General features: G+C 64.4%; 42 protein-coding genes, 1 tRNA gene and 1 pseudogene. 22 read left to right on the forward strand and 22 right to left on the reverse strand.

Going from position 1 to position 43,241, the window contains the following annotated elements; translation table 11 throughout:
• Window positions 1–169: 169 nt before the first annotated feature.
• From ABEJ63_RS10985 to dnaJ, 4 genes are all read right to left on the reverse strand, one after another.
• Complete coding sequence (locus ABEJ63_RS10985) at window positions 170–949, reverse strand: N-acyl homoserine lactonase family protein (RefSeq protein ID WP_375796420.1); 780 nt, start codon at window positions 947–949, stop codon at window positions 170–172.
• Window positions 950–980: 31 nt separating this feature from the next.
• Window positions 981–2,219, reverse strand: coding sequence for an MFS transporter (locus tag ABEJ63_RS10990; RefSeq protein ID WP_375796421.1), 1,239 nt, complete (start codon window positions 2,217–2,219; stop codon window positions 981–983).
• A 37-nt stretch (window positions 2,220–2,256) separates the two neighbouring features.
• Window positions 2,257–2,970, reverse strand: a complete 714-nt coding sequence (locus tag ABEJ63_RS10995; protein ID WP_375796422.1) for an acetyl-CoA synthetase — start codon at window positions 2,968–2,970, stop codon at window positions 2,257–2,259.
• Window positions 2,971–3,035: 65 nt separating this feature from the next.
• Entirely contained in the window at window positions 3,036–4,184 is a 1,149-nt protein-coding gene (gene dnaJ / locus ABEJ63_RS11000) for a molecular chaperone DnaJ (RefSeq protein ID WP_375796423.1), read from the reverse strand.
• 93 nt (window positions 4,185–4,277) lie between these two features.
• Here dnaJ and ABEJ63_RS11005 point away from each other — a divergent pair, with 93 nt between their 5' ends.
• From ABEJ63_RS11005 to ABEJ63_RS11020, 4 genes are all read left to right on the forward strand, one after another.
• Window positions 4,278–5,933, forward strand: a complete 1,656-nt coding sequence (locus ABEJ63_RS11005) for a histidine kinase N-terminal 7TM domain-containing protein (protein WP_375796424.1) — start codon at window positions 4,278–4,280, stop codon at window positions 5,931–5,933.
• Between the two features lie 80 nt (window positions 5,934–6,013).
• On the forward strand, window positions 6,014–7,825 hold the full coding sequence (locus tag ABEJ63_RS11010) for a Rieske (2Fe-2S) protein (protein WP_375796425.1): 1,812 nt from the start codon (window positions 6,014–6,016) through the stop codon (window positions 7,823–7,825).
• Between the two features lie 41 nt (window positions 7,826–7,866).
• Entirely contained in the window at window positions 7,867–8,016 is a 150-nt protein-coding gene (locus ABEJ63_RS11015) for a hypothetical protein (RefSeq protein WP_375796426.1), read from the forward strand.
• A 37-nt stretch (window positions 8,017–8,053) separates the two neighbouring features.
• On the forward strand, window positions 8,054–9,133 hold the full coding sequence (locus ABEJ63_RS11020; RefSeq protein ID WP_375796427.1) for a CNNM domain-containing protein: 1,080 nt from the start codon (window positions 8,054–8,056) through the stop codon (window positions 9,131–9,133).
• On the opposite strand, the gene dnaK is transcribed toward ABEJ63_RS11020, so the two are convergent.
• Window positions 9,134–11,053 (reverse strand): molecular chaperone DnaK, encoded by a 1,920-nt coding sequence (dnaK, locus tag ABEJ63_RS11025; protein ID WP_375796428.1) that lies wholly within the window; start codon window positions 11,051–11,053, stop codon window positions 9,134–9,136.
• Between the two features lie 140 nt (window positions 11,054–11,193).
• On the reverse strand, window positions 11,194–11,805 hold the full coding sequence (locus ABEJ63_RS11030; protein WP_375796429.1) for a nucleotide exchange factor GrpE: 612 nt from the start codon (window positions 11,803–11,805) through the stop codon (window positions 11,194–11,196).
• A gap of 88 nt (window positions 11,806–11,893) precedes the next feature.
• On the opposite strand from ABEJ63_RS11030, the gene ABEJ63_RS11035 reads away from it, so the two are divergent.
• Entirely contained in the window at window positions 11,894–13,234 is a 1,341-nt protein-coding gene (locus ABEJ63_RS11035; RefSeq protein WP_375796430.1) for a DEAD/DEAH box helicase family protein, read from the forward strand.
• On the forward strand, window positions 13,234–14,757 hold the full coding sequence (locus tag ABEJ63_RS11040; protein WP_375796431.1) for a DUF790 family protein: 1,524 nt from the start codon (window positions 13,234–13,236) through the stop codon (window positions 14,755–14,757). Before ABEJ63_RS11035 ends, ABEJ63_RS11040 begins: the two co-directional genes overlap by 1 nt.
• Here the strand turns inward: ABEJ63_RS11040 and ABEJ63_RS11045 are convergent.
• From ABEJ63_RS11045 to ABEJ63_RS11055, 3 genes are read right to left on the reverse strand one after another with little or no spacing between them, the layout of a single operon-like run.
• The gene (locus ABEJ63_RS11045; protein WP_375796432.1) at window positions 14,738–15,238 is read right to left on the reverse strand and encodes a hypothetical protein; all 501 of its coding nucleotides are present in this window, start codon (window positions 15,236–15,238) and stop codon (window positions 14,738–14,740) included. The genes ABEJ63_RS11040 and ABEJ63_RS11045 overlap by 20 nt on opposite strands.
• A gap of 36 nt (window positions 15,239–15,274) precedes the next feature.
• Window positions 15,275–15,778, reverse strand: a complete 504-nt coding sequence (locus ABEJ63_RS11050; protein WP_375796433.1) for a hypothetical protein — start codon at window positions 15,776–15,778, stop codon at window positions 15,275–15,277.
• A complete protein-coding gene (locus tag ABEJ63_RS11055) occupies window positions 15,775–16,683 on the reverse strand; it encodes an RsmB/NOP family class I SAM-dependent RNA methyltransferase (protein WP_375796434.1) in 909 nt (302 codons plus the stop codon). The genes ABEJ63_RS11050 and ABEJ63_RS11055 overlap by 4 nt, the downstream gene beginning before the upstream one ends.
• A gap of 95 nt (window positions 16,684–16,778) precedes the next feature.
• Between ABEJ63_RS11055 and ABEJ63_RS11060 the strand changes: the two genes are divergently transcribed.
• The 8 genes from ABEJ63_RS11060 to ABEJ63_RS11095 all read left to right on the forward strand — a co-directional run bounded on the left by ABEJ63_RS11060 (window position 16,779) and on the right by ABEJ63_RS11095 (window position 21,278).
• A complete protein-coding gene (locus tag ABEJ63_RS11060; RefSeq protein WP_375796435.1) occupies window positions 16,779–17,579 on the forward strand; it encodes a translation initiation factor IF-2 subunit alpha in 801 nt (266 codons plus the stop codon).
• Complete coding sequence (locus ABEJ63_RS11065; RefSeq protein WP_375796436.1) at window positions 17,576–17,773, forward strand: RNA-protein complex protein Nop10; 198 nt, start codon at window positions 17,576–17,578, stop codon at window positions 17,771–17,773. Before ABEJ63_RS11060 ends, ABEJ63_RS11065 begins: the two co-directional genes overlap by 4 nt.
• 61 nt (window positions 17,774–17,834) lie before the next feature.
• On the forward strand, window positions 17,835–18,092 hold the full coding sequence (locus ABEJ63_RS11070) for a hypothetical protein (protein WP_375796437.1): 258 nt from the start codon (window positions 17,835–17,837) through the stop codon (window positions 18,090–18,092).
• Complete coding sequence (locus ABEJ63_RS11075; protein WP_375796438.1) at window positions 18,092–18,907, forward strand: arylamine N-acetyltransferase; 816 nt, start codon at window positions 18,092–18,094, stop codon at window positions 18,905–18,907. Before ABEJ63_RS11070 ends, ABEJ63_RS11075 begins: the two co-directional genes overlap by 1 nt.
• A gap of 24 nt (window positions 18,908–18,931) precedes the next feature.
• Window positions 18,932–19,681 carry a proteasome assembly chaperone family protein gene (locus ABEJ63_RS11080; RefSeq protein ID WP_375796439.1) on the forward strand — a complete coding sequence of 250 codons (750 nt, stop codon included), beginning with the start codon at window positions 18,932–18,934 and terminating at the stop codon, window positions 19,679–19,681.
• Window positions 19,682–19,725: 44 nt separating this feature from the next.
• Window positions 19,726–20,367 carry a J domain-containing protein gene (locus ABEJ63_RS11085; protein WP_375796440.1) on the forward strand — a complete coding sequence of 214 codons (642 nt, stop codon included), beginning with the start codon at window positions 19,726–19,728 and terminating at the stop codon, window positions 20,365–20,367.
• Between the two features lie 3 nt (window positions 20,368–20,370).
• A complete protein-coding gene (locus ABEJ63_RS11090) occupies window positions 20,371–20,592 on the forward strand; it encodes a hypothetical protein (protein ID WP_375796441.1) in 222 nt (73 codons plus the stop codon).
• On the forward strand, window positions 20,592–21,278 hold the full coding sequence (locus ABEJ63_RS11095) for a metallophosphoesterase (RefSeq protein WP_375796442.1): 687 nt from the start codon (window positions 20,592–20,594) through the stop codon (window positions 21,276–21,278). Before ABEJ63_RS11090 ends, ABEJ63_RS11095 begins: the two co-directional genes overlap by 1 nt.
• Here ABEJ63_RS11095 and ABEJ63_RS11100 read toward each other — a convergent pair.
• Complete coding sequence (locus tag ABEJ63_RS11100) at window positions 21,262–22,515, reverse strand: NAD(P)/FAD-dependent oxidoreductase (RefSeq protein ID WP_375796443.1); 1,254 nt, start codon at window positions 22,513–22,515, stop codon at window positions 21,262–21,264. The genes ABEJ63_RS11095 and ABEJ63_RS11100 overlap by 17 nt on opposite strands.
• Before the next feature lie 85 nt (window positions 22,516–22,600).
• Here ABEJ63_RS11100 and ABEJ63_RS11105 point away from each other — a divergent pair, with 85 nt between their 5' ends.
• Together ABEJ63_RS11105 and ABEJ63_RS11110 are read left to right on the forward strand one after the other, a co-directional pair.
• A complete protein-coding gene (locus ABEJ63_RS11105) occupies window positions 22,601–23,788 on the forward strand; it encodes a threonine synthase (RefSeq protein WP_375796444.1) in 1,188 nt (395 codons plus the stop codon).
• Window positions 23,789–23,913: 125 nt separating this feature from the next.
• Window positions 23,914–24,549 carry a LysE family translocator gene (locus tag ABEJ63_RS11110; protein WP_375796460.1) on the forward strand — a complete coding sequence of 212 codons (636 nt, stop codon included), beginning with the start codon at window positions 23,914–23,916 and terminating at the stop codon, window positions 24,547–24,549.
• On the opposite strand, the gene ABEJ63_RS11115 is transcribed toward ABEJ63_RS11110, so the two are convergent.
• A complete protein-coding gene (locus ABEJ63_RS11115; protein WP_375796461.1) occupies window positions 24,550–25,245 on the reverse strand; it encodes an HD domain-containing protein in 696 nt (231 codons plus the stop codon).
• A 136-nt stretch (window positions 25,246–25,381) separates the two neighbouring features.
• On the opposite strand from ABEJ63_RS11115, the gene ABEJ63_RS11120 reads away from it, so the two are divergent.
• Window positions 25,382–26,101 carry an alanyl-tRNA editing protein gene (locus ABEJ63_RS11120; RefSeq protein WP_375796445.1) on the forward strand — a complete coding sequence of 240 codons (720 nt, stop codon included), beginning with the start codon at window positions 25,382–25,384 and terminating at the stop codon, window positions 26,099–26,101.
• A gap of 82 nt (window positions 26,102–26,183) precedes the next feature.
• The gene (locus ABEJ63_RS11125; RefSeq protein WP_375796446.1) at window positions 26,184–26,909 is read left to right on the forward strand and encodes a GNAT family N-acetyltransferase; all 726 of its coding nucleotides are present in this window, start codon (window positions 26,184–26,186) and stop codon (window positions 26,907–26,909) included.
• A gap of 66 nt (window positions 26,910–26,975) precedes the next feature.
• On the opposite strand, the gene ABEJ63_RS11130 is transcribed toward ABEJ63_RS11125, so the two are convergent.
• From ABEJ63_RS11130 to ABEJ63_RS11160, 7 genes are all read right to left on the reverse strand, one after another.
• Window positions 26,976–27,083, reverse strand: a tRNA-Gln gene (locus tag ABEJ63_RS11130).
• Between the two features lie 858 nt (window positions 27,084–27,941).
• On the reverse strand, window positions 27,942–28,385 hold the full coding sequence (locus ABEJ63_RS11135) for a metal-dependent transcriptional regulator (RefSeq protein ID WP_375796447.1): 444 nt from the start codon (window positions 28,383–28,385) through the stop codon (window positions 27,942–27,944).
• The gene (locus tag ABEJ63_RS11140) at window positions 28,382–28,864 is read right to left on the reverse strand and encodes a ferritin-like domain-containing protein (RefSeq protein ID WP_375796448.1); all 483 of its coding nucleotides are present in this window, start codon (window positions 28,862–28,864) and stop codon (window positions 28,382–28,384) included. The genes ABEJ63_RS11135 and ABEJ63_RS11140 overlap by 4 nt, the downstream gene beginning before the upstream one ends.
• Window positions 28,865–28,994: 130 nt before the next feature.
• A complete protein-coding gene (gene sufD, locus ABEJ63_RS11145) occupies window positions 28,995–30,212 on the reverse strand; it encodes a Fe-S cluster assembly protein SufD (RefSeq protein WP_375796449.1) in 1,218 nt (405 codons plus the stop codon).
• A gap of 1 nt (window position 30,213) precedes the next feature.
• Complete coding sequence (sufB, locus tag ABEJ63_RS11150; protein WP_375796450.1) at window positions 30,214–31,644, reverse strand: Fe-S cluster assembly protein SufB; 1,431 nt, start codon at window positions 31,642–31,644, stop codon at window positions 30,214–30,216.
• Window positions 31,645–31,698: 54 nt separating this feature from the next.
• On the reverse strand, window positions 31,699–32,622 hold the full coding sequence (locus ABEJ63_RS11155) for an ABC transporter ATP-binding protein (protein WP_375796451.1): 924 nt from the start codon (window positions 32,620–32,622) through the stop codon (window positions 31,699–31,701).
• 115 nt (window positions 32,623–32,737) lie between these two features.
• Entirely contained in the window at window positions 32,738–35,515 is a 2,778-nt protein-coding gene (locus ABEJ63_RS11160) for a DNA-directed DNA polymerase (RefSeq protein ID WP_375796452.1), read from the reverse strand.
• Window positions 35,516–35,632: 117 nt separating this feature from the next.
• On the opposite strand from ABEJ63_RS11160, the gene ABEJ63_RS11165 reads away from it, so the two are divergent.
• From ABEJ63_RS11165 to ABEJ63_RS11175, 3 genes are read left to right on the forward strand one after another with little or no spacing between them, the layout of a single operon-like run.
• The gene (locus ABEJ63_RS11165) at window positions 35,633–35,803 is read left to right on the forward strand and encodes a hypothetical protein (protein WP_375796453.1); all 171 of its coding nucleotides are present in this window, start codon (window positions 35,633–35,635) and stop codon (window positions 35,801–35,803) included.
• Between the two features lie 43 nt (window positions 35,804–35,846).
• A complete protein-coding gene (locus ABEJ63_RS11170) occupies window positions 35,847–36,185 on the forward strand; it encodes a hypothetical protein (protein WP_375796454.1) in 339 nt (112 codons plus the stop codon).
• Window positions 36,182–36,598, forward strand: coding sequence for a hypothetical protein (locus ABEJ63_RS11175; RefSeq protein WP_375796455.1), 417 nt, complete (start codon window positions 36,182–36,184; stop codon window positions 36,596–36,598). The genes ABEJ63_RS11170 and ABEJ63_RS11175 overlap by 4 nt, the downstream gene beginning before the upstream one ends.
• Here ABEJ63_RS11175 and rad50 read toward each other — a convergent pair.
• The 3 genes from rad50 to ABEJ63_RS11190 all read right to left on the reverse strand — a co-directional run bounded on the left by rad50 (window position 36,591) and on the right by ABEJ63_RS11190 (window position 41,012).
• The gene (rad50, locus tag ABEJ63_RS11180) at window positions 36,591–39,284 is read right to left on the reverse strand and encodes a DNA double-strand break repair ATPase Rad50 (protein ID WP_375796456.1); all 2,694 of its coding nucleotides are present in this window, start codon (window positions 39,282–39,284) and stop codon (window positions 36,591–36,593) included. The two genes, ABEJ63_RS11175 and rad50, sit on opposite strands and share 8 nt — an antisense overlap.
• The gene (mre11, locus tag ABEJ63_RS11185; protein WP_375796457.1) at window positions 39,281–40,552 is read right to left on the reverse strand and encodes a DNA double-strand break repair protein Mre11; all 1,272 of its coding nucleotides are present in this window, start codon (window positions 40,550–40,552) and stop codon (window positions 39,281–39,283) included. The genes rad50 and mre11 overlap by 4 nt, the downstream gene beginning before the upstream one ends.
• Before the next feature lie 199 nt (window positions 40,553–40,751).
• A complete protein-coding gene (locus ABEJ63_RS11190; protein WP_375796458.1) occupies window positions 40,752–41,012 on the reverse strand; it encodes a MarR family transcriptional regulator in 261 nt (86 codons plus the stop codon).
• Between the two features lie 170 nt (window positions 41,013–41,182).
• On the opposite strand from ABEJ63_RS11190, the gene ABEJ63_RS11195 reads away from it, so the two are divergent.
• Window positions 41,183–42,397, forward strand: coding sequence for a proteasome-activating nucleotidase Pan1 (locus tag ABEJ63_RS11195; protein WP_375796459.1), 1,215 nt, complete (start codon window positions 41,183–41,185; stop codon window positions 42,395–42,397).
• A 70-nt stretch (window positions 42,398–42,467) separates the two neighbouring features.
• Here the strand turns inward: ABEJ63_RS11195 and ABEJ63_RS11200 are convergent.
• Window positions 42,468–43,193, reverse strand: a pseudogene (locus tag ABEJ63_RS11200) (RNA-guided endonuclease InsQ/TnpB family protein); the annotation flags it as partial.
• Window positions 43,194–43,241 lie beyond the last annotated feature (48 nt).

Here is a 43,241-nt window from a genome sequence, read left to right on the forward strand (position 1 = left end):
CAAGCCGTTCCGGCCGCGCGAGGTGCTGTTCGTCGACGAGTTCCCCAAGACCCAGTCGGGGAAAATCATCCGGCGGGCCGTCGAGGCCACCTACACCGGCGAGGAGCTCGGCGACATGTCCTCCATCGAGAACCCCGACGCCCTGTCGGACCTCGAGGACGCGCGGTAGCTACCGGAGCGCGTTCGTGTCCCCGCGGTCGTGGAGCAGGCGCACGTCAGCGCCCGTCCGGCGGGCCCGCGATTTCACCTCTCGTAGCGACTCCACCGACTGCGAGAGGTCCCAGTTGAACGACGCCTGGAACCCGTTCTCGTAGCCGACCTTCCGGTGGGCGACATCGGCCGCGAGGATGACCTCCTCGTCGCCGAGATCGACGTGGACCGACTGGTGGCCCGGTGTGTGGCCCGGCGTCGGGAACGCGATTACGCTGCCGTCGCCGAACACGTCGTACTCGCCGGCCACCTCCGTCACATCGAACTCCGGTGAGCGCAGTGGCATAAAGTCGCCATCGAGATAGAACAGGTCCTGTATCGGAACAGGCCAGAAGGCGTGGCGCAGCTCCTCGGTCCGTACCAGTACCTCTGCGTCGGGGAACAGGTCGACGTGGCCTGCATGGTCAGAGTGGAGGTGCGTCAACAGCAAGTAGTCGATGTCCTCGGGGGCGTAGCCCGCCTCCGCGAGCTGTGCCCGCGGATGCATCGACTCGTCGTACTCGATATATGGCAGAAACTCCTCCATAAACGCCGCGCCGGTCGGACCGTAACCGGCGGGATCGTCGAGCATCTCGTGACTTAACCCTGTGTCGACGACGACCGTCCCTTCTGGGTGGTCGATGACGTAGAACGGACAGGCCGCCTCGTACGGTTCACCGGGGTCCTGTAGCTGGACGAGAAAGCTGTTGTCGAGACTCCAGTTCGCCGTGTTGAACGCCTGCACGTCGGGTGCTGGCATACTCCACGTGTGACGGGCCCACATCTAAAAACTACGCGTCAACACGGCCGCGCCAACCGCCTGGGGCTGTCCAGCCCGCAGCCGCGACGAACGCGACGCCGCCAAGCCCCACAAGTCCTGTGGCGAGGAAGACAGACGTGTAGTCACCGACAGCGCCGAGCCCAGCCGTCGCCAGCGGCGGTGCTGCGAGGCCTGCAATTGCGAAGGCGATCGAGGCGAATCCGTATAGCGTCCCGATATCGCCGACACCAAACAAGTCGGCGACGAACGGCGACAGCAGCGCGCCCGTCCCACCGTAGCCGACGCCGTAGACGACGGCGACGGCAATCAGCGCGGCCGCGCTGCTGGCCAGCGGAAGCACGAGTAGGCAGCTAGCCATTAGCGCCGCACAGGCGACGAAGACGGCCACGCGGTCCGTCCGGTCTGAGGTATAGCCGACGACCAGCCGTGCGAGGCTGGTCCCCACGCCGAGCGCGCTGATGGCGGTCACGCCGGCGCCACGGACGCCGAGCACGCCCGCGAACGGGACAAGATGGTTGACGAGCACGAACAGCGTCGCATACACCCCGCCCCAGCCGAGGACAACAAACAGGAACGGGACTGAGAGGACAGTCTTCCGCACCGATTCGTCGCGGCCAACCGTCTCCACCCCGTCGACGAACTCCCGGGCGCGATTGGCTCCGACAGCGGCTGGCTGCGCAGCCAGCAGGTACGTCGCGAACGCAAGCACGCAGAACAGGCCGACTGCGAGCGCGTCGAACGCGCCCCGCCAGCCGACCTGTGCGACGAGCCATGAGGCCGTCGGAGTCACCACCAGCAGCCCAGCACCCAATCCGGCGGCGGCGATGCCGGTGGCGAGTCCGCGGCGTCGCTGGAACCACCTCGGAACGGTAGCGTACGCGACGACGTAACAGCAACCCATTCCGAGACCTGTCGCGAGCCCGTAGCCGGCGACAAGTCCGAGGTATGTCTCTGCACGCGCGGCTACCACCATTCCTCCCGTCAGTAGGACCGCGCCTGCGGCGAGCAGCACTCGCGGCCCGAACCGGTCGAGACCGCGCCCAAGGCCGACTCCGCCAATATAAATGACCGCCGTCTGAACGCCGAAGACAAGCGAGATGCGGGCTGGTGGGACAGCGAACTCTGCCGCCAGCGCGTCGAAGAAAACGCTAAACGAGTATGTCAGCCCGAACAGAGCCCCCGCAGCTAAAAAGCAAGCGACGACGATGACCCAGCCGTAGTACACCTCCTCGGCGAGACGTGTGCGCACGCGGACCCGTCACCGACCTCCCTGGAAAAACCTTCGACTATAGCGGGTCCGTAGGCAGAATCGTCGTCTTATCGGGGCCTGCCCCGACGCCGAATACGCATCTCCGCTCGCTCCGGAGAACGACCACTCCGCCGGCTGCGAGCGGGGCGAGCAACCCCGCCGCGACGACGCCTGGGTCGGTAAGCGATGCCCGCACCGCTACGTGGTCGCCGACCCCGATGTCGTGTTCGTCAACGACGTTTCGAGCCGCCCCGAGCAGGTCGCCGTGGCTGTAGGTCCGGCCGTCGGTTGCGAGCAGTGGATCAGTGGCGGCAGGCCGGTCCGGCGGTGGCGTCGGGTTCTCGCTCCAGACGTCCCGCTCCCAGTAGGCGACCGCAGGGTCGGTCGGCTCCGCACCGTAGCCGACCTGTCGGGTCTCGGGGCCGGCGTCGAACTCGTTGAGTCGCCCGGTCGGAGCGACGAGCGCTTTGGTCTCCGCATCGACTGGCGCGTCGAAGCTGACCACTGCGCCCAGCAACCCCGCGCCGAGAAACGAGAGAATACTCTCGGGAATAGGTTCGTCGGCCACGCTCACGCGCATCCCACCCCGGACGCCCTCGTTGCGGAAGAACAGCCCCGCCTTCCAGGCTGTCGTCAGCGCGCGACGATAGTCATATTCGCGATCAGCCGCGTCGTCGACGAGTGCGACCGCGTCCGAGCGGCGGTCGCGCGCGAGCAGGGTCGCGAGCGTCGCAAACTCGAGATCAGACACAACTCTACTACGCGGGCGGGGGCGAAAAGCGCGTGGTTCGGTGGCGTCTGCGAAATTGCCGGTCGCTACAGGGAGTTGCGGATACGCTCGAAGAATCCCTCGTCGACGTTGACCTCCTCCCCGCCAGCCTCGGCGAACGCCTGTAGCGCCTCACGCTGCTCCTCGTTGAGATCGGTCGGCGTCACCACCTGGACGGTGACGTAGAGGTCGCCGTGGCCGCGCCCGCGGAGCCGGGGCATTCCCTTTCCCTGCAGGCGGAACCGTTCCCCCGACTGGGTGCCCGGCTCAAGATCCATCTCGACTGACCCATCGAGCGTTGGTACCTCGATGGTGTCGCCGAATACGGCCTGCGGGATGGAGACAGCGGCGTCGTAATAGAGATCATCGCCATCGCGTTCGAAGTCAGGATGCCCCTCGACGCTGACCTCAATAAGTAGATCGCCGTTGGGACCGCCGTTCTCACCAGGTGCTCCCTCACCGCTCATCCGGAGGCTCTGGCCATCTTGGATGCCAGCCGGGACGTCGACTTGGAGAGTGGCTTCCCGCTGGACGCGGCCGTCGCCGCCACACGTCCCGCAAGTCTCCGAGTGGAGTCGACCCTCGCCCTCGCAGCGCCGACAGGTCTGCGTCTGCTGGACCCGGCCAAGCGGCGTCTGTTGGACGCGCGTCGTCTGCCCCTGGCCGTTACATTCCGGGCAGGTACGCGTGTCCGCATCTGGCGGGTGGCCGGCCCCGTCACATTCTGGACAGGTCTCTGGGCGCGTCACCGAGAACTCGCGGGTGATGCCTTCGTAGGCGGCCTCCAGCGAGATGCTCATCCGGGTGCGGAGGTCCTCTCCCTGTCTGGGGGCGTTGCGGTCGCGGCCGCCGCCGCCGAAGAACTGGTCAAAGATGTCATTCATCCCACCGCCACCGCCGAACGGGTTGCCGCCCCCCATGCCGCCCATCCCGCCGGCGCCGCGGTCGCCGTCGGTCGCCCCGCGCTTGTCGGCCTGTTGGAACCGCTCGTGGCCCATCTGGTCGTACATCCGGCGCTTCTCGTCGTCGGTCAGCACCTCCTTGGCTTTCTTCGCCTTCTTGAACTTCTCCTCAGCGTTCGGGTCATCGGAGACGTCCGGGTGGTACTCGCGGGCCTTCTCCCGGTACGCCTGCTGTATCTCCTCCTCGGAGGCGTCACGCGAGACCCCGAGCACCTCGTAGAAGTCCTCGCTCATTACCGCTGGATAGCCCGCGGAGACGTTTGAAAGGAACGGGTCTGGACCGCCACAGGCGAAAGACCCATTCGGGGTAGCCACATAGAAGGACTAATGGACCCGGCGCGACTCGGGTACGCGGTACTATTCGCGTTTGCCGGAGTTGTCTGTCTCGGCGTTATTCCGCGAGCGCGGCGACTCTCCGACGCAGACACCCGTCGGGGCCTCGTCGCGCTGCTCGTCACGTGTGGCGGTTGGGCGCTTCTGACAGTCGGGCAGGTAATCGCTGGCTCGCTGGCTGTGAAAACCAGCCTCTACACTATCGGCCTTGCCTTTGGCTTCGCTACCGTCTTTCCATGGCTCTACTTCTGTTCGGCTTACTCCGGCCGTCGCTACCATCACAATCCGACACTCCGAGCACTCGCTGTCGCCTGCTATCTCACTGTCGTCGGCCTCAAGTTCACCAACCCGGTACATGGGCTCTACTTCGCGGCGACGCTGGATCCGACGCCGTTCCCTCACTTAGTTATCCAGCGATCGCTACTCAATTGGCTGACCACCGTGCTCGCGTACCTGCTGTCGGCTGCTGGTTTTCTCATGCTCTTCCAAGTGCTACGCCGCTCGGGGTATAGCACAGAGTCGCTGTGGGTCACCGTCGGCTTCGCAGCACTACCGGTGCTCCCGAGCGTCGCTGCCATTGTACCTGGGGTGGCGATACTCGACCTGAGCTACGAACCTATCGGCGTCGCGCTGTTCGCGCTCGGTGTGCTCTATTTTGTTGAGGAGAAGTTCACCTCTGTCCGCCGGTTCGGCCGCGAGCAGCTGTTCGACGAGATTGCAGACCCTGTAGTCGTACTTGATGATGAAGACAGAGTGCTCGAGTACAACGAGGCTGCGCCGGCGCTGTTTCCGAGTCTAGAGGGGGCCGTCGGCCAGCCGCTGACGGACGTCGCTGCACAACTGACGGCGACCCCTGACGAGTCGGAGGTGGTGAGCATCTCAACAGACGGCAGAGAGCGGTACTTCGTTCGCCGAACAAGCGAACTCACCGTCGGGGCCGTGCGGGTCGGCTGTGTGCTCGTGCTCACAGACGTGACGGAGCTTGAACGGAACCGTCGGGAACTCACGCGACAGAACGCACAGCTCGACGATTTCGCAGCGGCTGTCGACCACGAGCTGCGCAACACTGTGAGTCTTATCGAGGGGTACGCGGAGATTGCCCGCGAGCACGCAGACGACGAGTCGACTGACGACGCGCTCGCGGTCATCGAACGGACCAGCGCGCGGATGGCCGGTATCGTGGGCGACCTCACGACGCTCGCCCGTTATGGCCAGACTCTTGATGAGACGAAACCGTGCGACCTCGAGCAGACCGTCCGGGCGGCCTGGGAGCGAACCACCCCAGAGGGGCTCACGCTCACCGTAGAGCAGAGCGGAACGGTGACTGCCTCACCGGACCGGTTGACAGCGCTGTTTGACGCCGCCTTCGAGTTCGCGAGCGTCACCGGCGCTGACAACGTGACCATTGGGTATGAGGCCGGGGAACTCACAATCACCACCGACGGAGACCCAATCCCGAATGATCGGTGTGAGGCTGCCCTCAATTATAACGCCGCTGTTCCTTCCGCGAAAGCGGGAATGCTGCTCCCAAACGTCCGTACACTTGCCACCGTCCACGGCTGGCAGACTGCCCTTGACCCGGAGTACGAAGACGGCGTCCGCATCCAGATAACTGGCATTGAGGATACCGCGCCACCGGTCGAGACGTAACTACCTGCCGGACCTGACGGCTCGCGTACAGAAGGCCGCTTCAGCGAGCCATCAAGTGTCTCCATGTGGAACGATGACGCATGGCGACCGACGAGCACGGCGGAATGGTTCACGTCGCCTCGCTGGCGGACCTCGCCGAAACCGGACGAACAGTCGTGCGGGTCGACAACCGCGCAGTCGCGCTGTTCCACCATGACGGCGATATTTACGCTGTTGACAACCGGTGTCCACACATGGGCTTTCCCCTCTCAGAGGGTACCGTTGAGGAAGGGATGCTCACCTGTCACTGGCATCACGCCCGCTTTGAGCTGGCCGAGGGGGACACGTTCGACCCGTGGGCAGATGATGTCCAGACGTTCCCGACGGAAATCCGCGACGAGGAGGGCGACAATCAAGTATATCTTGATCCCGACCCGCCGACCGACGTGTCTCCTGGTGTGCGGTGGCGCAACCGTCTCGCCGATGGCCTCCACGAGAATATCCCGCTCGTGATGGCGAAGGCTGTCGTCGGGCTAGACGATGTCGACTCCGAGGCGGTCGACGGCTTCCACACGCCGCTCCAGACAGCTGTTGACTTCGGGACGAAATACCGCGCCTCAGGGTGGGGACGCGGACTGACGACGCTTGGCTGTGCTGCGACACTCTACGGGCAAGTCGGTGGTCGCGACCGGCGCCGCGCGATGTACCTTGGCGTCCGGGAGGTGGCAGACGAGTGTGCCGGCGAGCCGCCTCGGTTCCAGGGATATGCCTTCGACAATCGTGATCTCTCGAAGGCGCGGCTTCGGTCGTGGTTTCGCGACACGGTTGAGGTACGGGATGCCGACGGCGCCGAGCGGTGTCTACTCACCGCCGTCGAGACGCTCGATCCCGCCGACGTCGCTGACATCGTTTTCACTGCCGCCACTGACTCGCTGTACCTCGACGCTGGCCATACGCTTGACTTCCTCAACACGGCCTTCGCGACGCTAGACCATCTCGGCTGGGTTGGCGGCGGTGACCGCGATGAGCCCAACGCCGCACGGGTGCTCGCCTCTACCGTCGAGCGGCTTACAGAGGCAACCCGCGCCGAGGAACTCTCCTCGTGGCGGACGCCTGTCGACGTCGCAGGACTCTGTTTCGACGCAGCCGAGCGACTCGACGACTGCGTTGCTGCCGGCGCGGGTCGCGACTGGACGGAGCCGGAGGGCTTCGTTGACACGCTACTGTCGGACGACCCAGAGGCCATCCTTGAGGCACTGACTGGCGCCATCCGGGTAGGAGCGACCCGGCGAGAACTGGCCGACGCCGTCGTCCGGGCGGCGACCCGCCGAGTGGCGTGGTTCTCGACCAACAACGAGTTCAGCGACTGGAACACGGTCCACCACACGTTCTCGTACGCTAACGCAGTGTACGAGGCAACGGGCAGAACGAGCACAGACGCGCTCTACCGCGGCTGTTTCGACGCGGCCATTTCTGTCTATCTCGATCGTTTCCTCAACAGTCCTCGGGCGCCTGTGCCGGAGCCGGAGTCGGACGGCTCCGACCGCGATCCTACGACGGTCCGGGAGGACCTACTCGACTGCTTCGACGAACAGGGGCAGGTGAATCGCGCGGGTTCGCTCGTCGTGGAGCACTTCGATGCCGGCGGCGACCCGGCCGCGCTCAAGCAGACACTCGGCCGAGGACTGCTCCGCGAGGATGCCGGGTTCCACACACTCCAGAACGTCATGTGGGGGCTTGAGCGATACGATGCGCTGGCCACCCGACCAGACGCAGACTGGGAAGCACAGCTGGCGCTCGTCGCGCCGGCCCGCTACATGGCCGCTCACTTCCCCACCCGCCGGGAACACGAACAGACGTTCTCCATCGCGACCCGGCTCCACCGTGGCGAGCGGCTTCACGAGGCGGAGTAATGCCCCGGAGATTTTTGTCTACCCTTGGCGTAGCATCGCTTATGCCGCAGGTCGAACTGTCCGAAGAGACACTCGAACGGCTCGACGCACTGCGCATCGATGACATGAGCTACGACGAGGTTGTGACCGAACTCATCGACATCTACGAGGCGGAGGGACTCACTATCCAGTACGGCGGCGACGCGCTCTGAGACGGAAACTTATCCGACCCCCCTGACTACGCGGCGTATGGTCGACCTCGTGACCGCGCTCCGGCTCGGGGGTGGCGCGCTCCTCCTGCTTTCGAACGGTTTCTTCGTCACGACAGAGTTTGCGCTAACGCGCGTCCGGCAGTTCGCCGAGTCGGAGTTCGAGGGCCTTGGACTGACACGCGCTTGGGAGATGACAGAGCGACTCGAAATATATCTCTCTGGCTGTCAGGTCGGTATCACAGTCTCGAGTGTCGGACTCGGGGTGGTCGCAGAGCCAGCACTGGCGGCCGTTCTTGATCCGGCGGTTCGTGCGCTCGGACTCGCTGGTGGAAGCGGGGGTCACACCGCCCTCTCCGTCGTCCTCGCGTTGGCGGTGATTAACCTCCTGCACGTTATCGTTGGCGAACAGGCACCCACGTATCTCGGTATCGAACGGACGAAATTCGTCGCACGGTACGGCGCACCGCTGCTCTACTGGTGGACCAAACTCATGTCGCCGGTTATTCTGCTATCCGACCGCATCGCGAAAGGTGTACTTGGGTTATTCGGCATCGAGATTGCCCGATCGTGGGCCGACGAGGAGCTGGAGGGTGAGAGGCCACCCGAGACCCGCGGAGAACTCATGCGCGATATGAGCGAGCGGCTGCGGGGACTGGGAGTTTCCTCGGAGCGTCGCGACGAAGTATTGAACGCACTCGCTATTGACGAGATACGCGTCTCCGACATCATGATCGACCGCGAGAACATCGTCGCCGTCTCGACCGTGGATGATATCGAGACCAACGTCGAGCGGATGGCCGAATCACCACATGTCCGCTTCCCACTGGTTGGCGAGTCAATCGACGAGTTCGTCGGCATCGTCTATACGCCCGCGGTGCTCAGACACCTAGACGAACTCACGGACGGCTCGCTCGATTTACGGGAACTGACGGCGCCGCCACTGACTGTCGCGGCCGACACGCCGGTCAGTGAACTCATTGACCGACTCCAGCGAGAGAATCAGGAACTCGCGCTGGTCGAGCGGAATGACGAGATAGTTGGGCTGGTTACTGCAACCGACGCTTTCGAACAGATTACGGGCGAACTCGAGGACCCACTGGACCTGCAGGCAGGGTAACTACTCCTCGTCGTCCTCGTCAACCTCGTCGAAGTCGGCGTCGACGTACTCGTCGTCGCCCTCGGGATCGGTACCGCCCGCGCCTGCGCCGGGGCCCGGGCCGGCGCCACCCATGCCGCCCATGCCGGCGCCACCGGCTGCCTGCTGACCGGCCTCTTGATACATCTGCTTACCAATCTCTTGGAGCGCCTCGGCAAGACTCTCCGTGGCAGAGGTGAGCGCCTCGGAGGCAGCGTCGAGTTCGTCGCTGTCGACCTCTTCGTACTCCTCTAGAGCCTCCTCGACACGGTCGATTTCGGCCTCGATGTCCGAACGGAGTTCGTCGTCGACAGCCTCTTCGTTCTCCTCGAGAAGCGTCTCGGCCCGCTGAATCGTACTCTCGGCCTCATTGCGTGCCTCGACGAACTCGCGACGCTTCTGGTCCTCTTCGGCATGCTGTTCGGCTTCCTCCTGCATCTGCTCGATTTCCTCGTCGGAGAGACCGACGCCGCCCTCGATGGTAATTTCTTCTTTGTTGCCAGAGCCCTGATCTTCGGCCTCAACATTGACAATACCGTTCTCGTCGATGTTGAACGTCACCTCAATCTGGGGTGTACCAGCCGGCGCCGGTGGGATGCCAGTCAGCTGGAACGCGCCGAGCAGCTCGTTCTCCTCGGCAATCTCGCGTTCGCCCTGGAAGACACGGATCTGCACCTGCGTCTGGTTGTCGGCGGCGGTGGTGAACACCTTGGACTCCTCCGTCGGGATGGTCGTGTTCTTCTCGATAAGCCGCTCGAACAGCCCACCCTTTACCTCGATACCCAGCGAGAGAGGCGTCACGTCTAGCAGGACGATGTCGTCAACGTCACCCGAGAGGACGCCGCCCTGGATGGCCGCGCCAAGTGCCACTGCTTCGTCGGGGTTGACGTTCTTTTTTGGCTCGCGGCCCGTCATCTCCTCGACCTTCTCTTGGACCTGCGGCATCCGGGTGGAGCCCCCTACGAGGATAACCTCATCAATGTCGTCCTTCGAGTAGCCGGCGTCCGACAGGGCCTGTTCCGTCGGACCGACCGTCCGCTCAAGGAGGTCCGAGGTGAGCGACTCGAACTTTGCCCGGGTGATTGTCTCCTCAAGGTCCTTGGGGCCGGAGTCGTCCGCGGCGATGAACGGCAGCGTAATCGTCGTCTCCTTCCGGCTCGATAGCTCTATCTTTGCCTCCTCGGCGGCCTCGGTAAGCCGCTGGAGCGCCTGCCGGTCTTCGCGAAGGTCGATGCCGTGCTCGGCCTCGAACTCGTCGGCCAGGTAGTCGATGATGGCATGGTCCCAGTCGTCGCCTCCGAGGTCGTTGTCGCCGTTCGTTGCGACAACCTCGTAGACTCCCCCTCCAAGTTCAAGGATGGAGACGTCGAACGTCCCGCCACCGAGGTCGTAGACGAGAACCGTCTGATCGGTCTCGTCATCGAGCCCGTAGGCCATCGAAGCAGCCGTCGGCTCGTTGACGATCCGCTCTACTTCGAAGCCCGCGATTTCGCCGGCGTCCTTCGTCGCCTGTCGCTGGCGATCGTTGAAGTACGCCGGCACCGTGATGACGGCCTTCTCCACGTCGTCGCCGAGGTACTCCTCGGCATCCCGCTTAATTTTCTGAAGGATCATCGCCGAAATCTGCTCGGGCGTGTACTCCTCACCCTCAATATCGACGGTGTAATCCTCCTCGCCCATGTGCCGCTTAATGGACTGAATGGTCCGCTCGGGGTTCTGGACTGCCTGGTTCTTGGCGGGCTTTCCCACGAGTCGCTCGCCATCGTCGGTGAACGCGACCACCGAGGGCGTCGTCCGCTCACCCTCGCTGTTCACGATAATCTCGGGGTCGCCACCTTCCATCACCGCGAACGCGGAGTTGGTGGTGCCGAGGTCGATACCGAGAATCTTGTTGCTCGCCATGTTACACGTAGTTACCGCGCTGAGTCGGTTAAACGTTGCTAGATGTCGCGAATCCGGGCTCGGAGGAGTCGGCTGCCGTCGGTCGGTTTCTCCGCGCGGCCGACCCGCGGACCGACACGTACAAATCGAACCGCCCGCAGTCAGTCGTCGCCGTCGTCGCGCTCGTCGGAAACGGTCACCTGCGCCGGCCGGAGCACTTTTCCGGCCATCTCGTAGCCTGGCCGGTGGACCTCTGCGACAGTGCCAGCCGGCTGGTCGCTGTCAACCCGCATCAGTGCCTCATGGTGGACCGGATCAAGCTCCGTCCCCGGGTCGGGTTCGATGGGTTCGACCCCTTCCGCATCGAGTACGTCGTCGAAGCCCCGCAGCGTCGTCTCTACGCCGTCGCGGATATCGGCGCCCTCCTCCTGTTCGAGCGCACGAACTAAGTTGTCGCGGACATCGACCAGTCGCTCAACGAGATCCTCTGTCGCGCGCTGGCGCGCCTCCTCGGTCTTCTGTTGCTGTCGCTTCTTGAAGTTCTGGAAGTCCGCCTGCTTGCGCTTCAGCTTCGACTCGAGTTCGTCGGCCCGCTCGCGCTCGTCAGCGAGCTCCGCTTCGAGTTCTTCGACACGGGCACGCAATTCGGCCACCTCGCGGGCTGTCTCCTCGGCTTCAGCCTCTGCGACTCGATCGACCAGCTCCGCGTCCGGCTCGTCGGTCGGTTCGGCCGCGTCGGACTCCTCAGGCGCTGCGGCCTGCTCCTCGCTCATGTCTCCACGGAAGTTGGCCGGCGGTAAAAGGGTGTAGAAAGCCAGCCGACGCAGCGGACTTATACTGGCTCATCCCCCAATCCCGACGATGTCGGTCGTCCTGACCTACGAGGAGGGGACTATCCGGGTAGACGGCGATCCCGGGACGCCGCTGCCGGCTGTCGAGTACGACCCCCGGTCGCAGTCCGGCCGTGCTCCAGGCCACGAGTACGCCCGACTGCGTGACGCCCTCGCGCCCCTCGCCGTGGACGTAGATGACCGCGTGCTGTCGCTGGCCGATATCGGTCCGTTAGAGTCGAGTTACGAACTGCGCGACTACCAGCAAGCTGCCCTCGACGCATGGGAGACAGCCGATTATCAGGGCGTCCTCGAGTTACCCACGGGCAGCGGCAAGACGGTTATTGCTCTCGCCGCCATCGCAACCTTGGAGACGCCGACGCTCGTCGTCGTCCCGACGGTGGATCTGCTTGAGCAGTGGCGTGGTGAGCTGACCCGCGAGTTCGACCTGCCGGTTGGCCAGATGGGCGGCGGCACCCAGCAGGTTGAGCCACTCACTGTCGCCACCTACGACTCGGCGTACCTACGAGCCGATGAACTGGGCGACCAGTTTGGGTTCGTTGTCTTCGATGAGGTCCACCACCTCGGCGGCGAGGGCTATCGCGATATCGCCCGGCTGCTCGCCGCGCCGGCTCGCCTTGGGCTAACGGCAACGCTCGAGCGACCCGACGGCGCCCACGAGGCGGTCGTCAATCTGGTCGGTGAGCGGGTGTATGCACTTTCGCCCGAGGCGCTCGCTGGCGAACACCTTGCAGCATACGATATCAGACGCATTGAGGTGGAGTTGACTGCCGAGGAACGGGCGCGCTACGAAGAGAATCAGAGCGTATTCACCGACTACCTGCGGGCCTCGAATATCCAGATGCAATCGGGGTCGGACTATCAGAAGCTGGTGAAACGCTCCGGCAGCGATCCCGAGGCACGGCGTGCGCTTCTCGCCAAGCAGCGCGCCCGCGAAGTGATGATGAACGCCGACGCGAAGGTCGACCGGCTGGCAGACCTGCTGGCCCGCCACGCCGACGACCGCGTCATCGTTTTTACTGCCCACACAGACCTCGTCTACCGCCTCTCGGACCGCTTTCTCCTGCCGGCGATTACGAGCGAGACAGGCGCTGCAGAGCGCCGCGAGATACTCGAACGGTTTCGCGACGGCACTTATTCGCGGATCGTGGCCGCGAACGTGCTTGACGAAGGGGTCGACGTGCCGGACGCCAACGTCGCGGTGCTGCTGTCGGGGTCCGGCAGCGAACGCGAGTTCACCCAGCGGCTCGGGCGCATCCTCCGGCCATCGTCCAAGCGGGACCGCGCGGTACTGTACGAACTGGTAACTGAGGCGACTGCTGAGGAGCGGGTCGCAGACCGGAGGCGCTGATGCTTCGGAAGGACTTGCTTCGCGTCTCGCGAGTTGGTGGCGGCTATCAGCCGAAATTCATCGACGACGACGAGTGCGCTCGCGAATTAGCCGCGCGGGTCATCGAGACCTACCACGAGCATATCGGCGAGCCGCAGAGGCGTCTCAAGGCCGCGCTGACTGACCTCGAGCGAGAGGCCACGGATTTCAAACTCGTCCGCGGGCTGGCCTACCTGGTCGAGCGCGAGGCGGTCTTCGAGACACGCGCGCCGGTCGATCCCGAGCGGGCCCGACGAGCCGCCTTCGAGGCCGGCGAAGCCGTCGGCGTCATCACCGAACGGGACCGCGAGCAGGCGCTGGCAGCCGCCGGCGACCGGCTGGACGCTAATCCGGACGACGTAGCAGCGTCGCTGTTCGCTGACCGCGAGCAGAATCAGCGCCTCGTCCAGTTCGACCCGCGATGGGGCTCCGCCGACCTCTGCAAGCAGTACGACCTCTCGTTGGCAGCGACGGCACTGTTCGATGCGACAGAGCTACGCGTGCGCTCCTCAGACCCAAAGACACTCATCTCGGCGGTGAAGCGGCTCCGACTGCTGTATGAAATACGCCGCACGGGCGAGGGCCGCGAGGTGGTGATAACGGGCCCAGATGCGCTATTCCGCCGGTCACGTCGCTATGGGACACGGTTCGCCCGCCTGCTGCGGACGGTCGCCCTCTCTGGCTCGTGGTCGCTGGAGGCGACCGTGGACGACAGAGGCACCGAGCGGACGCTCCAGCTATCCGACGGGGACGTGACAGTGCCGGGGACAGAGCCGGTGACAGAGATGACGTTTGATTCAACTGTCGAGGCGGACTTCGCTGCGCGGTTCGGTTCCCTTGAGTTAGACTGGCAGCTCGTCCGCGAGCCGGAGCCGCTGGCAGCCGGCGAACACGTCGTTATTCCGGACTTCGCGTTCGACTGGCGGCCTGGGGGCGCCGACACCTCCTTCCGTGTCTTCTTCGAGATAATGGGGTTCTGGACACCCGAGTACGTCGAAAAGAAGCTGTCGCGGTTCCGCGAACTCGAGGATGTGGCCTTCCTGGTCGCCGTCGACGAATCGCTCGGCGTCGGCGAGACGGTGGAGGAGCTTACCGACGGGGCCATCCCCTACTCAGAGACGGTCCGCGTGAAGAATGTCGTCGACGCGTTACGCGAGTACGAGCGCGAACTCGTGGCGAACGCCGCCGCACAACTTCCTGAAGTCCTCGTCCCCGAGGCAGATGTAGTGACGCTCGCTGACCTTGCGTCCGACCGTGGCGTGAGTGAGTCGGCACTTGCAGACGTTTCGTTTCCGGAGCACAACCTCATCGGCCGCACGCTCGTCCGGCCAGCAGTCCTTGAACAGGCCGGCGGGCGAATCGAGTCAGGGATGGCGCTATCGGATGCGGAGGCCATCCTCAACGAGGTCGGCATCGACGACACCAGCGCGGCGCTGTCGGCACTCGGCTACCGGGTCGCGTGGGAAGGACTGGCGGGCGGTACCGTCACGCCGAAGACCGAGTGACGGCCACGCCACTCGGCCCGTTACGCAGTTCGAAGAGTACGCGATTGCGGTAGCGGACGGTGACCCCGAACGGCTCGCCGCCACGGTGTGGTACCTGGAAGGCGACGTACGTGGAGACGACCGCACGTTCGCCGTCAGGACAGGTGCCATCGCCGGCGGCCCCCTCGTAGGTGAGTGTGTAGTTGGCGAGGCCAGTCTCGGCGAGCGTGGCGTTCTTAAGACGACTGTCGGGCCCGGAGACGGTCAGATTCGCCCGAATTATGAGGAAGGTGCCGCGGGTCGTGTTGCCGGCGTCGACCCGCGGCTCGCTGGCTGGCGCTTCCGCACACCGGGCGTCGCTGCTGTTAAATGCGGTAACGGTGGGGTCAACCCGCGGCTGACGGTCGAACAGTCCGGCCCCACCGACGATGACACCGACGGCACCGCCGGCCGCCAGAAGTACGACCGCCGCGGCGACCGTCGCGAGAAACCGCCGGTCCATACTCCGCCTGCACGCGGCTGGACAATCAGCCTGCCGTTATAGATCACGTCGCTTTCCCTTCGGTAACTGCGAGCGCAATTCGCCGTGAAGATAGAGCCCGACGCCGATTGGTTCGGGGTCGCCGGCCAGTTCATGACTGACGACGAGATATCCCCAGTCGCCCTCCCACTCGAGTTCCTGGTCGTGGCCAGCGAGAAACGCCTGTGCCTCCGGCTGCGAGAGGTGAACGACACAGTTGGTCGCACGGCTGCCGAACCGTTGGACCGCGTTTGTGGTCGGCTTCCAGTGGTCACCACCTGTTCGCAGAACGACCATCCCGAGCCCCTCGATGCGAACCGGTGATGGCAGTTCACCGTTGAACGCCCATATTTTCCCTGACCCGCGCTCCCAGAACGAGTAGCTGTCCCATGTTGTCCGGGGAATCCCGAACCGGTCGGCCCAGTAGTCAACGACGGCTGCCCGCGAGGGTCTGTCGGTCACCTCGCGGTCGGCGTCTGTCGCCGGCAGCCGCCCGAACTGACTCCCGTCATTAGTTCTCATGCTCTCACCTCCAGTTTCGCACAAAAGAACCCGCCCGTGTCATTGAGGTGCGGGTACACCCGCCTGGCCCGCGCCACAGCGGGGTCGTACGTGTCGCCACCCCATTCCGTGACACCTGACCGCGTCTCAAGGGGGACCTCGATGTTGCGGACGGAGACATCGTACTCCTCAAGCGCGTAATCGAGTACTGCCTCGTTTTCCTCGGGAGCGAACGTACACGTAGAGTAAACAACGGTGCCACCGGCCTGTGTAACCTCGATTGCCCGCCCGAGGATGCCCCGCTGGACGCCTGCGACTCCTTCGACGTGATCGAGAGACCACTCGTCGAGCGCGTCCGGGTTCTTGCGGACCGTCCCCTCACACGAACAGGGAACATCGACAACGCTCCGGTCGAACAGTGTGCCATCGAACGGTTTGAGCGAGAAGTTGCGCGCGTCCGACTTCGTCACCGCGACGTTCGTCAGCCCGCACTGCTCGGCGTTTGACCGGAGCGCTGACAGCCGCCCCAGGCTAGAGTCGTTGGCGACTAACAGTCCCTCGTCGTCCATCAGCGCCGCGAGGTGGGTCGTCTTCGAGCCAGGAGCCGCACAGGGGTCGAACACCCGCTCACCGGGGGCTGGGTCACAGATCAGCCCTGGCAACGCCGACACTTCCTCCTGCCCGTAGAGCCAGCCGTGGACATACGGCCACGTGTTGCCGGGCTTGCCGTCGACGGCAAACAGTCCGTCGTGCCAGCCGACCGACTCGTAGCCGAGCGGGGAGTCCGCGAGCGCGCGCTCGGCACGATCAACGCTTGTCTTCAGCGTGTTCACCCGGACCACCTGCGGCAGCGGCCGGTCGCAGGCGGCCCGGAATGTCTCGTAGTCGTCTATCAGCGGCTCGTACCGTGCGAGGGGGTCGTCCATACCGCCCTCCGGTCGTCCGCGCGCTTGTGGATTTCGGGTCCGGCCGGCGAGCAGGTCACGAACGGTTTATACCCGCCACCGCGCTAACCTCTCGTATGCAGTACTCAGGCTGGCCGGAATCCGGCGAACTCGTCGTCGGCGAAGTCGACGAGATAGAGGACTTCGGCGTCTTCGTCGATCTGTTGGAGTACGAGGACAAGCGCGGGCTGGTCCACGTCTCGGAGGTGGCGAGCGGCTGGATCAAGAACGTCCGCGACCACGTCGACACGGACGACGTCGTCGTCTGCAAGGTGCTTGACGTCGACCAGTCGGCCCAGCAAATTGACCTCTCCATCAAGGACGTCAACGATCACCAGCGTTCGGACAAGATACAGGAGTGGAAAAACGAGCAGAAGGCCGACAAGTGGATGGAACTGGCCTTCGGTGAGGATGTCAGCGACGAGCAATTCTCGTCGGTTGCCAATGCGCTCGTTGGCGAGTATGGCAGTCTCTACGCTGGCTTCGAGCAGGCGGCCATCCACGGTCCCGAGGCGCTCGAGGCGCTCGATCTCACGGACGACGAGCGCGAGGCGCTCGTCGATACCGCCCGCGAGAACGTTTCCGTCCCGTACGTGACGGTGACGGGATACGTCGACCTGGAGTCGCCCAACGGCGACGGCGTCGAAGATGTCCGCGCGGCGCTGGAGGCCGCCGAGGGGAACGGTGAAGTCCCCGATGAGGTTGATCTTGAAGTGACCTACGTCGGTTCGCCGGAGTACCGCATCCGCGTGCAGGCGCCCAACTACAAGACCGCCGAATCCCAGTTAGAAGAGAGCGCCGCTCGCGCCAGCGAGGCTATCGAGGCGGCCGGCGGCACCGCCGATTTCCATCGCGACCGCCGCACTGACGAGGAGTGAAATCCGACATCCGTGTGTGTCGGGCCGACGAGCACGACCGGCCTGTCTACACACTCACTGACACCTGCCCGGTCTGTGGCGCCCCGGCTGTCGACAGTGCCCCCGCCCCGTACAACCCCGAGGACCCCTACGGTGAGTACCGCCGCCGGGTGAAACGACGCGCCCGCGAGGGTGACTCAAGCGAGTTTCAGTAAGCCGGGCTACAAAAACGTCATTCAGATTATCCTTATGGCCGTGGCGGTCCTCCTCTCAACTATGCGACGACCGACCCCTGACGGCCATACCGACCCTCGAATCGACGCCTCGCCCCGGCAACTGCTCGCCGGTGCCGCCGTCTACCTGCTAGCGCTCGTGCTCGCACTGGCTGCGCCTGCTAACCCTGTCCTCGCGGCGGCAACCGCGCTCGCAGTCGTACTCGCGGGGCGGGTATACCGTCTGGGCCGCCGACGGCGCCGGCGTGGGCGGACGCGTCGGCTCTGTCTGCCAGGCAGCCGCGCCTGTCTGGAAGCCTGATGGACCCCGACGCATACCTAGAGCGTCTCGGACTGGCCGACCGCGAGCGGCCGTCCGACATCAAGACGCTGACGCGTCTCGTCCGTGCCCACGCGCTGACGGTGCCGTTCGAGACGCTAGCGGTCACCGGTGACCCGCACGGTCCCCACGAGGGGGCCGGCGTCTCGCTCGACCCGGCGAACTGCTACGAGAAGGTGGTCGGGCGCGGCCGCGGCGGCTTCTGTTACGAACTCAATGGCCTGTTTGGCTGGCTGCTGGACACGCTCGGATACGATGTCGACCGGGTGGCTGCGATGGTATTTGACGACGACGGCGACCCGTCACCGCCCGCCAACCACCTGAGCAACGTCGTTGCACTCGACCGTCGCTACCTCGTCGACGTTGGCACCGGCGGACCGCGCCCGCGCGGGCCGGTGCCGCTCGACGGGACAATCCGAACCGAGCGGTCCGGTGTTGCGTGGCGAGTCGATTCCTCCGAACGCCCGGACTCTGACTACCGGCTCCGTTACCGCGTCCCCGGGAACGAATGGACAGACCGGTTCGTGTTCACTGACCATCACCGGCCGCGGTCGTACTTCACGGCGACCTGTACGTATCTCACAACCGCCCCGGAGTCGCCGTTTACTGGTACTCCGGTGGTCGCTCTGAGCACGCCGACAGGCTACCGGAAACTCCACCCCGATCGGCTCGTCACGGTAAAGCGAGACGACCGCTCCGAACGGGCGGTTACCCCCGCCGAGTGGTACGACTTGCTCTCGTCGGCATTCGGCCTCTCTTATGGGCCAGCAGACGCGGCGGGACCGAACGGGACTTAACCCCGGCGAGACCCACAAACGAATATGGACGAGTTCGAGGTCGACCGCCACGCGGACCCGGCACTGTCTGACCCGGTGCTGGTTGAAGGGCTTCCCGGTGTCGGCCACGTCGGGAAACTCGCGGCCGAGCACTTGCTAGAGGAGTTCGAGGGTGAACTAGTCGCGCGAGTCCACTCCGAGCACTTCCCACCGCAGGTGACCGTTGAGGACGGGGTCACCGAGCTCGCGGGCGCAGAGTTCCACGCCGTCAACGCCGACGGGACAGACCTGCTCGTGCTCACCGGCGATCACCAGGCCGGCGATGGGCCGGGCCACTACCGGCTGGCTGACCGTTTTCTCGACCTCGCGGAAGGGTACGGCTGTGAGCGGGCATACGCCTTGGGGGGCGTGCCGACGGGCGAACTCATCGAGGAGTACGCCGTCGTGGGGGCCGCCAGCGAGTCGGCACTGGTCGACCCGCTGAAGGAGACGGGCGTAGAATTCCGCGAAGACGAACCAGCCGGCGGTATCGTCGGCATCTCGGGGCTCCTGCTCGGGCTGGGCGGCCGCCGCGGGCTCGCTGTTGCCTGTCTGATGGGCGAGACCTCTGGCTACCTCGTCGATCCCAAAAGCGCACAAGCGGTCCTCGAGGCCTTGAGCCGACTGCTCGACTTCGAGGTAGACTACGGCTCGCTCTCCGAGCGGGCCGATGAGATGGAAGAAGTGATGGAGAAGATGCAGGAGATGCAGGCGACTCAGTCGCCGGCCGACGACGACCTGCGGTACATCGGCTGAACGCGCCCCGAGGGATACTTACGTTCCGTTCGCATACAGCGGATGTGGTCCACGAGGTCGTAGTTCAGTTGCCCACGTGGCTGCTGTGGGGTGTGGCGCTCGGCGTACTTGGGAGCCTCATCGCCGCGGGGGTGTTCCTTGTCGGCGTCAGACTGTTCCCAACAGAGCCACCCGACGCGGGCGACCAGCTTGACGGCGACGGTCGCCGCCGTGGAGAGATTCGTGCGTACCTCGAAGGACTCGGCGAGTCATTCACCGAAAACGCGGCTATCGACGGCCAGCGAGTCGCCTTCTACCTCCCCAAACGGGATGTCGCAATCACGTTCAACCCACGGGCGTTCTACCGTATCGAACGGTCGCCGACCCATGCGGTGCTGGTCGAACACGAGATGCCAGCCGAGCTGCTCGGCTACCGGCTCCCGTTCGAGACACCCGAGCCCGAGTCGGATTCCGGACCCGATACGGAGAGACAGACGACTCTCGGCCGCGCGGCCGCCGAAACTGGCGACCCACGGGCGGCCGCCCTCGCCACTCTTGGGCTTCCATCGGGCGCTTCCCGCGAGGAGGTACGGGCAGCCTACCGCGAGCGAGTAAAAGAGGTCCACCCCGACCACGGCGGCGACGAGGAGGAATTCAAGCGGTTGCAAGAGGCTTATACCACGGCCAGACGGGAGGCGAACGCCTGAATTATGCGCGTCGAAATCACCGATACGGTCGTCGAACAGTTGGCTGACGTATTAGACAGCGGTCAGCTCGAACAACCGACCAATTGGATGGGTGCACAGTTCCTTGCGCAGGACTTCGGCTTCGACGAACTCGCACGGTTTGTCGTTGAAGCGGACGCCGCGACCTACTACGAGGCGCTGACGCGGGCGGCCGACCGTGCGGACGCCGATGTCCCGCTCCCGTGATGACGCCGCGGTACCGCGACCGGGCGGTGTACCTGCCAAGCCCCGACGTGCTCGTGGTCGCTGACCTGCATCTCGGGCGCGACGCCGTCTCGAATGTTGAGGTCCGCGTCGGCGAACATGAGGATGTCACGGACCGGTTTGCCGGGCTCTGCGAGCGATTTAAGCCGAACGAGGTTGTTGTCGCCGGCGACCTGCTTCACTCCTTCGGGTCGCTCCCCCGCGGCGTCCGTGAGACACTCCGCGAATTGAAGACGAGCGCCCGGGGGGTCGGCGCGCGCGTAGTCGTCACGCCGGGCAATCACGATGCGATGCTCGAGACAGTCTGGGACGGTCCCATGCCCGCAGAGCACGCCGTTGGTGATTGGGTTGTCTGTCACGGTCACGAACCGCCAGAAACAGACGCCGCAGGCTATATCGTCGGCCATGACCACCCAGCCATCCAAATCGAAGGACAGCGACGACCGTGCTATCTCTCTGCCGAGAGCATCTATGATGGAGCCGACCTGTTGATGCTGCCCGCGTTCACTGCACTCGCGCCCGGCGTGACGGTGAACGGAATGCGTACCCGCGACTTCCAATCGCCGCTCGTGACTGACGCCGACGCGCTCCGGCCAGTGGTGCGCGACGAGGCCGGCGATGAGACGTTGCGGTTCCCGCCGTTGGGAGAGTTTAGGCGCCTGTTATAAGCTGCGCGGCCACCCGGCCGGACTCCATCGACCCTTGTATCGAGCACCACCGAGTGTAGTCTCCCGCAAGGACGACGTTCCCCTTGGGAGCGTCCGGGTCGGGCAGCCCCGCCCGGAATCCCGGCGGCTGGGGAAACTGCGCGAACTCGACGCGATCCGTGTGGAGCAGTTCGAGCTCGTCAAATCGCGTCTCTGGGTACCACGACGCCAGCGCCTCGCGTACCTCCGCGGCGAGCGTCTCGTCGTCGGCCTCCTGCCTGCCGAGGAAGTTCGCCACGAGTAGCTGTCGACCGTCGGGCGCGTATGCCGGCTGTGCGGCCGAACTCGGCGACACCGTGTTTGGCCGATCATCGGCGCTGTTGAGGAGAATTCGCCGGCCAGTCCGGAGCTCGCGGTGGGCCGGCAGCGCGAACTGCTGGGTGACACACGCCTTCGCGCCCGTCGGCGTCTCCACCCCGGTCAGCTCGCCAGCTGTCCGGGGGTCGGTGGCGACGACAGCTGCGTCTGCTTCAATCGTCTCGCCGCCTGCTGTAACTCGGACCTGATTACCATCTGGCGAAACGGTCTTCACGCCCCGCTCCAGTTCGATCTGTGCCCCGGCCGCCTGCGCTCGCTTGGCTAGTTGTGCCGGTATCGCGCCCATCCCTTCCGCGGGCAGTCCGATTCGCCCTTCGGAAAGCGCCTTGTACGTGTACTCGAAGACATTTGCTGCCGTCGACAGCGACCGGTCGAGTGTAATACCTCCATAAAATGGGGCGACGAACCGTTCGATGTATGCTTGCGAGAAGTCGCGGTCTGCGAGGTACGAGGCGATGTCCCGGTCGTCACGGTTGAGCAACTCATCGAACGACCGGCCTGCGAGTGCCCGTTGGAGCCGGACAGTCTCCAGCTTATCGCGTAGGCGGATATCGCGGTTGAGCACTGTATCGACAAGCGTCCCAGGCGCCCGCAGCGGATCTGCAAGCGTCGAGCGGTGGTTGGGCCGCGCGAGCGTCGCCCCGGGAACGAACTCACCGACATCGAGCGCCGCCACATCGAGTTCGCGCCGAACAGCTGGATAGCCAGTGAACAGCACTTGATAGCCGCGGTCGAAAACGAAGCCGTCCTCGCGGCGGGAGCGGACGCGGCCGCCGATGTCCGCGCGCTCCTCAAAGACGGTCACCTCGTGGCCGGCCTCCGTGAGTCGGGCGGCTGCGACCAGCCCCGACAGCCCCGCACCGGCAACGATGGCGTGCATACCGTCGGTTGGACGGGCGGAGTGAAAAACGCGCCCGTTCGCCTTCGAGGGACAGAGGTTAGTCCCGCCCCCGCCTACCGCGGTCATGGAGACGACCGCGGCGTTCGCGGGGCTCGTATGTACTGACTGTGGCGAGCGGTTCGACGCTGAGACGGCGCCGGGCCGATGTCCAGACTGCGACGGCATTCTCGACCCCGACTACGATTATGAGACGCTGGAACTCACCCGGGAAACACTGAGCGGAGGCGGGAGCGGGCTATGGCGCTACGAGCCGTTGCTGCCGTTCCCAGAATCTGTCGCAGTCACCATCGACGAAGGGTCGACACCGCTTGTCGAGGCGCCGGCACTGGCCGAGGAGATGGGAGTTGGGGCGGTATATATCAAAGATGAAGGACGTAATACGACAGGAACATTCAAAGATCGCGGGCAGGCGCTGGCAGTGACGGCCGCCCGACTCCACGGCGCCACTGATGTCGCGCTGGCGACTGCGGGCAATGCCGGCCAGGCAGCGAGTGCCTACGCCGCCCGCGCCGGCCTCGACTCGCACGTGTTCGTCCCCTCACGGGCGTCCTTCGTCAACAAGGCCATGATAAACGTTCACGGCGGTGATATGACTGTCGTCGAGGGGCGCATTGACGACGCTGGCGCTGCCTACGAGGCTGCGATGGCCGACGAGGAGTGGCACTCGGTCAAGACGTTCGTCACACCGTACCGCCACGAGGGCAAGAAGACGATGCTGTACGAGACGGTTGAACAGCTTGACTGGTCGGTCCCAGACCACGTCGTCTATCCGACTGGCGGCGGCGTCGGGCTCGTCGGAATGCACAAGGCTGCGACCGAACTGCGCAAGTTAGGACTGACTGATGAGCTGCCGGCTATGTGGGCCGCACAGTCAGAGGGATGTGCGCCGATCGTGGAGGCATTTGAGGCGGGTCGCGATCGTCATGAGCCATGGGAGGTTCCCGACACCATCTGCGGCGGCATTGAGATACCCGATCCTGGGGCCTCGCCGCTCATCCTTGAAGCGCTCCGCACGTCCGACGGCGGCGCCGTCGCCACCAGCGATGACGCGATACTTGACGCCGCGCTGACCGTCGCGAAGCAGGAGGGTGTTGAGATGGGCGTTACCTGCTCGGCGGCTGCCTCGGGCGCGATGGCGCTTGCAGACCGGGACGCGTTTGGCCCCGACGACACCGTCGTTCTCCTCAACACCGGTGCCGGCAGTAAAGATGCCGACGTCATCCGGAGTCACCTGATGAGCAAGGGGATTTGAGACCGACTCAAGACATCCCGGGCAGCGCACGACTGCAGTGAAGCCCACACCACACAACGGTTATCACAACACCGGACCAGCCCGAAGACGTGTCGGAGGCTGTCGTCTCTCTGCTTGCCGGCGTCGTGTTCGGCCTCGCGCTCGCAGCTCCGCCTGGACCGATGAACGCGGTTATCGCTGAGGAAGCTGTACTCCGTGGCTGGTCGGCCGGCTTCCGTGCGGGACTCGGGGCGGCCACCGCCGATTTCGTCTTCTTTCTGCTTGCGTACGCTGGCCTTGTCGCTGTCGTTGAGCAGGTTGCGCTGCTGCGCGCCGGGATGGTCGTCGTTGGCGGTCTTCTGATGTTCTACTTTGCGTATGGTGCGGTCATGGACGTTCAGGCGACGTACATAGAGGCCGTCCCAAGCAGCGAGCGGGGGAAGGGATTTCGGAAGGCGTTCGCGCTGGCATTGACGAACCCATACCAGATACTGTTCTGGCTCACCGTCGGTGTCGGGTTGCTGCAGGCTGGGACCGTCGACGCGCTTGCACCGTTGTCAGATGCGCTCGCGGGGCTGCTGGTCGTGCGCACGGGCTCGCCTGCGCTGTTGGTAGGACTGTTCGCTGGCATAGGCGTCTGGATAACGGGATTCCCGGCCGCGCTTGTGGCCGCCCGCAATCGGACTGACGCCGTCGCTCCGGCCGTCGCCTATGCCTCTGCAGCCGTGCTCGTGGGCTTCGGCTGCTACTTCCTGTACGATGGCCTCCAGATGGCGCTGTGATTACTCGTCGATGGGCGGTTCGACCGGCTCCATGTCCGCCACCTCAGCCTCGAGCCACTCTTTGAACCAGCGGACGCGCTTGATTCGCTGGTGGGCAATAGACTCGGCGGTGTCTGAGACAACTCGAGAGATGGCGTCCTCGCCTCGCTCGAGCACGCGTCCCACCATCTCGTTTGCGTCCATGTGGGTGCGCGATTCGTAGCCCATCCGCAGCAGCATCAGGACGGTACCGTTTGCGCCTACCTTGTCGAGGAGGTCCGCCTCCATGAGACACCGCGCCTCCAGCGGCATGTCGGTTAGATCACCTTGGTAGGAATGCTCGCGGACAGCCGTACACACCTGCTCGATGAACGATTCGGGGTAGTCGCCGTGTGCCTCGAGGTACTGTCTGGCGATTTCCGCGCCAGCCTCGGCATGAACGTCTTGGTCGGCCTCCAGCTTCGCGATGTCGTGGAACAGCGCAGCTGTGCGGGTTACGTCCTCGCTTGCACCCTCTTTGCGGGCGATATGGGTCGCGAGCTTGGCAACGTTGAGGATGTGGTTGAACCGGTACTCTGCAGAGTGCCACGGGTACCACCGCATCCGGCCGCCTTCCTCTTCATTCTCGACGGAGGCCGCGAGGTAGTCGTGGACGAACTGCTCCATCTCCGCGAATGCCTCCTCGGAGACAGGCTCTTCCCGTATCTCAACGCCCATCGGGATCACCCGGACCGCGACAAACCGCACGTACGATAGTCATCTTATCAGAATAGAGGCCGGTCCATCTCTTCAGGTTTACGACACCCGCGTCACTCGCGCAACGTCTAACTACCGTGCCGCCGTCGAGTCGCCCGTGACCAACCAGCTCTATCTTAAGGACTCGAGCGTCCGGACGTTCGAGGCAACCGTCGAGCGCGCGCTCGACAATCGGGTCGTTCTCGACCGGACTCACTTCTACCCGGAGGGAGGTGGCCAACCGGCAGACCGTGGTCGGCTCGTGGCCGAGGAGACAACGCTCTCCGTGACCGATGTCCAGAAGCGCGACACCGTTTACCATCACATCGACGGCATTCCTCCTGAGCCGGGAACGACCGTCCGGGGCGAACTTGACGCCGAGCGGCGTGACGTCCTCTCGCGCTATCATACCGCCCAGCATCTACTGTCGGCGGTTCTGCTGGAGGCGTTCGACGCCGAGACGACCGGCAACCAGATCTATACCGACTACGCTCGGCTGGACGCCGCCCATGACCGCTTCACCGAGACCGACCTCGCGGATATCGAGACGCGGCTCAACGAACTTGTCACCGCGGACACGCCCATCACGTGGTACACGATGGACCGCGAACGAGCCGAGACCCGTCTTGACCCCGAGCGGACGCGCATCGATCTTCTACCAGACTCTATCACCGAACTCCGTATTGTCGAGATAGAAGGCCCTGAGGGCGACGTGCTCGACCGTACGGCGTGCGCGGGTACCCACGTCGAGCAGACGGGAATGATTGGCAAGGTGACAGTCACCGGCCGCGAGACGGCTGGTCAAGGGGAAGAGCGGCTGCGGTTCGAACTTGACTGACGGCGGACATGGTCCTGGACGCACGGCTGAAAAATCCGCCGTCGCGGTCGGTTTTTTGACGGGGCGGTCCGTACCACTCTGTATGAACGTGAGGGAAGCCGACGAGTCCGACGCCGATGCCATCCGCACTATCGCCCGCTCCTCGATGGAGGCGTCCTACTCCCTGAGTCCGGAGACTATCCGGGGGGCCGTCAAAAGCTGGTATGACGACAAGGGGGTCGTTGCCAAGCTCGCCGATGATGACGTACTGCTGCTCGTCGGCGAGACAGATGAGGGAATCGTCGGGTTCTCCGAGAGTACGCTTGTTGACGCCCGAGGAGACATCCTCTGGCTCCACACCGACCCGATGTTCCGCGGCGAGGGACTCGGGGAGGAGTTGTTTTCGGCGACCAAGCAAGCCCTTGAGGAACGGGGAGCAGACACCATTCGCGGACTGGTACTCGACGACAACCGTGAGGGGAACGACTTCTACGACTCGAAGGGGTTCCACCGGGTGGGCGACCGCCGGGTCGAGATCGACGGCACAGACTACACGGAGAACATCTACGCTGAGAAGCGCCCACCCGGACTCGCGACCGTCCAGGGAACTGACGGTCGACAGCTATACGTCGACCGCAGTGACTCCGACCGTGGCTCGAAAGGGCCTTTCCGGGTCGTTTACAGCGACGAGGACCGGGAAGACGCCTATGGCTACCTCTGTGACAACTGTCAGTCACTCGTCGTTGCCATGGACTCCATGGGGAAAATGGAGTGTGAGTCGTGTGGCAACGTCCGCAAGCCGACCCGGTGGGACGCAACTTACATGTAACGGTGGCACTCGGTCATTGTGCCCGGTCACATCCCGACTACAGCGGAACTAACAGGTTATCGACAGTAGCCCCGCCCAGATTCGAACTGGGGTCATAGGCTCACTTCTGGGTGCAGACATGAATCCTGCGACCCATCCAAAGGCCCATATGATTGGCCGCTACACCACGGGGCTCCGGCTATTGGTATCCACTTCTCCCACTATAGTCTTCCGTTCAGACATCAGGACGCAACACCTCCCCGCACTGATTTTCTGGTGGCACGACCGACACAAACACACGGGATTATCTATCCGGTGAGCATTCTACAGGGCGTCGAATTTGCAAACCGGAACGATGTGATGCATCCCCGGATTCTGTCTTTCGTTATTTTTTGTTGTACCATAGTTCTGACATCGATAACCATGCCGCTCCAGTGCTCAGTTACGGACGCGCCACCGTCTCCCACTGCACTCCGCTTCCCCTTCCAGCCACATGTGGGAGTTCTGACCCCTCCGAATGCTCCAACAGCACTCCAACCGACACTGAGGTGAGCAGAATCACCCGCATTGTGAGTCGCGCACTGTCTCGGACTCCAACAACTCAAACGCCGTTCTGCAGTGCTCACAGTTTTACTCCCAATGAGAAACACTCTGAAGTTCACCTAGTGGCGTCCCAGTGAGCTCGTTCACACGGCCGACATACTCCGAGCAGAACCCACCGTCACTGTTCGACGGATAGTGCTCGCACTCGGTATCGCAGCGTCGACACGCCGCAGTCGCTCTGGCAGCCATCCAGCTGCCGTTCTACTGGCCAGCACCGTGTAACAGTCGCCGCATTAGACTCGGCGCGCTTTTGGGTCGTAGCACGCCTCATCACACGCCACATGTCCGGTTCGCGAGCGGGTCCCCGTGTAGTTTCGTGTGGTGTTGACGTCCCCCTGTTCGGTTGAGAACGTCACCTCCCAGGCACGGCAGTCGTGGCCAGTCATATCTCCTACGCTGCACGTGGATGGAAAACAACCGATACTCCGCGCGGGGCGGAACTGAAGCTACTCAGTCGGCTGCTTCCGAGGTGGTCGCTGCCTCTAACAGCGAGCAGACGTCCTCCTCGGCGGCGAAGCAGTCGGGGCACTCCTCCGAGCGGTCGATGATGGTGTCGAGCCGCTCGGCCACCGTCTCGTCGATAACCGACTCCAGCTGCTTGGCCTCGGTGCGGAATTCCGTCTCGTCCACCTCAAGGACTTCCACGAGGAACCGCTCGATGATACAGTACGTCTCAAGCGCCTCCCGCGCTCGGAGGATACCCTCATCGGTGAGCGAGACCCCCTTGTACTTCTCGTGGTCGGCGAGCCCCCGCTCTTCAAGCTTGCCGATCATCTCGTTGGCGCTGGCCGGGGAGACGCCGACGGTGTCGGCGATGTCGCCCGTCGAGGCCGGCCCGTCGGTCGATTCTTGAATGAGGTAAATCGCCTTCAGGTACTGTCGTTGTGTGTTCATCGTTCCTCCATCAGCCGGGTCACTTCTTCGACGCCCTCCTCCTCGTCGGCTCGTATCTCCTGTAGAGTCGTCAGCAGTTGGTCGCGATCGATGCCAAACTCCACGTTCGACCGCTTAACGGCCTCGATGAGGTCATCGTAGAACTTGTAGGCGGTCTCCTCGCTGGCCAACTGGTCGTACAATACCCCGTCAGTGTCCGTGTCCGACTCATACCGGGCCGCGACGAGCTGTTCGATCTCGTCGTACGCTACCGGGTCGGCGTCGAGCTGGGCGATGAGCTTCTCAAGCCGCTCGCGGTGGCCTGCTGATTCCGTCGCGGCCTCCTCGAGCAGCTGCTCTAACTCTACGTCCCGCTCTGCGTCTGGCAGCGCCTCGTAGTGCTTGCCTGCCCGGGCCTCGACGACCTCCTCCAGTACCAGCCCAATCTGGAGCAGCCGAGCAAGCTGGTGGTCATTGGCCACCGGATACGACAGGCTCACGCGGACCCCCCGCGGTACGGTGCGACGGTCATACACTCTCGTCCGTCGCGTAGTGGTATAAGACCCTCGCCCTGTCACATCCTCTTGCAGGGGCTCCCCGTGAGGGTAGCGTTGAAAGGAAGAAATCGGCTTAGTCGCGTGACTCGAGCCGCTCGCGGACGAGCGCGCGGAAGTCCTCGCGCAGTTCGTCAACTTCGATTTCCTCAAGAACAGGGACATAGAACCCCTCGACGAGCATGTTCTTCGCAGTGCGCTCAGGAACGGCCCGCGAGCCCATGTAGAACATGTCTTCCTCGTCAACCTGGCCGACGGTCGCAGAGTGGGATGCCTCGGTGTCGTGGTTGTTGATGATGAGCTTCGGAGAGGCGTCTGCCTCGCTCTCATCGCTCAACATCAGCGTATTCTCCCGCTGGTAGGAAGACGTGTTCCAAGCGTCGCGGCCGACGTTCTGGACTCCTTCGTAGACGGAACGAGCCTCATCGTCGATGACGCCTCGGGTCACGAGGTCCGCGGTGGTGTTCTCATCATTGTGCCACACCCGGGCATCGATGTCGAAGTGCTGGTCGTCGTGGCCGTAGAAGGCGCCGATGATACGCGATTCGGAGCTGTCGCCGTCGAGGTGGACCTCGACGGTGGATTTGGTGAGCCGCGAGCCGGCGTTACAGTCAATGAAGTCGACCTGGCCGTACGTGTCCGTAACGCCCTCCTTAATCTGGAAGTTGTACGTCTCTTGGTTGAGGTCCTGCAGCGAGCCGTACTGGACGTAGGCGTTTTCGCCGGCGGCCACCTCGACGACACCGCTATAGTAGCGGCTCCCCTCAACGTCGTCGTCCGTTGACTGTCGCTCCAGTAGCGTCACCGATGACGACTCCTCGGCAACGACGAGCGTGTAATTGAACAGCGATCGGCTGTTCATCCGCGTACGCACTGTCACGTCCTCGGCGTCGACGCCTTCTGGAACGTAGACAACCGTCCCCGTCGAGAACAGTGCCGTCGACAGCGCCGTCAGATAGTTCGTCTGCGGGTCGACGACGGAACCAAACCGCTCGCGCAGCAGGTCTTCGTGGTTCTCGATGGCCTCTGCGAACGAGAGCACCTCAACTTCGTCCGGGCCAACCTGGTCTTTCTCCTCAGCAGCGTTCAGCGGGTCGACGAGATTCTCGTAGTCAAGATTCGTCAGGTCTGTCCACAGCCGACCAGGCGTGCGGATAACGTCCGGAAAGTCGAGCGTTTCGAGAGCTGCGAGCGCGTCGAGCCGCGTCTCCAGCAGCCACTCCGGCTCGCCGAGCCGGTCGCTGATCTCCCGAACAGTCGATTCGTCTATCGTCGCGTGTACCTGCGTACTCATGTTACCCGAGGCTCCCCTCCATCTCGAGCTCGATGAGTCGGTTGAGCTCGACGGCGTACTCGATTGGCAGTTCCTCCGTAATCGGCTCGATGAAGCCGGCGACAATCATCTGCTTTGCGTCGTCGTCGTCCAGTCCCCGCGACTGGAGATAGAAGACGTCCTCGTCGCCGATTTTGCCGACGGTCGCCTCGTGGGCGACGTCGACCTTCGACTCCTGAATCTCCATGTACGGCATCGTGTCGGAGGTGGACTCGTTGTCGAACATCAGCGCGTCACACTCGACGGACGTGCTCGACCCCTCCGCGCCGTCTGCGATGTGGACAAGTCCGCGGTAGTTCGTGCGGCCGCCGTCCTTCGAGATAGACTTCGACTCGATGGTCGACTTCGTGTTCGGCGCGTTGTGGTACACCTTTGCGCCAGTGTCGATGTTCTGGCCCTCGCCTGCGAAGGCGATGGTGATGTGGTTGTCAGTCGCGCCCGGCCCCTTCAGGACGGTCGACGGGTACAGCATCGTCGCCTTCGACCCCATGGAGCCGGAGACCCACTCCATCGTGGCGTCCTTCTCGGCGATGGCCCGCTTCGTGTTGAGGTTGTACGTGTTCTTCGACCAGTTCTGCACCGTGGAGTACTGGACGTGGGCCCCCTCGCCGACGAACACTTCGACGCCACCCGAGTGGAGGTTGAACTCGGCGTACTTCGGCGCCGAGCACCCCTCGATATAGTGGACCTCACTGTTCTCCTCGGCAACGATGAGCGTGTGTTCGAACTGGCCCATCCCGTCGCTGTTCATCCGGAAGTAGGCCTGCACCGGCATATCGACGGTGGTGTTCTCAGGCACGTAGACGAACGAGCCACCGGACCAAACCGCTCCGTGGAGCGCCGCGAACTTGTTGTCGCTCGGCGGCACCGCCTTCGTCATGAAGTGCTCCTTGACGATCTCCTCGTGCTCTTGGACGGCCTTGTCCATGTCACAGAAGATGACGCCCTTCTCCTCCCACTGCTCCTGCATGTTCTGGTAGACGATCTCCGACTCGTACTGGGCGCCGACGCCCGAGAGGGCGTTCTTCTCGGCCTCCGGGATACCCAGCTTGTCGAAGGTGTCCTGAATCTCCTCGGGGAGGTCCTCCCAGTTCTCGGCGCCGCCGCGGGTCTCGATGTCCGGGCGGATGTACGGGACGATCTCGTCGACGTCGACCTCCGAGAGGTCGGGCGCGCCGGGCCAGTCGTCCGGCATCGGCATCTGCTTGAACTGCCGGAGCGCGCGGAGGCGTCGCTCCAGCATCCACTCCGGTTCGTCCTTGTCTTCCGAGATGACCCGCACGGTCTCCTCGGTGAGTCCCTTCTCGGCTTCGAAGGCGGAGTTCTCCTCCTTTTTGAACTCGAAACGGGCCTCGGTGTCGGTCTCCTTGAGATGGTCTTGGTCTGAACTCATGTTATATGTTGTTTACGTCTTCTACCTTATTACACTGTGCTTAACTGTGAATGGTTACGCGGCTTCGTATGCCTCCTCGCGAACCCAGTCGTACCCTTTCTCCTCGAGCTGCTCTGCGAGCGTCGCGTCGCCCTGCTTGACAACCTCACCGTCGAGCATCACGTGGACGTAGTCCGGCTCAACGTAGTCGAGGATGCGCTGGTAGTGGGTGATTTGGAGGATACCCGTGCCCACCTCATCGCGGAGCGCGTTGATACCGTTCGAGACATCCTGAAGCCGGTCAATGTCAAGTCCAGAGTCGATTTCGTCAAGCACAGCGATTGAAGGCTCGAGGATGGCCGCCTGCAGGACCTCGTTCTGCTTCTTTTCGCCACCCGAGAAGCCCGCGTTGAGGTACCGCTGGGCGAACCGCTCGTCCATGTCGAGCAACTCCATCTTTTCCTGGAGCAGCTGCTGGAACTCGGCGACGCCGATTTCGCCTTCATCAGCCGGACCTTCCATCGGTGAGGTGTCGTAGCCGGCGGCGTCCTCGTTGGTCGCCTCCGTCTCTTCTTCTTCCTCGTCTTCGTCCTCGAACAGCTCCTCGCGCTCCTCAAGCTTGGCGTTGAGTGCCGTCCGGAGGAAGTTCACCATCGTCACTCCCTCAATCTCGGCGGGGTACTGGAAGCCGAGGAAAATCCCGAGCGCGGCCCGCTCGTTAGGTTCGAGATTGAGCAGGTCCCACGTGCGGTCATCCTCCTCGATGTCGATGCCCTCGAACTCGTCATCGTCGATATGGAGCAGAACGTCGCCCTCGGTGACCTCGTAGGCCGGGTGTCCGGCGATGATTTTTGCCATCGTCGATTTCCCGGAGCCGTTCGGCCCCATCAGTGCGTGAATCTCGCCCGATGATACCTCGAGGTCGACGCCACGGAGGATGGTCTCGCCACCCTCCTCGGCGACCTGTGCGTGGAGGTTACTGATTTCCAACGTTGCCATGATTAGTACACCCGTCTTTCGGGGTTGGCGGGGTTAATGGTTACGGGTTTCCCGCGAGGAATTCGCGCTGTGTGAAAATATCTTTCCGAACAAGAAAGCCTCCAGCCCCGCGCAGTTACATGAAACTCTCGAGACCGGTCTGCTCCTGGCCATCACGGACCTCTTCCCACGAGATGTCCAGTGCCTCAAGAATGCGCTCGATTGGCCCACGAAGTGTCTTCTCAAGCATCTTCTCCCAGTCCACCTCAAACTCTGGAGGAATCTGATCGGCGTACTCGAAGCAGATCACGTCGGGGTCGCGCTTGAACTCGCCGTACAGTGGATTCTCACGGGCATCGAGGCCCTGCTCGCGCTCGACGCGCTCCCAGAAGTCCGGGTGAACCTTCTCGAGATAGAGCCGCTTGGGCTTCGAGCCACGCTGGAAGTTCGTCCCCAAGAGGAGATTCGCGTACTTTGCCCCCCGTACCTGCGCGGTGTCGGTGTCGTAGCCGTCGAGCTTTTTACCGATGCCGCCGGGGATAGCAATCTCCTCCAGCGGCCGATTGCCCTCTCGGAAGTCCGTAATGACATCGTGGACGTACTGCTTGACTTCCTCGACATCGCCTTCGGTGACAATCATGTCTAACACCGTCTTCTGGACTTCCTTGGTGACCGGTGCAATATCTGACCGCTTGTACTCGAAGCCAGTGATGTCGATATCGTCGACATCCTTGCCTTCCTTCCAGACGATGTGGCCAGCGTACCGCTTCTTTTTGCCTGCTTGGAAGAAGCGCCGGTAGAGCTTCTCAAACTCGATTTGGAAGCGGTGCTCGGCGGCGTTGAGCTCCTCTCGGGCAAACGCGTCGTATGAGCCGTTAATATGCTCCTCAAGTTCAAACGACTGCTCGATGGCTTCTGTCTTCGTAATGTCCGTCCCCAGCTCCAGCATTACGGAGTCGGTATCGCCGTACGTCACTTCCTTCCCCACCTCGGCGGCTGCCTCCTCGGTATGCTCGATGACGCGGCGCCCGGTCGCAGTGACGGCCGCGCCCATCTCCTTGTCGTACAGCCGGAACCGATCCCAGCCTAGCACGCCGTACAGCGAGTTCATGATGACCTTTACTGCGGCCTGCTGGCTGTCGTAGCGGGCGTAGTCGTCGGTGCCCGGTTCGTGTTCGTCGCGAGCGGCCTTCTTCTGCTCGCGCTCGGTGAGCAGCTCGTCGACCATCTCGCGAATGATGCCGTCCGGCTCTTTCCGAAAGTGGGTGCCGTTGGGGGCGCGGTACGTCTCACCGTCATACGCCTCGGGGTCGACTTTTGTTTCAGGGCTAGCGTTTGTGGTCACCATGCACATCGGGTACAGTGACTTCAGGTCAAGCACGGTGACGTTCTCACGTACGCCGGAGATGGGCTCGAACACCGCGCCGCCCTCGTACTCCTCGGACTCAACGGTCCCCTTCGTCGGGAGCGCGAAATCACCGTGGACTTTGTGAAGAATGTAGAGATCGACGGCGTCGCCGGGGGTCGTCGCGTCCTCTAGCTTGCAGCCGACGAAAGAAGCGACCTCTCCCCAGAAGGAGATGAGATCGACCTTGCGGTCAATCTCGACGCACAGCTCTACGTCACGCAGATTATACTCAAGCAGGCGCTCGGGATCCTGCTCCCAGAGGTCGCCGATGTCGCCGGTGTATCGCTCTTTGCCAGCTCCCAGTTCCTGCTCGGCGACGGCGTCCAGCCGATAGGAGTCCAGTTCCGAGTACTGACGCCGCTCGTACGCGTAGAGGAGATCAAAGACCACCCGGCCTTTGATATTTGGTCCCCCCCACCCGGAGTCCCACACCTCGTCGACCCGCGAGAGCCGGTTGGAGTCAACGCCCACTTCCTCCAACCGTGCGACGTAGTAAGGGGCATCAAAGTCGTCGAAGTTCCATCCCGTCAGTACGTCGGGGTTCGTCGCCTCGAGGTAGTCGAGGTAGTCCTCGTGCATCGCTTTCTCCGTGTCGAAGACCCGGACATCTACCGTCGCGTCCGAGTCATCGCTCCAGAATTCGAATTCAGGCAGGGTCTCGGGTGCATCCACGGCAGCATCGGGCGCGTCGTAGAGCCATGCCACATACTCGTCGCGGTACGAGTCGTGGCTTGTCATGCAGATAATCGTCTCTTCGCCGTCTTCTGGGAAGCCTGAGCGGTCATCCACCTCGATGTCGAAGGTGTGAACCCGCGGTTCGGCGTCTAAGTCGACTGGCTCTATCTGCTCGTGATGGATCTTGACCGTCCCGTCGTCGGCTCGCTGGTCGGGTACCCTGACGCCAGATGTGATGTCTTTGTCGATGAGTAGCCGGTTCGGGAAGAGGATGTCCGCCTCATAGTGATCGAACCGGTCACGCAGTTGGCCGACATCCCGCGGCGTCTGTCCGAACACCTTCACGAGGTCATCGCCGCGAATCGACTCGTACAGCATCACCTCGTCGGCCTCAGGAGATTCGAGTGACGGGTTGCGGTCGCCGCGCGTCTCGACACCGGTGATTCGCTCTTCTAGCAACCGGTCATCCTCAAAGTCGTCCGCACGCGGGTGACGGTCCGGGGGTGTTTCGTGTTCGAGATCTCCCAGTGGCGTATAGAAATACGGTTTGAAGTCGAAGACGCGCACGTGCTCTGGTTCGTGGTCTGGCGTCCGGCCGAACACGTGGAGGACGGGATACTCCTCGTCGCCATACCCCTCAACCGTGTAGTCGACTTGTGTGACGGTTATCTCGACGCTCCCCTCGGCCTCGGGGAACCTGTGGCCCGAGAGGTCCACTAGTTCCGCCACTTCGTCGCCTTCCGTGACGTGGCGAGCCTCTGCCACATCGCTGTCGGCCGCCGGATCGCCGCCGCCGAACGCGGCCAGGGTCGTCTCGCCCTCCTCTGTCATTACCGGCGGTTGGCCCCCGCGTCCGGTAAAGACATCGGTGCTGCCGGTGGGCGGAGATTGACGCCGTCACAAGGCCTATATTGTGGTACGGGGTACCACAGGCTGGTGACATCCCGTATGCCCGAGTCCCCAACCCAAGAGCCGGACAGCCCGGGAGCGGCCCCCGAGACGACGGAACTGACCGTCGAGGCGTACGAGACGGACGAGGGCGTCGTCTTTTATGACGCGGCGGCGCCGGCCGCGTGGCTCCAGGCCGAGGAGACGGTGTCGCTCGAGGAGATGGCCTGAGCCGTCGCGAGGCTTTTCACCGCCGACCGCCTCCACCCGACCAGTGAGCGACAGCGACGAGTCGGCCGTCGACCGGGCGCTCCGGCGGGCCGGCGAGCGCGAGGACCCGACCCCCGCTGAACCCGACGAGTTCGACCCCGACAGCCTCGGCCCCGACCCGCCGGACCCGACCGCCGAGGACGTCTCCGTCGACGAGGAGACGGCCCGCGCGTTCTGGAGCGCCGTCGTCCTCGCGAACGTCGGCCTGTTCGCCGGCGCGCTCGGCCCGATGCTGGCGTACTTCCGCGGCCAACTGCTCGTCGGGACGGCGGTGTTCCTCGTCGGCGCCGTCGCGCTCGCGCGCACCTACCGCATCGCCCGCGACTACGGAGGTGACCAATGAGACCCGTCGAGCACGACGGCGACCGCTACCTGCTGGTGAAGCGGTCCGGCGACGCCTCGCGGGTGCGCGACCCCGCGACCGGCGAGGAGCAGTACCTCCCGAACGAAGAGCTGACGCCGCTGGAGGCGGGGCCGCTGGAGACGGCCGCCGACGCCGTCCCCGAACCGGTGCGCGCGCTGGTCCGCGCGACGCGCGACGAGCGCGGGCTCGGGCTGTTGGTGACGCTGCACGCCGACGGCCCGCTGTCCGTGCGGGCGCTGCTGGGCCGGTACGACCTCTGTGAGTCGGACGCGCTCGGGCTGGCGACGGAGTTCCGCGCCGCGGGGCTGCTCGCGGAGACGACCGTCGCCGGCGAGCGGGGCTACGAGCTGACCGACGAGGGGCGCCGGGCCGTCGAGCGGCTGGTCAGCTGAACGCCGCCAGCGCGGCAGCGTCGGCCGCGTCCATCCGCTCTACCGACGATCGGTTCGTCGTCGGGTCCTTCCGCACGCCGACGAGTTCGTCGGCCGCCCCCACGAGCTCGTCGTCGTGGCTGACGACGAGTATCTGCCGCACGCCCAACTCCGTCATCGACTCGACGAGCTCGACCAGCTTCGAGACGTGTCCGGAGTCGAGGAAGACGGTTGGCTCGTCGAGGATGAGCGGGGGCATCGGCGCGGCCCCGTCGATACCCTCCGCGAGCAGCCGGTAGATGGCACAGCGAAGAGAGAGGTTGAAGACGGCCCGCTCGCCGCCCGACAGCTGCTCGGGGTCCAGCGGCTCGCCGTCCTTCTGGTAGACGGTCAGCCCGTACTGGCCGTCCAGCTCGATGTGCGAGTAGGCGTCGTTGCCGTACACCAGCTCGAACGTCTCGTTGAGCATCCGCTCGAGCTTCCGGACGTTCTGGCCGCGCAACTCCGCCCGCAGGTCGCTGTACGTCGCCGCCAGCTTGTCGGCCTCCTCGTACAGCGAGTCGAGCCGCTCGACCCGCTCGGCGAGCCGGTCGCGCCGCTCGCGCAGCTCCTCGAGGTCGGCTAGCTCCTGCTCGACCGCCCCGATCTGTCCCTGGAGGTCGTCGCGGCGCTCGCGCAGCTCTTCGAGCTTCGGTTCCACCTTCTTGAGGTACGACTCAGCCTCGGCCTGCTTCTCGCGGGCCGTCTCGATGGCCGCCTCGTCGACGGCGTCGGCCAGCTCCTCGCGGCGCTCGCGTTTCTCGGCGAGCCGCTCGCGGCGGAGCTCGTTCTGCTCGGCGAGGTTCGCCCGCCGCTCGCGCAGCGACTCGACGTCGGCGGTCACGTCCGCGATATCCGCGAGCGCGTCCGACAGCGACTCGACGGTCTCGATGGCCGTCTGCACCGACGACGACTCCTCGTTTAGCTCGCCCAGCCGCTCGCGGGCCTCCGCGGCCGCCGTCGCGGCCGTCTCGGCCGCCTCGCGCTTCTCGTCTGCCTGCGTCTCGAGTTTGTCGGCCCGTTCGCGGAGCTGCTCGACCCGCTCGGCGTCCCGCTCGACGGTGTCGGCCTGCTCGTCGACGAGCCGCTCGACGTTCGACTTCCGGGTGCGAGCGTCGAGGAGGTCGTCAGCCAGCGACTCGAGTTTGCGGGCCCGCTCCAGCCGCTCGGCGGCCGCCTCCCGCTGCTCGCGGGCGTCCGCGAGCTCCGACTCGAGCGTTTCGACCCGCTCGCGGGCCGCCGCGATTCCTTCGACGTGTTCGGGTCCGTCTATCTCCTGGCCACATTCTGGACACTTGCCTGCCTCCAGCAGCGACTCGGCCTCCTCGAGCTGGTCGCGCGCGGTCGAGAGGTTCGCCTCCAGCGTGTCGACCCGCGACCGTGCGTCCGACAGCGCCTCGGCGACCGACTCGCGGTGGTCGGCGACCCCCTCGGGGTCGACGGGCGCCTCCTCGAAGCGCGCGGCCAGCTCGTCGATGTCCGCCTCGAGGGTCTCGAGCTGCTCGCGCCGCTCCGACAGCGTCTCGCGGCTCTCCGCGAGCTCGCGCTCCAGCTCGTCTGCCTCGGTGCGCTTCGCCTCGGCCTCGCGCTCGAGCTCCTCGGCCCGCTCGCGGGCCCGCTCGGCCTCGCTCTCGTGGCGCTCGACGTCGGCCCTGCACTCCGCAACGTGGTCGCTCAGGCTCTCGCGGCGCTCGCGGAGCTCGGCGAGCCGCGCGTCGACCGCCGCCTCCTCCAGCGTCTCCAGCGAGTCGGCCGCCAGCTCCGTCTCCGCGAGCAGCGTTGCGGCCGTCTCGCGGTGCTCCTCGCGCTGCTCGCGGCGGTCGGCGATTCGGTCGGCCAGCTCTGATCGCTCCTGCTCGGCGGCGGCTATCTCGTCGGTCAATTCGTCGACCGCCGACTCGACCGTTTCGAGCTCCTCGCGGCGCTGCTCGTACTCCTCGAGGGTGGCCGTCGCCTCCTCGCGTTGGTGCTCGGCCCGCTCGCGGTTCGTCTGGAAGCGCTCGATATCCTCCTCGACGTCCGACAGCGCCGAGCGCAGCGACGCCAGCCGGTCGTGGAGCTCCGCGTCCTCCTTCTCCTGAATCTGCGCCTCAACGTCCTCGAGGGCGCCCCGCTTGCTGTCGCGGACGCGCCCGACCCCCCGCCGGGAGAGCTTGGCCCGCTCGCGGTACTCCTCCAGCTTCCCCAGCTGGAGCAGGTCGTCTATCATGTCCTGACGCTCGTTGGGCGAGGCGTTGATGAGCTTGTTCACCTCCCCTTGTCTGACGTACGCGCAGTTGACGAACGCCGCGGCGTCCATGCGGAGCCGCTCGGCGACGGCGCTCCGCACGTCGCGGGCCCCCTCGATTGTCTCGTCGGGCCCCTCAAGCACGCAGGTCGTCGTCGTGACGCTCTCGCCGCGCCGCGTCAGCGTCCGTTCGATGCGGTACTCCGCGCCGTCGTGGTCGAACCACAGCTCCACGCTCGCCTCGTCGGCGCCGATGGTGACCACCTCGTCGAGCGTCCGGTCGAGCGCGCGGGCGCCGTACAGCGCGAAGAAACACGCCTCCAGCAGCGACGACTTCCCCGAGCCGTTCAGCCCGTGGATGACCGTCACCCCGCGGTCGAGCCGCAGGTCCGCGTCGGCGAAACACTTGAAGTTCGAGAGGCGGAGCCGCCGGAACCTCACAGGAAATCACCCACCGACGACTGGCCGTCGGCGCCCGACTCGGCGGCCGCCTCCAACGTCCCCTCCTCGGGGTCGTCGCCCGCGGGCTCGGGCTCGGAATCGGCCCTCGACTCCTCGTCCGTCGGCTCGGTCGCGTCCTCGGCCGGCTCCAGGGCCGCCGGCTCCTCGTCGACGAGTTCGCGCACCCGCTCCTCGACGGCGTCGGCGACGTTCGCGTCGGCCACCTTCGAGGCGCGGACCGTCTCGTCCAGTTCGCGGGCCGCCTCGGAGAGGCCCATCTCCCGGAGCCGGTCGCGGACGGCCTCGTCGGGGTCCGCGAAGGAGACGTCCGTCTCCTCGGCAGCCGTCGCCCGCTCGCGGCGGTCGGTGACGCGGCCGACCAGTGCCCCCTGTTCGGCGATGAACTCCTCGATACGGGCCGGCGTCACCGCCTCGCCGTCCCCCTCGATGTCGACGACGACCACCGCGTCCGTCAGGTCGTGCTGGCCCACCTGCTCGCGGACCCGCTCGACGCCCTCGCCCGGCCCCAGTTCGACGTCCACGTAGACGAACTCGCGGGTGGGGATACCCCGGCGGCTGAGCCGGGCCTCGCCGTCGGCGAACTCCACGATGTTGTAGCCGCGCTCGTCGCGCTCGCCGGCGGAGGCCCGCTCGGTCGAGCCGCAGTAGGCGACCCACGTCCCGTCTATCTCGGCCCGCTCGGGGCTGTGTTCGTCACCGAGCAGGAGGGCGTCGAACTCGACGCTGGCGGCCGACAGCAGCTCGCGGGCGTCCCACTCGACGTTGCCGTAGTCGGGGACCAGCGGCGCGAACAGGCCGTGGGCGACCAGCGCGGCGTGGTCGGCCTCGTGGTGCGCGAAGTCGTACTCCAGTTCGTCCCGGCGCGACCGGGGGACGAAGTCGAGCCCGTAGAAGGCGGTGTCGCCGACGACGGTCGGCTCGTCGTCGAGCCGCGTCGCCAGCCCCATCGACTCGAACAGGTCGAGCCACTGGCCGTCCCGCGTCGTCTCGTGGTTGCCGACGACGGCCAGGAACGGGACGCCGGCGTCGTTGAGCCGCCGGAGCACCGAGAGCGTCCCCAGCAGGTCACCCAGCTCCGGCCGCCGGTCGTGGAACAGGTCCCCCGCGTGGACGATGGCGTCGACGTCGTCCTCGACGGCGTCGGCGGCCACGCGCTCGAACGCGTCGAGGAAGTCCTGCCGTCGCTCCGGCAGGTGGTACTGCTGGTACCCGATGTGGGTGTCACCGGTGTGGATCACCCGAGTCATGTGGCGACGGTTGGCCGGCCCCGACTAAATGGGTGTCGCGACCGGGGTGAAACTGGTCCGGGGGGTCGCCGCGGGCGATTGGGTCGTCGGTCACCAGCCGCGAGAGGACGCGTCGCGCGGCCGCGGGGTCGGGGGATGGGTCGGAGTCGGATACGGCGACGGTGGCCGCCTCCTCCGGTGAAAAGGTTCGGTTGGGGGGCTACTCGATTGCGAGGGTGTAGACGCGCTTGCGCGCGTCGGTGAACGAGAACCGGGAGTCGACGGCGTCACACTCCTCCAGACGGGTAAGGGCGTACCGGACCGTCCGGGCGGGCAGCAGCGTTTCCTCGGCCAGCTGCGACTGGGTCAGCCGGTCGTTGTACTCCAGCGCCTTCGCGACGAGCTTCGCGCTCGGCGGCAGCTCGCGGACGGCCTCCCAGCCGTCGGCGTCCGTCCGGGTATCCGCGTCGGTCGTGCTCATTACCGAACGTTACCTGATGCCGGGTGATAATATTTTCCATCTACTTTGATACCCTCCAGTTATTTCCGGGCGAGCCGGAAATGTCGGGGTAGAGACGCTGAGAGTGTCGTTGGGGAGGAGAACGGTCCCGACCCGAAGCCTCTTATGAGTCGGTCCGCTACAGTGCAGTAATGACGGATACCGTCGAGGACGTCGAGTTGCCCTACGACGACGAGGCGTCCCAGCAGGACAAAATCGAGTCATTGCGCGAGCGGCTAGAGATTCTGGAAGCGCAAAATGAGGAGATGCGAGACAAACTGCTGGACGCAAACGCCGAGAACAACAAGTACCAGCAGAAGCTCGAGCGGCTCACCCACGAAAACAAGAAGCTGAAGCAGTCACCGCTGTTCGTCGCCACGGTTCAAGAGCTCACCGACGAGGGGGTCGTTATCAAGCAGCACGGCAACAATCAAGAGGCGCTCACGGAAGTCACCGATGAGATGCGCGAACAGCTGGAACCCGACGACCGGGTAGCGGTCAACAACTCGCTATCGGTCGTGAAGTTACTCGATGACGAGACGGATGTTCGCGCACGCGTCATGCAGGTCGAGCGGGAGCCGGATGTTGGCTACGAGGACATCGGAGGCATTGATGAACAGATGGAGGAAGTCCGCGAGACAGTCGAACTGCCGCTGAAGAACCCGGGAATGTTCGACGAAGTTGGCATCGATCCGCCGAGCGGTGTTCTCTTACACGGACCGCCTGGCACCGGCAAGACGATGCTCGCGAAGGCCGTCGCCAATCAGACGGATGCCACGTTCATCAAGATGGCCGGGTCCGAACTTGTCCACAAATTCATCGGCGAGGGCGCGAAGCTGGTGCGTGACCTGTTCGAACTCGCCCGCCAGCACCAGCCGGCCGTCATCTTTATCGACGAAATCGATGCTATCGCAGCGAAGCGGACCGATTCAAAAACGTCGGGCGACGCGGAGGTTCAGCGGACGATGATGCAGTTGCTCAGTGAGATGGATGGCTTTGAGGAGCGGGGCGATATCTCTATCATCGCAGCCACCAACCGATTCGACATGCTTGACCGGGCCATCCTTCGGCCCGGCCGGTTTGACAGGCTCATTGAGGTTCCGAAGCCGGATGCCGAGGGCCGCGAGATGATATTCGAGATTCACACCCGCGACATGAACGTCGCCGACGGCGTCGACTTCGCGGAACTCGCAGAGATGGCAGCCGACGCCTCCGGCGCTGACATCAAGGCCATCTGCACGGAGGCGGGGATGTTCGCCATCCGCGAGGACCGCACGGAGGTCCAGATGAGCGACTTCGAGAACGCCTGGGAGAAGATTCAGCAGGAGGATACGTCTGAGGAAGACGTCTCGAAGACGTTCGCCTGACCGTTTCGCGGCCTCCCTCGGCTCTCCTCATAGTCTTCGAGTCTGAGCCGCAGTCAGTGTTCCAGTGGTGTCAGCTACCAACGGCTGAAGCCGTTGGCTTGTCGGTGGACTCCCGTTCTGCCGACACGTAGGCGTCGGACGCCACTTCAGTAGCGTTTACGGTCATCGTCCCCGACTTCAGGGCGTACTGACAGAACGCCCCTCCAGCGGGGGACTTCTGCCCTCGCTGGAGTTTGAGTGCGAGTTTTCGAGCCACGTTTTTCGCGGCGTTGTAGTCAGCGTTGACCGCATACGAACAGTCGAGACACTGGAAGTGTTGGCCATCACGATTCTCTTCGAGCGTACAGCCACACTTCGAGCATTGCTGGCTGGTGTAGGATGGGTCGACTGTTTCGACCACAATACCAGCCATTTTTGCCTTGTGTTCGGTCTGTTCTTGGAGTTCGCGGAACGCCCACTGCTGGAACTTCTTGCCGTCGCTGATACGCGCTCGAATCTGCTCCAAGTTCTCGAAGGCGATGTGCGTACAGCCGTGGCGCTTTGCTTCGGCAACGATCTCTTTGGAACACTGATGCAGGTAGTCTCTACTCCAGCGACCGAACCTGTCGCCAATGCGCTGGAAGGTCAGATGTGCGCTCCGTGTTCCCGTCTGTTGCAGGCTGGCACGCCGTTTCTCGAACTCTCGGCGTTGGTGGTTGAGGTAATCAGCGTTGCCGAGGAATGCACCTGTTGAAGTCACGGCGATGTGGTCATCGACGTTACAGTCCACGCCAAGCACTTTCGAATGCTCGGCTCTGTTGAAATCCTCGGATAGTTACAGGTTCGCCCGGTAGTCTGACCGGAT

The sequence above is a fragment of the Halosegnis sp. genome, from assembly GCF_042216475.1.
Classification (GTDB): domain Archaea; phylum Halobacteriota; class Halobacteria; order Halobacteriales; family Haloarculaceae; genus Halosegnis.

Excerpts from the sequence above, each read along its gene's own strand:
- ABEJ63_RS11115 (WP_375796461.1), bottom strand. The coding sequence starts at position 25,245 with ATGGGCGTTGAGATACGGGAAGAGCCTGTCTCCGAGGAGGCATTCGCG.
- ABEJ63_RS11015 (WP_375796426.1), top strand. The coding sequence starts at position 7,867 with ATGCCGCAGGTCGAACTGTCCGAAGAGACACTCGAACGGCTCGACGCA.
- ABEJ63_RS11020 (WP_375796427.1), top strand. The coding sequence starts at position 8,054 with ATGGTCGACCTCGTGACCGCGCTCCGGCTCGGGGGTGGCGCGCTCCTC.
- ABEJ63_RS11030 (WP_375796429.1), bottom strand. The coding sequence starts at position 11,805 with ATGAGCGAGGAGCAGGCCGCAGCGCCTGAGGAGTCCGACGCGGCCGAA.
- ABEJ63_RS11175 (WP_375796455.1), top strand. The coding sequence starts at position 36,182 with ATGAGACCCGTCGAGCACGACGGCGACCGCTACCTGCTGGTGAAGCGG.
- ABEJ63_RS11070 (WP_375796437.1), top strand. The coding sequence starts at position 17,835 with ATGCGACGACCGACCCCTGACGGCCATACCGACCCTCGAATCGACGCC.
- ABEJ63_RS11040 (WP_375796431.1), top strand. The coding sequence starts at position 13,234 with ATGCTTCGGAAGGACTTGCTTCGCGTCTCGCGAGTTGGTGGCGGCTAT.
- ABEJ63_RS11105 (WP_375796444.1), top strand. The coding sequence starts at position 22,601 with ATGGAGACGACCGCGGCGTTCGCGGGGCTCGTATGTACTGACTGTGGC.
- ABEJ63_RS11045 (WP_375796432.1), bottom strand. The coding sequence starts at position 15,238 with ATGGACCGGCGGTTTCTCGCGACGGTCGCCGCGGCGGTCGTACTTCTG.
- ABEJ63_RS11095 (WP_375796442.1), top strand. The coding sequence starts at position 20,592 with ATGACGCCGCGGTACCGCGACCGGGCGGTGTACCTGCCAAGCCCCGAC.
- ABEJ63_RS11090 (WP_375796441.1), top strand. The coding sequence starts at position 20,371 with ATGCGCGTCGAAATCACCGATACGGTCGTCGAACAGTTGGCTGACGTA.
- ABEJ63_RS11135 (WP_375796447.1), bottom strand. The coding sequence starts at position 28,385 with ATGAACACACAACGACAGTACCTGAAGGCGATTTACCTCATTCAAGAA.
- ABEJ63_RS11195 (WP_375796459.1), top strand. The coding sequence starts at position 41,183 with ATGACGGATACCGTCGAGGACGTCGAGTTGCCCTACGACGACGAGGCG.
- ABEJ63_RS11125 (WP_375796446.1), top strand. The coding sequence starts at position 26,184 with ATGAACGTGAGGGAAGCCGACGAGTCCGACGCCGATGCCATCCGCACT.
- ABEJ63_RS11055 (WP_375796434.1), bottom strand. The coding sequence starts at position 16,683 with ATGGACGACCCCCTCGCACGGTACGAGCCGCTGATAGACGACTACGAG.
- ABEJ63_RS11100 (WP_375796443.1), bottom strand. The coding sequence starts at position 22,515 with ATGCACGCCATCGTTGCCGGTGCGGGGCTGTCGGGGCTGGTCGCAGCC.
- ABEJ63_RS11165 (WP_375796453.1), top strand. The coding sequence starts at position 35,633 with ATGCCCGAGTCCCCAACCCAAGAGCCGGACAGCCCGGGAGCGGCCCCC.
- ABEJ63_RS11060 (WP_375796435.1), top strand. The coding sequence starts at position 16,779 with ATGCAGTACTCAGGCTGGCCGGAATCCGGCGAACTCGTCGTCGGCGAA.
- dnaJ (WP_375796423.1), bottom strand. The coding sequence starts at position 4,184 with ATGAGCGAGGACTTCTACGAGGTGCTCGGGGTCTCGCGTGACGCCTCC.
- ABEJ63_RS11050 (WP_375796433.1), bottom strand. The coding sequence starts at position 15,778 with ATGAGAACTAATGACGGGAGTCAGTTCGGGCGGCTGCCGGCGACAGAC.
- ABEJ63_RS10985 (WP_375796420.1), bottom strand. The coding sequence starts at position 949 with ATGCCAGCACCCGACGTGCAGGCGTTCAACACGGCGAACTGGAGTCTC.
- sufB (WP_375796450.1), bottom strand. The coding sequence starts at position 31,644 with ATGAGTTCAGACCAAGACCATCTCAAGGAGACCGACACCGAGGCCCGT.
- ABEJ63_RS11010 (WP_375796425.1), top strand. The coding sequence starts at position 6,014 with ATGGCGACCGACGAGCACGGCGGAATGGTTCACGTCGCCTCGCTGGCG.
- ABEJ63_RS11155 (WP_375796451.1), bottom strand. The coding sequence starts at position 32,622 with ATGGCAACGTTGGAAATCAGTAACCTCCACGCACAGGTCGCCGAGGAG.
- mre11 (WP_375796457.1), bottom strand. The coding sequence starts at position 40,552 with ATGACTCGGGTGATCCACACCGGTGACACCCACATCGGGTACCAGCAG.
- sufD (WP_375796449.1), bottom strand. The coding sequence starts at position 30,212 with ATGAGTACGCAGGTACACGCGACGATAGACGAATCGACTGTTCGGGAG.
- ABEJ63_RS11005 (WP_375796424.1), top strand. The coding sequence starts at position 4,278 with ATGGACCCGGCGCGACTCGGGTACGCGGTACTATTCGCGTTTGCCGGA.
- ABEJ63_RS11160 (WP_375796452.1), bottom strand. The coding sequence starts at position 35,515 with ATGACAGAGGAGGGCGAGACGACCCTGGCCGCGTTCGGCGGCGGCGAT.
- ABEJ63_RS11080 (WP_375796439.1), top strand. The coding sequence starts at position 18,932 with ATGGACGAGTTCGAGGTCGACCGCCACGCGGACCCGGCACTGTCTGAC.
- ABEJ63_RS11035 (WP_375796430.1), top strand. The coding sequence starts at position 11,894 with ATGTCGGTCGTCCTGACCTACGAGGAGGGGACTATCCGGGTAGACGGC.
- dnaK (WP_375796428.1), bottom strand. The coding sequence starts at position 11,053 with ATGGCGAGCAACAAGATTCTCGGTATCGACCTCGGCACCACCAACTCC.
- ABEJ63_RS11075 (WP_375796438.1), top strand. The coding sequence starts at position 18,092 with ATGGACCCCGACGCATACCTAGAGCGTCTCGGACTGGCCGACCGCGAG.
- ABEJ63_RS11190 (WP_375796458.1), bottom strand. The coding sequence starts at position 41,012 with ATGAGCACGACCGACGCGGATACCCGGACGGACGCCGACGGCTGGGAG.